This window comes from Rhodococcus sp. MT28, from assembly GCF_058792695.1.
Map to the genome: position 1 here is coordinate 1,634,157 of NZ_JBXAFD010000001.1, position 57,457 is coordinate 1,691,613.

A 57,457-nucleotide genomic window follows, 5' to 3' on the forward strand; every position below is an offset into this window, starting at 1 on the left:
GTGATGTTCACCGTCATCGGCTGGCTGTTCATCTTCTCGGCCATCGTGGTTGTCGCGTCGTCGATCGTCGGATCAGTGGCCAAAGATTCCGGTCCCCTGGGAATCTGGCTACGGACATCACGCTGAGGTGTTGTCTCGACCTGCAAGCGCTTGCGAGACGGTCGGATAGACGTCGACCTTCAGCGCGCCCTGGTCGGCACCGGACAGAACGTCGCGGAACTGCCCGATGTCGCGTGCCACTCGGAAGCTCACATTCCTGCGTGCCAACGAATCTCGAAGCTGAGCCAACATCTGCGCAGCGCTGACGTCGATGAACGGTGACGTCTCGGCGTCGAGAACGACCATGGTGGTGCCGGCGGTCACCCGACCGGTGATCTGATCACGCACGTGATCGGCATTGGCGAAGAACATCCCCGCTTCGACCCTGACCACTACGACGCCGTCGAGTGTCTTCAGATCAGGATGCCCACTGATGTCGACCCAGCGCGTGCCGTCCTTGGCCAGAGCGGCCACGTGCGGTTTGGAGACCCGATACAGGAGCAGCAACATCGAGACGGCGATTCCGATGATCAGACCGGGCAACGTGTCGAAGAGGAGAACCCCGAACATCGCCGCGATCGCCGCCGCGAAATCGGCCCGGGCAGCGTGCCCGTAGATACTGCCCAACCTCTTCGTCCACACCCGGTACAGCGCTGCGAGGGAGGAGAAATCGACCAGTTCGATCACTGCTGCGATGACCACAGCCGAGAGCGTCGCCTCTGGCAACTTCTCGAACAGGCCGGTGAGAAACAGCAGTGTCACCAGCGTCAGCGCCGCGACCACCAGTCCGCTGACCTGAGATTTGGCGCCCGCTCCTCCGTTGACGGCGGTCTTCGACAGGCTGCCGTTGACCACCATTCCCGAGCAGAGACCCGATCCGAGATTGGCCGCACCCAGTCCTGCCAGTTCACGATTGGCGTCGATGGTGTAGCCGGCTTTGGCCGCGTATGTCTTTGCAGCGCCAAGACCTTCGGCGAAACCGATGAGCAGAACGCCGACCGCAGGTCCGACCAGGTCGAGGTAGTCCTCGGCTCCCACACCACTCGGCAGACCCATCGACGGCAGGCCCGAGTCGATGTGTCCGACAATGTCGATGCCACGATCGTCGAGGCCGAACAACGCTACTGCGGTAATGCCCAGCAGCACGACGAGGAGCGAACCCGGTACGAGCGGAAGCCATCGCTTGACGCCCAGGACCATTGCCAGGCTGAGCAATCCGATGATCACGGTCGGTAGGTCGACCTCACCCAGTTCCTTCACCACTGTCCACGTCTGGACGAAGAAGTTTCCCTCCCCCTTGTCCACGCCCAGGAGTTTGGGTACTTGACCGATGATGATCGTGAGCGCCAGACCGACGATGAATCCCTTGAGAACCGGCTCGGAGATGAAGGACGCGATGAATCCGAGGCGCATGAATCCTGCGAGCAGTCCGACGAGCCCGGTCACGATCGCCAATGCCGCCGACAGCGCGATGAATCGGCCGTCGTTTCCTGAAGCCAATGGCGCAATCATCGCCGCGGACAACGCTGCGGTCGCCGACATCGGCCCGACGATCAGATGGCGCGAACTGCCGGCTGCTGCATACAGAATCAATGACGGAACCGCAGCATAAAGCCCGACCACCGGCGGAACTCCGGCGATGGTGGCGTACGCGAGCGCTTCCGGAACAAGGACAGCCCACACCGTAAGGCCCGCAATGATGTCGGGGCGAAGCCAAGCGCGTTGATAGTCGGACAACGATCCGAAGACCCACCAGGTCCGCGTGTGCGGAGCACTCATAGTCCTTGCACCCCTTTACTGATCTGCATCGCCGCGATCAGGACGAGGAGCCCGACGTTCAGCAAGTGCGTGTTGGTGGCTATCCAGGTGCGGATCTTCAGCAGCGGTTCGGTTGCCTCGTCCTTCTTGATCAGCAGGAGGGCAACAGGTACCGCGACCGAGGTCACGGACACCAACGAGAAGATCACGGCCGAGACGATCTGCGACGTCGGTGCCACGGTGCTGAGACGAAGGTTCATCGCTGCTGCGATGGCACACGACATGTCGATGGGGTTGAGAACGAACAGCGCGAAACCGAGCACACCGGATCGCATTGGTTGGAAGTGCTCAACCGATTGCAGCATCTTCGGCAGCTGAGGGGCCGCAGCCACAACGTCGCCAGGGGCAACTGCAGCCGCCATCGCCTGAACCCCGCGACGACTGCGTGAGTAGACGAACCAGGCACCCGCCAGCAGAGTTGCCCCGAGAACGAGATGGATGATGGGCACCCACAGCGGAGGGTGTGTGCGCTGATGAACCTGGAGTGCGGTCAAGATGACGTACGAACCGGCCAGCGCGACAACTATTCCGAGATACCACCCGATCAGGTACGCAATGCTGTTGATACGCGCTCGTTCGGAAAACAGTACGGCCACAACGGCGACAACCGCCAGCGGGCTCATGATGATCCCGAGCGCCAGCGGGATCTGTTGCAGTAGCAGCGATCCCATAACTACCTCCAGTTGTCAGAGACCGCCGATGCCCTTGCCGATGAGAACAACACCGATAACCAGGATCAACACACTCATCACCGTGGCGTTGTTTTCCTGCAACCACACCTTCAGCTTGGCCAGCGGACCACGCAGTCGCTCCGCGGCAACGAGGTAGCCGATCACGGGCACGCACACTGTGCAGGCCGCGATGATCGTGAAAACCAGAATGGCGACAACAACTTCTCCGGAGCCCAATGACGCGGATCCGATCGAGATTCCGGCCGCGATACACATCATCAGATTCTTCGGATTGATCGCAGCCAGAGCGAAGCCCAAGCCGAGGCCTTTGACAGCGGTCATGTCATCGATGGCGTGCATCCACTTCGGGGTTTCGTGCTCGCCTCCGCGTCCGCGCCATTGCTTGACTCCGAACGCAAGAAGCAATACACCCAACGCCAGCTTGATCCACGACACTGTCGCTGACGGATCACCTTCGGAGTCACCGAGCTTGCTGGACAGAAGCACGAAGATCACGGTGGCGACGACGATTCCCAGTATCCAGCCCAGCGCGAACCCGACGCTCGTGCTGCCGGCACGCTTGGACAACAACATCAAGATTGCCGCGATGATCGGGATCGGCGATACCGCAACGCCGACCGCGAGGGGTAACAGATCCCCGATGACAGATCCCATGCCGACCTCTTCTCTCTCCCGGTCGACACTAGGGGTGGCGACTCTACGGAGCCTCACACAAAAGGGATGAACGGACCCGCGACGACATTCACCCGTAGGGGATGACGCCCCGAGCGCGTACGGGAGTAAGACTGGATCCCACGGATGCGGAGTCCTGGATCGGGCAGCGACGCCGATTGCACTTGACGACATGCGATTTCGAGGCTCGGAGCGCTGCCTTCTCGAACCTCATGGCCCTACGAAATGGAGCGGATACTGATGAATGCTCCCACTCGGTATCAATTCCTCATCGACGGCGAAGTGTCGGACCGCGTCAAGGCCGCATTTCCTGAACTCAGTGTCGCCAGTGCCGCCGGCGGGTTCACCAGTTTGTACGGACCCGTCGCGGACCACACGGCTATGCGGAGCATCATGGCCCGTCTCGATTCCCTCGGCCTGACCGTCGCCGAAATGCGTCGACTCCCAGACTGATCCGAGCCACACCCTGTCGAAATGTCCCACGCACGAGCGATGGTCCCGACCGAGTCGACTCGGTCGGGACCAACTGCTCTCGGGTTGTTCGGTGCCTAGACTCTGTCCCTGTCCCAGGTCGCGACCGCCCAGATCACAACGACATCGAGCGCGATGACCAGGATCGACCACAGTGGGTAATACGGCATCCACAAGAAGTTGGCGATGATCGAGAGCGACGCAATGACGATTGCCGCCGCCCTGGCCCACACTGCACCGGTGAAGAGGCCGAGGGCCACCACGATCCCGATGATGCCCAAGATGATGTGGATCCAACCCCACGTCGTGATGTCGAACTTGTACGTGTAGTTGATACCCACGACAAACAGATTGTTGTCGGCAACGGCCGCGATGCCCTGAAGCAGAGCGACAATGCCTGCGGTGAGCAGCAGGATTGCTGCTGCAAACGTCGTACCTACCGCGAAACCCTGCCGGACAGGGTGATTCGCGGGTTCCCGCGGTGGAGCAGTCATCAGCGTTCCTTTCGACAGAATGCACTTCCCTTACTCAGTCTCGAGGGGCTGGAAGGCGAAAACATCACCCGTCGCGGATGAACCGCAGGTCACCGACCCGTACCCGCTTGCCGGGATCGCAAACCAATGTTGGCAGACTGGCACTGTGCAACACACCGTAGTCGTGATCACCGATATCTATGCTCCACCGGCGGTGATCTTCGATCTCGAACTCGACATGGACGAACACTCGGCCTCGCTCCGCGCAACAGATGAGGTGGCAGTCACGAGTACGGGTAGATCGACGCTGGGAGAGGGCGACGAGGTGTCGTTCACTGCTCGGCATCTCGGGTGGAGATTCTCGATGACAAGCCGGATCACGCAGTACAACCGTCCGTACTCGTTCACAGACGAGCAGGTCCGCGGCCCGTTTGCCGCAATGCGGCACGAGCACGTCTTCGACGTTCAGCCGGGTGGGTGGACGCGGATGCATGACCGCTTCACGGTTACGGCCCCCTTCGGGGCGCTCGGACACCTGGCACTGAGGTTGGCTGTCGGCCCGTATCTGCGGCGCCTTCTCGAGCAACGCGCCGCGCACGTCAAGGGCCGCGCAGAAGTCGGCACGCCTTTCATCGAGTGAACACCCGCTCTGACGCACCGCAGGGGGTGCTCACTCGACAAAACCTGTGTTCACTCAGCAGCAGTCGCACTCGTCACCGCTCGCGGGCGCAGCCACAACCGGGCAGCACGGATCACCCTTCCACGCGTTGATGCCTTCTTTCACCGAGATGACGGCGATGACCAGTGCCGCAATCGGATCCGCCCACGACCAGCCGAGCAGCGAGTTGAGCAGCAAACCGACCAACAAGACAGCAGAGAGGTAAGTGCAGAGCAGCGTCTGCTTCGAATCCGCGACCGCCGACAGCGAACCCAACTCCCGACCGGCTCGGCGTTGCGCATAGGACAGGGCCGGCATGATCGCCAAACTCACCGCAGCCAATACTATTCCGACGCTCGTGTGCCGAGCTTCACCCAGACCGAACAGCGACCGAATCGCGTCGAACGAGACGTACGCAGCGAGCCCGAAGAACGAGAATGCGATCACTCGCAGTGCCGTCTTCTCACGGCTCGTCGGATCCGGCGCCGAGAACTGCCAGGCAACAGCTGCCGCCGAGGACACTTCGATCACCGAATCGAGGCCGAAACCGAACAGTGCTGCGGACGACACTCGTGTGCCCTCCGCCAGCGCGATGATCGCTTCGACGACGTTGTAGCTGATCGTGATCGCCACGAAGATGCGAATTCTTCTCGACAAGAGCGCACGCCGGTCAGTCGAGAGCCCGACACCGTCAACGGGCGCAACCATCAGCAGCACCCCTCTGATTCGCTGTCCGGGCAGTACGACGGATCCACCGCGAGTACGACCCCGAGCAGGTCGTCGAGGGCCCGACCGATATGTACATCGGCGAGTTCGTATCTGGTCCGGCGCCCTTCCGGGACGGCCACCACCAAGCCACAACCGCGCAGGCACGCCAGATGGTTGGACAGCTTCTGCCTGGTCACAGCCAGCGTTTCAGCGAGGTCGGACGGATACCGCGGTGCGGTCTTCAGTTCGAGCAGTATCCGTGTCCGAGTCTCGTCGGACAGTGCATGCCCGAACCTCGCAAGCACCGCCACGTTGGTCACCACATCTACGCCCTCGATATCCATACGTGCGACAGTACATCGAAAACTGGATTCAGAAAACGATGAACTCCGATGGTTCAAGATCCCACCATCGGGTAACGCAAGCGTGAAGCCACCCAACCAGGCGAACACCGGGAGCCCACATCCGATGAACCGTACAAAAGTCGACGACCACGTAGCGATGGCCGAACTACCGACAACCGGAAGCATCTTCCAGGCCTCGTGGCCGGTGCGTACGGGTGACATCCACACCGACAAACAACTGCGCCTCGACGCGATCGCGCGCTACCTCCAAGACGCGGGCTTCGACAATCTCGTCGACCGCGGCGCCATGGATACACACCCGCTGTGGATGGTACGAAGAACGGTGATCGATGTACTCGAACCGGTCGTCTGGCCGGATCGAGTTCACCTGCAGCGCTGGTGTTCAGGCCTGTCGAACAAGTGGTGTTCGATGCGAGTTCGCATCAGATCCGATGGCGGCGGGTTGATCGAAACCGAGGCGTTCTGGATCAACATCGACCCGAAGACGGGAATGCCGGCATCCATCAGTGAGAAGTTCACCGCCGCCCTGGCATCGACGGCCGTGGACCAGCATCTTCACTGGCGTCGGTGGATCGACCCGACCCCGGACACGACGCCGTCAGCGGATACGCCGTTCCCGTTGCGCTCGAGCGATTTCGACCCCTTCGATCACGTGAACAACGCAATCTACTGGCAGCCCGTGGAAGATGCGCTGCCCGACAGATTACGAAGCGGGCCCTTTCGCGCGATCCTCGAGTACACCCAGCCCATCAAGAGAGGTGAGCAGGTGAGCGTGCGAACCGGCACGAACACGCTGCACATCGACGCCGGTGACGAGGCACGTGCGTCGGCGCGGTGGTTCGCCTTGTCTCCGAAGAGCAACGATCAGGGGTGAAGTTTTCCGAATCCCACGACGGCAGAGTCGGATTGCCAGTCCAGGTCATGAACCCGCACCTTGCCGAACTCGTTGCCGCCAACCGTGATCGCAGAGTTGCCGTCCACTGCCACAACGATGTTGGTGTGCTGACCGACCCATCTCGAACTGTCGTAGATCACCACATCACCCACGTTCGGGGTGTACCCGCTGCCGTTCTCGGCGTACGCGCCGATCCCTTGGTAATACTCCTGCAAGGTGTACACCCCCGGGATGCGCCAACTTCCGGAGTTCGGGTTGGACAACGGTCGACCCGCTTCCCTCATGATCCAGCTGACGAAGTCGGCGCACCACTCTTCGTCGATGCCGTCGGAATAGAAGGTGCCCGGACGGTCCTGCTCATGCTCGGATTGCAGTAGCTCGAGCACCCGACCTTGATCAGACGTGAGCGCACTCGCGTCCACCGCCGGGAACTCAGCCGTGTCCCAGGGCAGGTACCGCGATGGTGCGATCGCGACGACCACCACCCCAACCACGATCACGACGCCGAGCACCCCGGCAATCCAGAGCACGATGCGGCGTCGGCGGTTCGATTCGGCAGGACTCACCCTTACGAGTGTGCCAGCCTGCCGCGGACCGAATCGCCAACCACCCCGATGACCTGGCAATTCTCACCAAATTCACACGAATGTGCCACCAAACTATTGCGGTGGCACCAAAGTGGTGCCATAGTGATGCCATGGACTTGACACCGTACGTAGACAACCTTCGCCACGAACTCGCGGTGGCGGCCGAAGCAGGCGGAGAAGACGCAAAGGCACTCGCCGATCGTTTGACCGCACCGCTGGAATCAGCAGTGCGACTCACCCTTCTCGACGCATTGTCTGCGGCAGCCGCCGAGATCACGCGTGACCTCGCCCCGGGTTCGGTGGACCTGCGTCTGCGGGGTCGCGAACCCGAATTCGTGGTGGCACCAGCCATCAGTGAACCGGCTCCGGCCCCCGTCGAAGAGGACCCGACTCCGGCACCGCGCCCCGTCACGGAGTCCGACGACGCCTCGATGACTCGAATCAACCTGCGGCTGGGGCAAGACCTCAAAGACCGGATCGAGGCGGCGGCCCGGGAAGCCGGGATCTCCGTCAACGCGTGGCTGGTTCGCTCGGCTGCAACGGCTCTGGAAGGCGGCGCGAACAGAAGCACTCCGAGACAGCGCACGTCCCAAGGTTCCGAAAGCTTCAGCGGCTGGGTGCACTGACACCGGCTTCATCTTTCGCACCACCCTCTTTCATCAACCGAGACAACCTCATCGGGAGTATCACCATGCCTACATTCAGCACACCTGACCCCATCACCTTGAACTTCGACGTGGCAGTCGCACACATCCGGATCACGGCGAGCAGCCGCAACGACACTGTCGTGGAAGTGTTGCCCAGCAACTCGTCTCGCGAGGTCGACGTTCGAGTCGCCGAACAAACACGCGTCGAATTCGCAGGTGGCCGGCTGCAGATCAAGACTCCGAAACAGCGCGGCCTCGGCATCTTCGGGAAGACAGGATCTGTGGACATCTCCGTTCAGCTTCCCTCCGGCTCGGAACTCGAAGGCACTGCCGCAGTTGCCAACCTCCGTAGCGAAGGCACTCTCGGACGATCACGGGTGAAGGTTTCCGCGGGCGATTGCACACTGGAAACCACCGGGCCGCTCAACATCAGCACCGGGGCCGGCGCGATCATCGTCGAGCACGTGGCCGGTGACATCGACACGAGCACCGGGTCCGGAAGCATCCGCATCGGCCGCGTCGACGGCAACGCGGAGGTCAAGAACTCCAACGGCGACATCAACATCGGCACGATCACCGGCGCACTGAAGGCGAAGACCGCCAACGGAAGCGTCGCCGTCGAGCATGCCGAATCCGATGCGAGCGCCGCAACCGCCAACGGCGACATCCGCTTCGAGGCCATCGAGAGTGGAGTCGTATCCGCCAAGACGGCCGCCGGACGAATCCATATCGGTGTTCGATCCGGAACCGCCGCGCGATTCGACGCTCATACGTCCTTCGGCCGCGTCGACAACCAGATGAATGCCACGCACGGTCCGGCTTCCACTGAACGCCGGGTAGACGTCCGGGCACACACCAGTTACGGCGACATCGTCATTCGACGTTCGGAGCCTCGAGAAGAATCCAACAAGAAGATCTAGCGAAAGGAACGCTGATGTCCCGTAAACCAGCCATCACCGCGACGGGCCTGAAGAAGGCCTACGACGACAAGACGGTACTGGACGGAATCGACATCTCCGTCGACCGCGGAACCGTCTTTGCACTCCTCGGCCCCAACGGCGCCGGCAAGACCACCATCGTGGAAATCCTCTCGACCCTCGTTCCCGCAGACGGCGGCGACATCCGCATCGCCGGGTACAACCCTTCCGACGATCCCGACGCGGTGCGTTCGCGCATCGGCGTCACCGGGCAGTTCTCAGCAGTCGACGACTATCTGTCCGGTGAGGAAAACCTTCTCCTCATGGCCGACCTGCACCATCTCGGCAAGGACGAACGTCTAACGCGCACTGAAGAACTCCTGAAGAAGTTCGATCTGATCGACTCCGCGGACAAGCTGGCGTCGACCTACTCGGGCGGCATGCGTCGACGGCTCGACCTGGCAATGACGTTGATCGGACGACCGGAGATCATCTTCCTGGACGAGCCCACCACCGGCCTCGACCCCCGGAGCCGACGCACCATGTGGCAGATCATCCGGGAGTTGGTCGAGGGCGGTGTCACCATCTTCCTCACGACCCAGTACCTCGAGGAAGCTGATCAACTGGCCGACCACATCGCCGTCCTCGATCAGGGACGGATCGTCGCCCAAGGTACGGCAGCGGAACTCAAACGGCACATCCCCGGCGGCCACATTCGTCTTCACTTCTTCGACCGAGATCAGCTCGATTCTGCTGCAGCTGTTTTCGACGAATCTTCACGTGACGATGCCGCCTATGTCCTCCAGGTCCCCAGCGACGGGGGTGTCCGCTCGCTGCGCTCTCTTCTCGACCAACTCGACGCTCACTCGATCGACGTCAAGGAACTCTCCGTGCACACACCCGACCTGGACGACGTGTTCCTGACTCTGACCGCCACCGAAAGGACCGACGCGCGATGACCACCATGACGCTTGCCTATCAGGACTCGAAAACCATGCTGCGTCGCAGTATTCGACACATCCTTCGATATCCGTCGATGACGGTGATGCTCGTCGGAATGCCAGTCGTTTTCCTACTGCTGTTCGTCTACGTGCTCGGCGGAACGCTCGGGAACGGCCTCGGCCCCGGCGGTGGCGGTCGAGCCGAGTACGTCAATTACGTTGCACCGGCGATCATTCTGATGACCGTGGCATCAGCGGCACAAGGTACTGCTATCTCCGTCGCAACCGATATGACCGCCGGGATCATTGCACGATTCCGAACGATGGCGATCACGCGCACGTCCGTCCTGACCGGTCACGTTCTCGGCAGCCTCCTTCAGACGATCGTGAGCCTCGTTGTCGTCATCGCCGTAGCGATAGCCGTCGGCTTCCGGCCCACTGCAGGCTTCGTGGAGTGGGCCGCGACGTTTGCACTCCTCGTCCTGGTCTCCATCGCCATGATCTGGTTGTCGGTCGCCTTCGGCCTCGTCAGCAAGAGTGTCGAGACGGCCAGCAACCTTCCAATGGTGTTGATCCTCTTGCCGTTCCTGGGAAGCGGCTTTGTCCCCACCGACTCGATGCCGACCGTGTTGCGATGGTTTGCCGAGTATCAGCCGTTCACTCCGATCATCGAGACTCTTCGAGGACTTCTTCTCGGCGAAGCTATCGGGAACAACGCGATACTCGCGATCGGATGGTGCGTCGCAATCACCTTCCTCTCCTACCTCTGGGCGCGGAGTTTGTTCAACCGACGCCCGGTGCGCTGACCTCGAAACACACGATCTTCGAGAACAGGTACGGTGTCGCTGTCGTCGAGTTCCGAGGCGATGGCGACGTCGTGTGGAAACCCCATGACGATCAACTCGCGCCCTGAGGCGCAGTCCCGTAACCGTTCCTCGTACGAATCCGACACCGCCGTCCAGGCAGTCGCCGCCATCTGCGCCTCGGGCGATGGGGACCCTTCCCAACCAGTCGCGGTCAACGCCGTGACAACCGCACCGGCGCCCCACAGATCCTCCACCGCCGGACGCAACTCTCCACCGGGCCACTTTTCACCGGACGCGACTATCGCAACCCTCGATCTCGAACCATGTTCGTGCACAATCCAATCCGCGACGGCGGAAGCGTTCCTCAACGAAGCGCCGACACACACCGCAACCTGAGACGCCAACGCAAACGCGATAGTCGACCCGTTCGGCGACGGCAGCACCAGCCGACTCGACACCTCGGCTTCGCGAATCGTCTTGGGAGACAGACTGATCTGACCCTCCGCGGCTACGCTCCGCCTCACCGCCAGGACCGCATCGGCATCACGCGCGTAATCGACCGCGCGCTCGTCGTTCCAGGAAAAGGGAAGTACGTCGATTCCCGCGTCGGCGGCAACGCTCAGCGTCGTCGTGAACGAGAGAACGTCTACCACCACTGCCACATCGACGCCGGCAGCAATCGCTTCGGCGCCGCGCAACCCCCAGTCGAATCGAAGTCCGTAATCGAGTTGGCGATGCTCCGGATTCATCGCACCAGCATCTCAGAAACGAATCAGCTTGTCCGGCACGCGCAAGTCATCGTGCTCGTACAGTGCTCGCACGGCAACGGGATCGTCGGCGGCGCACACCGCGGCGACATCGTCCAACAGTAGGTCGTAGTCGGCGCCTGTCTTTCTGTCGTAGGCGGCCGTCATACGACCCCACTCGTCCCACGGCAGAGTTTCGACCTTGTTCATCGCGGCAAGATCCTTCACTGCGTTGCCGCGGATCTCGGCAGGCCCCCAGTTCTCGGTGCCGTACACCCCGAACTGGGACCCGTCGATAACGCCGCGTCGATACGCCAGCCACGCCTCACCACCACTGAGGAATTCTCCCGGCTGCAGGTTATGGGCGTGAGGAAGGACGTTTTGTCCGAGGATCTCCGAATCGATGCGGATCCACCGCTTGCCGGCGTCGTCCCAGTACTCGGTGATCCAGTGGTCCACGCCCTGTCCCGGTTGAAAGTAGGTGGCAAAACCACAGCGGACGCGAGCGGCAATTCCGCGATAGCGCGGAAACGCACAACTCAAAACAGCAAAGTGCCGACAGGTTCCGACGAGCCGCTTGTCGGGTTCACGGGCGGAGGTCACCGGTGCCGGATCGAGCGCAAGCAGGCGTTGAAGCAGAACGCTTGCCGGCCGGATCTGGTTTTCGTCGAATCGGTCGGTGGGCAGATTCAGCGACCGTGCATCGGTGGGTTGGACCACCAGGTACGGCACTACCCGGCATATTTGCATGGGGTCGGTGGGGAGCGACTCGAGGGCGAGCATGTCCACCCCGTCGATGCGGGTGAACGGTCCTGCTGATGTGTAGTCGAGAACCGCCGTCATGGGCGGAGGTTAACAAACACTGCCGACACAGCAACTCCACTATGGTTAGGGTCCCATAACCATGAAACCCGAGGTTGCCGTGAACCCTATGTTGAGCCGCCGTGCCATGCTGTCCGTCACCTTCGCAACAGCAGCCGGTTTCGCCCTTGCTGCCTGTGGCGACAGCGCGAAGGACGAATCCTCTCCCGGCACCGAAGGTGCTCACGCCGAGGCCAACGCCTTCCCTGTGACGATCGACCACAAGTTCGGCTCCACCACCATCGAGCAGGCACCCAGCCGCATCGCAGCGGTCGGTATCGGCGACGCGGACGTTTTGCTTTCCCTCGGGCTGACGCCCGTCCTGGTCCCGGTGTGGAAGGGATCGACCGACGACGGAATCGGCGTCTGGGCCGACTCCGCAGTCCAGGGCGCCGAGCCGACGCCATTGGCCAACGCCACCACCGATTTCGACATCGAAACGATCGTGGCTGCAGCGCCTGACCTGATCATCGCCGTCAACAACGCGATCGACGAGGATCTGTACAAGCAGCTCAGCGCCATCGCGCCGACGGTGCTGCACGCCGCCGATCAGACGGATTGGGTTCTGCCCTGGCAGGAAGTCACGACCCGCATCGGTACGGCTGTGGGCGTTCCCGCGCAGGCAAAGAAGGAGGTCCAGGAAGTCGAAGACCTCATCGTTCGCACCCGCGCGGAGAACCCCCAGTTCGAAGGCAAGACAGCAGCTCTCGTCATTCGCTGGAGCGACGGAAATCTGCGAGCGTTCAGCCCCGAGGCAGCGCGGGCTCAGCTGCTCACGCAATTGGGATTCACGGCGCCTGCCGCACTGAAGGATCGGTTCGCGGGCAAGCTGAACTACGAGATCTCCGCCGAGAACTACGACCTCCTCGAGTGCGACTACCTGCTCTTCGACAACTACGAGAAGGCTCGCGCCGAGATGGAGTCGCAGCCGGCGTTCACCAATCTGAACGTGGTCGAGACCGGAGGCCTGATCAGCTTGGACCCCATCGTCAGTGACGCGGTGTCCATGCCGAACCCACTCACCATTCCGTTTGTGCTGGAAGATTTCGTCGCAAAGATCAATCAGACGATCGCTGGTCGATAACTTTCGTTCGGCCTGACCACACCCACAACACCACAGCCGACACGGCCACGCAGAGCGCAACGAACACCCATGGTGACGCCGGCGCTGCGTGGCCGTTGTCGACGAGGTCGTACACGAATCCGACTCCCACGGTTCCCAGGAGCGCGAGCAGACCGCCGATCGTGTTGAGCATGCCGAAGTGCGCTCCGAGGTTGCTTTCACGACCGAGGATCGCGATGGTGTCTCGCATCGGCGGCACCATCAACATCTGTCCCAGGTGCAGCAGCCCGATCCACACCGCCAGACCGACTATCTGCGTCGACGCCGAAGCTGCGGAGTCGACGCCGGTGACCAGCGGAACCAGGAACGACACCGAAATGAGCACAAGCCCGAAGGTGATCGCGCGCCGATGCCCGATGCGGTGGGCAACCGCGACCGTCGGTCCCTGCCCGACGATCACCAACACCGCCGCGCCCACGTAGAACCATCCCAGCGCCGACTGCGAACCGATTCCGCGCTCGAGCTGTTCCGGAAGCATCAGGTACAGCTGGCTGTACGCAACCAGCTGAAAACTGCAGAGCGTCGCGAAGAGCAGAAAGTTGTTGTTGGTCAGGACACTTCGCCAGACGTCGCGCAGCGTATAGGTCGACACCGGGCCGTCGTGGGCATCGCCCGGTCGGGGGAACCAGATGAAGAACCCGACCCACATGATCGCGAAGAGCAACGCGGCGCTCGACGCCGTCCACGAGAACGGAAACATCAGGAGAGCAGCTCCCAGCGCCGGACCGATCACTGTTCCCAGGCGGCTGCACATCTGTTCCACTGCAAACAAATCGGTACGACGCATAACTCCGGCGGACTCGAGTTCGCGTCCGTACTCCGCGTTGGCCGACTCCACTGCGGGCGCGAAGAGCGCGGCAGCAAAGCCGACCAGGAGCACGCCGACGATCACGGCGCTCATGCTTTCTGCCAGACCGAGCATCAGAAAACCGACTACACGAACGGCTATGCCCAGCAGGATGATCGGACGCTTGCCGAACCTGTCGGCGAGGCTTCCACCGATGAAGAACATGCCCTGCTGACTGAACATCCGCAATCCGAGGACCAGGCCGACAATCCAGGCCGCAAATCCGAGGTCCTCCGAAAGGTGCACCGCCAGAAAGGGGACAACCAGATAGAACCCGATGTTGAACAGCACCATCGAGAGGAGGAGCAGCTTCACCACCGGCGGCAGGACACGAACCTTCGCGAAGGTCTTGTTACCGGGGAAACGCTCACTGAGTACCACGATCAGAAGACTATTGCCCGCACGGCGTTCTGTGGAAATCTGCCATTTTACAATTGGTTAACTGTCCGTTTAGGTAGCGATGGTAATTATCTTCCGGGGGTTCGAGCACACGACAACGAGAGCCGGGATTTGATGAATGGATTGACGCGCCGCCAGATGGTCAAGGCGATGGCGGTAGCCGCGGGCACAGTCACCGCGAGCGCATTTACATTGGGTGCCAATACCTCCGTCGCGGGGGCGAGCCCCGCGCAGGAGATCAAAGTGCTCTCCCTCAACACCTGGCACGGCGGAACCAAGATCAACGGTGGCCTGCAGCTGATCGCCGACATGATCATCTCGACACAGGCGTCGATAGTTCTCCTGTCGGAAGCCGGCACTGCGACAACTGCATTGGCGGACATGCTGACCAAATCAGGAACCACCTTCTACGGAGCAGCGTCCTCCGACGTGGGGATTCTCTCCAAGTTTCCGATCGAGGAAACAGCCGACCTGAACTCGATGATCAAGGCAGTCGTGACGGTCGACGGCAAACAAATCGCCGCCTACTCGGCACATCTGGCCTACACGTCCTACGCGACGTATCTACCGCGCGGATACGGCGCGGGTGTTCCCAAGCCCGGAGAGTTCTCCGAGTTCGGCTGGAACAAGATGCCGTCCGGTCCGGTCACGGACCCCGAGACGGTTCAGCGCGTGAACATCAATTCGGGACGACCCAAGGCAATTTCGACGTTCGTCGACGATGCGGCAAAAGAACGGGCCAAGGGCAGATCCGTCATCCTCGGTGGCGATTTCAACGAACCGTCGGCCCTGGATTGGACCGACGGCACGCGAAATCTGTTCGACCACAACGGTGTAGTCGTTCCTTGGGAATCCACCCGCCTGCTCGACCAAGCCGGATTCGTCGACGCTTACCGCAGTAAGTACCCGAACCCGGCCACACACCCGGGCTTCACCTGGCCGTCCGACAATCCCGACGTCGACACCTCACAGCTCACCTGGGCACCCGAGGCAGACGAACGCGATCGGATCGACTACATCTTCGCCGATCGCGCTTCCGACCTGAAGTTGGGATCTGTCGGGATCATCGGCCCGCGAAAGACGATCGTGCACAACAAAAGAGTGGAGGAGAACTCCCAGGACAACTTCATCGCTTCACCGACGCCGTGGCCGACCGATCACAAAGCCGTTCTTGCGACGTATCGTTTTGCCAGCTTCGGCGGCGGATCATCTACCGGTTCGTGGAGCGGTTCCTGACAGGGCATCTCGTAGCCAGTCGATCATCATCGGCGTCAACTCGGACAGCTTGGTCACTGCGCAGTGCCCCGCATCCGGGATGACGTGTACCTGCGTGTTCGGGCGCTCCTCGAAGAGAGTGGTGTCCGAGAGCGGGATGTGAACGTCGTCGGCCCCGTTGACCACAAGCATCGGGGTCCGGCCGTCGTCGGCGGTCATCAAGACACTGCGATCGAAAGCACGGAGACCCTGTACCAGCGCCTCTTTGGTTGCCGGGGCATCGAAACCCAGTGCGTTTCCGACGATGTCACCCATGCCGTAGACCAGGCGCTCCGCGTTCGCGGTCTCGAACGCGCCCTTGACCGGGGCGCCGATGTTGATCACCGCATCGACGGCGCCGGTCAACCCCGACCGCACGGCGAAGTTGCCACCGAAGGAGACTCCCAGGTGTGCCACCTGGCCATTGCCGAGGGCGCGAGCCGTCGCCACCAGTCCGTCGATCACCTCGTCACCGAAAGCGTCGAGAGGAACCGGTGATTCACCAGTTCCCGGCTGGTCGAAGGCAACAACAGTCACTCCGGCGTTCTTCGCGAACGCACTGACCAACGGATGCATGTCCATCTTCCAGCCGTCGACGCCGCCGCTGAGCAACAGGGCGGGTGCATCCTCGTACCTTCCGTCCACGGAGAGAATGTGTACCGGTAGCTCGATCTCGCCGGATCGGTAGGGCAGGGACAGGATTCGACGCTCGAACTCGAGCCCGAATCCCGGTGCTGCCTTGACGTATTCGTCCACCTGATTCTGCAGGGCCCGGCGCCGCGAATCGTTGGCCAGGACGGGGAACTTGGCGATTCCGTAGATCATCGCCGCGAGTGAATGATTGCCGTCGGCGGAGTACTTTGCTGCCAACGCCGACCACTCGTACGACCAACCACCCGGCGCGTCGGCCCAGGTCGAGTGGATGGACGCGCGCAGTTCCTCGAGATCCGAGACGGGGAGCCCGAAGCTCAGAAACTGTCCTGCGCGCTCTTCGAAGAGGCCTCGGTGATCGACAGGAAATTCGTATGACATGGGAAAACACCCCTCAATTCATCTCTAATGCAACGATAAGTTGCATTAGCTCAGTGAACCACGTGCCTCCAGCTAACACAACACCTTGTTGCGATAAGGTTGGCTCATGACTTCGACACCACAACGGCCCGGAGGGCGTAGTGCCAGGGTGCGCGAGGCCGTCCTGGCAGCCACGGCGGCCGAATTGTCCGAACGCGGATTCGCGGCGATGACTATCGAGGACATAGCCGCCCGCTCCGGAGTCCACAAGACCACGATCTACCGGCGGTGGAGCACGCTGTCCCAGTTGGTGGCCGACGCGGCGATCGAGGTATCGGCAACCACCGTCCCCATCCCGGATACCGGTTCCATCGAATCCGACCTGCGCGAGATGGCCAGATCGATAGTCGCACTGGTGACCAGCGAGTCGGGCGGCGCGTTGGTGGCTGCACTGTTCTCCGACGCGGTCCGCACGCCCGAGGTCGCGAGACTCAAGCGCGAGTTCTATTCCGCACGTTACGAACTGGCAGACATCGTCGTTCGCCGAGCAGTCGAGCGCGGGGAGATCTCCGAGAAGGTCTCGGCCGCTGATCTTCTGGCGGCCGTCGCCGCACCCATCTACTATCGCCTGCTGGTCGCCGATCTACCCGTCGACCAGTCGGTTGCCGATCGTGCTGCTGCCGGCGCGCTCGCTGCGGCCCGCGCCGGGGCACTCGATCAGGCCGAATGAGCCAGTGAATTCAGCGCTTCCACGATTGCCTCGTTGAATCCGCTGCCGCCATGCCCGGCGCCGTCGAGTACCACCAACTCACTACCCGGCCAACGCCGGTGGATCGCCCAGGCAGTGTCGAGTGGCCCGGAAATGTCATACCGTCCGTGCACGAGAATCGCGGGAATCTCAGCGAGACGGTCCATTCCGTCCAATATCTGATTCGGCGCCAGGAAGCAGTCGTTACCCCAGTAATGCGTAACCAGCCTGGTCATCACCCGGCGGAAGTCCGGATTCTGGTATCGAACACTCGGAGTCCACCCCGGCATCAGCGACACGTGCACGTCTTCCCAACGGCACCACTGCAACGCGGCATTCTCGCGCACAACAGGATCCGGATCGGCAAGCAGTCGCGCGTACGCCGCGGGGAGGTTTCCGTCACGCTCGTCCACCGGCAACGGCGCCACGAACTCTTCCCATTCACGCGGAAATACCCGGCCCATGGCACGGGTGATCCACTCGATTTCGACCCTCGTCCCGCCGGTGATCGCGCCCAGGGCCATCGCTTGCACCCGCGCGGGAAACGCCTGCGCGTACACCAGACCCAAACTCACGCCCCAGGAAAGTCCCGTCACGATCCATCGCTCGATACCGAGATGCTCACGAAGACGCTCGATGTCTTCCACAATGTGCGCCGTGGTGTTCACGGTCAGATCGACGTCCGGACTGCTCGCTAGCGGAAGACTGCGCCCACAGCCTCGCTGATCGAACAGAACTGCGCGAAAGACTTCGGGATCGAAGAAACGCCTGGCGCCGACAGCGCATCCCGAACCAGGACCGCCGTGGAGGTAGAGAACCGGAATGCCCGCCGGATTGCCGACTGTCTCCCAGTAGAGACTCTGACCGTCCGCCACTTCCAACAGCCCCGACTCGTACGGCTCGACGGGCGGGTACAGGACAGCAGTCATAGGCGGTGATTCTTCCATCAAGCTGCCTACTCGAGTAGGCAGCACGCGGCCGAGCAATGGCCTAGCGTGGACAGGACACCACTGCGACGGGAGTACACCAGATGCGTGATGGGTTCAGGTTGCCGGGATACGGCGGCGCCGCAGTCTTCCTTCGCAGTCATGCGGTTCCCGCCACTGTCTTCGAATCCGACGTGCCCACACTCGTTTTCGACGTCGGACTGCTCAGCCCCGACCGCTTCAATCAGTATCTCAGCCGACATACGGACGACGGATTCGTCGAACGGCTGGCGGCGTTCTTCTTTCACGCGGCCGCAGACTTCCATCCCGAGAAATCGCTTCCGGCGTTCACCGACGAACGACTCGGGCTGATGATCTCGGTCTGTTCCAGCACCGATCGAGAGGTGGAACTCGACTTCTCACTCGCCGAGGATCCCGAATCGGAGGACACCGAACGCGACGAGATGACCTTCGAGACAAGCCGAGTCGTCCTCGCGACCTCGGCGCAGACGGTTTCTCGACTGACCGGTGGAGTAACCACCCACTTCGACGGGGAGTTGTAGAGACATGGGTTTTCTCTTCGAGGTTCTCGATTTTCCCGAAGGCAGTCGGATGACCGATCTGTGGAACAACACATGGGCTGAGCCGGCAATGGGCGAGGAGATTGCCTCCGGCCACTTCATTCATCTGGGCGACGATCAACACGTCGACGTGGAGACCGATTTTCTCAGTAGCCACTTACCGTTCAACGTGGCAGGCTTCGGTGGAGTCTTTCCCGACGGCAAACCTTGGATGTTCGTCATGCAGAAGGCGCCGGCGGACCTCGCGACCAGGCTTCGCGGCGAGGACGATCCGCACTCACTTCTGCGCGGATCACTCGACCGCGCCATGTCTTTCAACCCCGATGCATTGGTGGCCGAGGAATTGTCCTGGAGGCACGCCGATCTGGTGAAGGTGTACGAGGAAGAGGGCATCCCAGCAGCATCCATCGCCGGCTGGTCGGCCGCGGACCTCCTGCGCGGCCTCTTGGCGCAGTGTTGCAATGCCGAACTTGCCACCGTCGTCGCCGGATACCCCGAATGTGCCTACCCCGAATCGGCGCATGCGTGCGAAGCGGACGTGTTCTCAGACGTGTTCGCCGGTTGGGTCAGCGGACTGCGGTGATGTGACGGAGGAGACTCCACCCTCCCGATATTTCGGAGTAGACTCATTTATGAGCGTGATCCGAAATGGAACGAGGTGAGCGGGATGACGAAGCCGGACCAAGAGCTGGGCCGTCGCGAACGCAACAAACTCGAGAAGCAGACACGCATCTTCGACGCCGCTGCCGAACTGTTCGCGGAAAAGGGCTACAGCGCAGTCACAACTCAAGAAATTGCCGACCGCGCCGATGTAGCCGGCGGCACTCTCTTTCGTTACGCCGCAAGCAAAGCCGAGTTGCTGCTCATGGTGTACAACGCGGAATACCGCAAGCAGATCGAATTGGGAGAAGAGCGTGAAGCCAAGTCGACCGGCACAGAAGATCGTGTGCTCGAGCTGGTTTCACCCCTGCTGATCGCAAGTCGCCGAAACGACGAGAACACCGGCATCTACCAACGCGAGGTGTTGTTCGGTGAGCCCAGCGAGTGTTTCCGGGCCGAAGGCCTGGAACTCTCGCAGCGCCTGCAAACGCGGATTGCGCAAATCTTGCACGAGGCACACCCCAACCACACCACCCGAACCACCACTGCAGCGCGAACGATTTCCAACGTGCTGCACTTCGAAATAGCCCGCGCGGCATTGGACCGGATCACGGCTGACGAACTCACGAACATCGTTGCCGCACAGGTCCGATTGACGCTTGCCGGACTACCCACCGAATAGGATTGAGGATCGAAAATGACTGAACTGAAGCAGATCACCGTTCTGGGTACCGGAGTTCTCGGCTCACAGATCGCCTATCAGACCGCCTATCACGGCTTCGACGTCGTCGCGTACGACATCAACGCCGAGGTCATCGAAAAGGCCAAGGCTCGGTTCGACTCGTTGGCCGCGGCCTACAAGGCCGAGAACGTCGAGGGTGCCAAGGAAGGCAAGGCTGACGAAGCGCTGCAACGTATTACGTACTCGTACGATCTAGGCGAAGCCGTCGCCAAGGCCGACCTGGTCATCGAGGCAATTCCCGAGGACATCGCCATCAAGCGCGACACCTACGAGAAGCTTGCCACGGTTGCTCCTGAGCACACGGTGTTCGCTACCAACTCCTCGACGCTGCTGCCGAGCGATCTCAAGGAGTTCACCGGCCGCCCCGAGAAGTTCCTCGCACTGCACTTCGCAAATCACGTGTGGGTCAACAACACTGCCGAGGTCATGGGCACCGAGTCCACCGACCCCGCCGTGTACCGCGAGGTCGTCGAGTTCGCGAAGAACATCGGCATGGTGCCGATCGAACTCAAGAAGGAGAAGGCGGGCTACGTACTCAACTCGCTCCTGGTCCCGCTCCTCAACGCAGCATCCGACCTGCTGATCGACGGCATCGCCGATCCCGACATGGTCGACAAGACGTGGCGTATCGGCACCGGAGCCCCGTTCGGCCCCTTCCAGATCATGGACGTCGTCGGGTTGACCACCGTCTACAACATCTCCTCCCAGGGCGGCGAGAAGCAGCGCGAATTCGCCGACTACATCAAGAAGAACTACATCGATGAAGGCAAGCTCGGCGTCGCTGTCGGCGAGGGCTTCTACAACTACAAGGGCTGATCAACTGCAAGGCTGATCAACTGCAGGGCTGATCAACCAACCGGCTCACCGCGCGGTGGTTACGACGTGAATTCACGTGGTAGCCACCGCGCGGACGTCTGTTGTCAGTAAGTCCGAAACCACCCTGAGCGATTGTGACGCAAGCTTCTTCACGTGCGAACCCATCATCAGGAGAGATCCCCACATGCGTCGTTCCGCCATCTCGGCACTCACAACACTGGCACTGCTCGGCGCCGGAACATTGGTCAGCACTCCCGCTGTCGCCGCTCCCCTCGCGTGTGGCGGAATCTCCACCGGTTCGTTCTCAGGCTCCGCCGGCGGATCGGAGTACCTGTGCGCCAAGGAAGGTGATCTCCTGGACGTGCGCATCGGCGACGTTCACGCGACACAACCGTCCCTCGGCTACGACGAGGTGTACTACAAGCTCGGGCGATACACGCTCGGAAAAGACACGATCAACAAGAAGTTCGACGACTGGTGTGAGGCGAACGGCCAGATCCAGGCCGCGACCGCTACTGCGGCGTCGACGCTGAAGGACCCGTCGTCCTTCACCTGCCAGCTCCCGGTGGGTCAGGAAACCGCGGAGAGCATCGCGCCCATGAAGACCGTGGTCGTCGGTCCCCGCGGCGATCTCTATCTAACCGACGGTCACCACACCCTCACGTCCTTCATCGAGACGGCCGACGGCGGTCCCGACCTTCACGTGCGACTGCGGGTTCTCGGCAACCTCAGCGGCTTGAGTGAAGGTGCCTTCTGGACCGAGATGGAGAAGAACAAGTGGGTCTGGTCGCGTGACGTCGACGGAAACCAGGTACCGGTCCAGGCTCTGCCGAAGAGCGTCGGCCTGGCCAACTTCGCCGACGACAAGTACCGCAGCTTGATGTACTTCTCCCGCGACATCGGATTCGCCGCAGGCACGATTCCGTTCCAGGAGTTCTACTGGGGCGCCTGGGTCCGCGACACCGCGCCCGTCGACCTCACCAACTGGAATCGCGATGATCTCTCCAGCTACCTGGGCACCGTGAAGTCGGTGACCAAAGCACAGACAGCGTTGACGGGCGATGCCGTCGTCGACAGCGGATTCACTGCCACCGATCTTGGCGTCCTGTCGGCCTGGAACGACGGCAAAGCCGAGTCCAAGGGCGAGTTCGCAAAGCTGTCCAAGCCGTACACAGACGACAAGCCGGGCAAGATCGCCTACGCACTTGCCTACAAAGCAACCCTCTGACCTGCTCAGATCCAAGTCACACCAAGTAGACTTGACTAAGGTAAGCCTCTACTCAGTAGTCTGATCCCATTCGGGTGCCGCTTCATCGAAGCAGCGACGCCCTGCCCTGACGGAATACATGCCGTCGTATCTGCCCGGTCGAACGATCTCCGGGCAACCAGGACAGGGAGAAGGTTGCTGCAGTGAGCACGTCCATCGTCGGTTTGTACGACCCCTCAGATGACAAGAGCAGTTGCGGGGTCGGGTTCATCACGCGCAAGGACGGCGTGCAGACCCACGATGTCCTGATCAAGGGGCGAGAAGCACTCTGCTCGGTACCGCACCGCGGCGGTATGTCTTCCGAGGGCGTCGGCGACGGCGGCGGTGTCTCGGTTGACCTCTCCCTCCGGTTCTTCCGCAAGGTCACCGGGCGCTCAGATCTCCGCGCCGGCCGCTTCTGCGTCGGCAACTTCTTCCTTCCGGACGACGATGCTCAGCATGCTCGTGCAGCCGCTCTGGTGGAACGCGAACTTCTGGACCGAGGCTTCACCACCCTCGCTGTGCGCAACGTGCCGGTCGACGACTCGGCGATTCGGCCGGCAGCCATCGCGCATCAGCTTCCGATCCGGCAGTGGATTTTCGAGGTCCCCACTCCGCGTCCCGAGCCTGCGGTAGTCGATCGCCTCGTGCACGAAGCTCTGCTCGCCATCGAAGCCATCGCGTACAACACCCCTGCACTACGCGGGTTGTACCCACTCTCGCTCAGCGCGAGGACTCAGGTTCTCAAGGGCCGCTTGAACTCCGACGAAGTGATCCCGTACTTCCGCGACCTGGTCGACCCCGATCACGCTGTCCACACGATGTACTTCCACACGCGGTTCTCGACCAACACGGACCCGCATCCCACGATGGCGCAGCCGTTCCGATTCATGGCTCACAACGGAGAACTGAACACCGACAAGAAGAATCGGCTCTCCGAAGCAGCGGTGGCAAGCGCAAAACGACGTGCGATCGTCCGTCCGCCCGGCCAGTCCGACAGTTGCCGACTCGATCAGACCCTGGAAGCACGCGTCATCGAGGACAGTGTCGACCTGGTGACGGCTGTGGTCTCGATGATGCCGCCTGCCTGGGAAAACGACACCACCCTCTCCCCCGCAGTGCGTGCGATGTTCGAGTACTTCTCGCTGTACGAGGAGAAGAACGACGGACCGGCAGCGCTGGTGTTCGGCGACGGCACCATCATCGGTGCGCGCCTGGATCGCCTCGGTCTGCGTCCACTACGCACGATCGAGACACACGACTACGTGTGCGCATTCTCCGAAGCCGGACAGATCGCGTTCGCGCCTGAGACGGTGATTCACCGTGGCCGCGTCGAGGCCGGCGGAATGTTGTACTTCGATCATCGAGACCGCCATACCTACACTGCCCGCGAAGCTCTGGAAAAGATTGCCGCTCAGCGCGACTACCAGTCGTTGCTGGAGCAATCGCGAATCCTGATCGAAGACATTCCCACCGTGCCAGCGGAGAAGGTCAGCTCCCCGACCCGCTACAACGGCACCTTCGAGGTTCATCAGCGCTACATGGCGTACTCCCTGGATCAGGAAAGTTTCAAATTCCTGATGGATCCGATGCTCACGCACGGAGCCGAAAAGGTCTCCGCCATGGGTTACGGCAACGCCATCAACGCATTCAGCGACCGCGAAGGCGGCGTGGCTCGTTACTTTTCGCAGCGATTCGCCCAGGTAACCAACCCTCCCCTCGACAGCATCCGGGAAGCGGACGGTATGACTCTCAGGGTCGCATTGGGTGCGAAGATGTCTCCCGGACAGGGCAAGCAGATCGTCATCGCCTCGCCGATCCTCGGGCACCTGGACATGCTCAAGATCCGCGAACAGAACCACACTCCGCACCGCCGCTTCGAAATGCTCTACCCCGCCGAGGGCGACGCGCAGGCAATGGTCGACGCGATGACCGCGCTCGGCGATGCTGTTGTAGCCTTCGCGGCCGAACAGGGCGGAATCGCGGTCCTGACCGACCGCCACGTATCTCACGAGCGCGCAACACTTCCCGCGATCATGGTCGTCGGAGCATTGAACCAGCGCCTCATCGACGCGGGCCTGCGATTGCGCGTCTCTCTCATCGTGGAGAGCGGCCAGATCGAGTCCTCACACCACGTTGCGGCCGCACTCGGTTTCGGTGCTTCCGCGGTCTACCCGCTGTCCGTTCAGTTGCGAGCCGAGGAGAAGTTCGCCGCTGACCCGGATGCCGCGTTCCGACGCTTCGCGAAGGCCGCCGAGAAGTCCCTCATGAAGACGATGGGGCGCGTCGGACTGTGCACCGTCGAGAGCTACATCGGTGGAGAATTCTTCGAACCCAACTTCCTCGACACTTCCGACCCTGTTCTGCGCCAGTGGTTCCCCAACATGAAGTCACCGGTGGGTGGCGTCTGTTTCGACACCGTCGCGGTGACCTCGAAACAGTGGCACGAGCGTGCGAGCGAAGTCGGGGGCGAGAAGGATCTGCCACTGCTCGGCCTGTTCAAGGAGCGTGCAGACGGCGCAGGGCATTCGTTCGGTACCACCGCGGTCCGTAAGTACGTCGAACTCACCGAGGAGAAGATCGCGTTCGACAGTCCCTCCGGAACAGAACAATTCGAGGCTCTACGTCTACTGCCGCTCGGACGGCTCGACGACGCCTTCCGCCTCGACGCCGGGGCATACCGGGCGACGAGCTTCGACCGGTTGACCACCGAGCAGATCGACGACTTCGACATCACCGCCGGGTACCGGGACTTTTCCACTGTCATGGCTGCGGAACGATCGCGTCGTCCCGCCGCGTTGCGCGATGTCATCTCCGTGCCCGGTGATGTCACATTTGCGGTGACGACAGCCGAGTTCACCGACCAGATCAGCCGATTCTCGGTGCGCGGCAATAAGACGATCGTGATGCGTGGAATCCGGTGTGAATCTGCCGCGGACGGCCGGTACACACTTAGCCTGGACGGTCCACTGGCCGACGACACCGCTCGGGTGGTAGCACTCGGCGATGCTCTTTCCGTCGCCTTTGCCGACGACGTCACCATCGAGGCCACCGACCCGGATCTGGTGCTGAATGCAACCGGTATTGCGGCAGAGTTCCTGTCCAAGCTGAGGGTCGCACCGGCAGGTGTACCTCTCTCCGAGGTACAGAGTGCAAGCGACATCACCCCGAAGTTGGCGTCGGGTGCCATGAGCCATGGCGCACTGAACGCTCCGGCGCACGAAGCCGTCGCGCACGGCACGAACATGGTCGGTGCGATGTCCAACAGCGGCGAAGGCGGCGAACACCTTTCGCGCTACGACACGATTCGTGCATCGCGCATCAAGCAGTTTGCATCCGGACGCTTCGGAATCTGGGCGGGCTACCTCGCCGATCCGATGCTCGAAGAGATCGAGATCAAACTCGGCCAAGGCGCAAAACCCGGTGAGGGCGGGCAGCTTCCGGCCGCCAAGGTCACCGTCGACATCGCTGCCGCCCGCGGCGGAACGCCCGGCGTCGAACTGGTTTCGCCGCCGCCTCACCACGACACGTACTCCATCGAGGACCTCGCTCAGCTCATCCACGACTGCAAGGCAGCTCGCATTCGGGTGATCGTGAAGTTGGTGTCCTCGGAAGGAATCGGCACCATCGCCGTCGGTGTCGCCAAGGCCGGCGCCGACGTCATCAACGTCGCCGGAAATACCGGTGGCACCGGCGCCGCTTCGGTGACCAGCCTCAAGTACGCGGGCCGTGCGGCCGAGGTCGGTATCGCGGAGGTCCATCAAGCTCTGTGTGCCAACGGCCTTCGCCAGAAAGTCGTTCTGCGATGCTCGGGCGCGCATCAGACCGGCAGCGACATCATCACTTCCGCCCTACTCGGCGCAGACAGCTTCGAGTTCGGTACGTCGGCGCTGATGATGATGGGCTGCGTCATGGCCAAGAACTGCAACATCAAGTGCCCCGCCGGTCTGACCACCAACCCGGAACTGTTCGACGGCGATCCCCGCGCGATGGCGCAGTACCTTCTCAACATCGCTCACGAAACTCGGGAACTGCTCGCGAATCTGGGAATGCGGTCCCTTCAGGAAGCGCGGGGTCGAACGGATCTCCTGCATCTGCTCGATCACCCGTCTATTGTCGGCAATCTGAAGCTGGACGCGATGTTCGAGACCGCTCCGAACATCACCATCGACAATCCTGTGTACCTCGAACGTGAGTACGCGCTCGACGAGAAGATCATGGACGAGGTTCGCACGGTGTTCTTCAACCGTGGCGAGGCCTCGGTCGCCGTGTCCGGACCTGAATTCGCCGAAGGTGCACTGCACCTGGGTAACCGGAACAAGAGCGTCGGTGGTCAGTTGGCGATCGACCTCGAACGTGAACTCAACTACGGAGCGGCCGGGCTTCTCGCTCCGGGAGTACTGACCGACGAGCGCGGGCGACGGTATCTGGCTCCAGGCAGCGTGCGCGTCCTGACGACTGGATCTGCGGGCCTCTCGTTCGGCGCATTCTGCAATGACGGCATGCACCTGGAGCACACCGGGACGTGCAACGACGGTGTGGGAAAGAGTATGAGCGGCGGAGTGATTGCCGTGCGCAGCCCAGGCGGCGGCTCCAGTGACGCCGGTGGAAACGTGTTGATCGGCAACTTCGCACTCTTCGGCGCCACCGGTGGACGAGTGTTCGTCGAAGGTGAAGCAGGCGATCGCTTCGCAGTTCGTAACTCCGGCGCCAGTGCTGTCGTAGAAGGTGTCGGAGACTTCGCCGGCGAGTACATGACCAACGGTGCTGTCGTGAATCTCGGCGAGTTCGGCAAGGGTGTCGGCAACGGCATGAGCGGCGGGTTCTTCTACCAGTACGACCCTCGCGGCGAACTGGCACTGCGAGCAAGTGCCGATTCCGTACTGCTGGGTTCGATCACCGCTGCGACCGACCCTCTTGCCGCCGTCCACAACCACGCAGTGCAACTCCTACTCGAACTGCACGTGGAGGCAACGGGATCCGCGCTCGGAACCCGACTGCTCGAGAACTGGGAAGTCGAACAGCACTCGTTCGCCTACGCGATGCCCAAGTCACTGATGCTCTACCAGGACAGTGATGCAATCCTGGCTGCGAAGTCGCACAAAGAGCTTCTCGAAGAATTGGCGTCCGCCATCGCAGCACGTCAGGTCCGCACCTTCAAACTCGCAGTGCGCGACGGGCGCCCTGCACTGAACGGAGCAGTCCCTGCCTACGGCGAGACCGATACGGCGACGATGTATGCGCTGCTCAGTGAGTACACCGTGCTTCACTTCGCGCAACAACTCGCCACCGCCCGCACGCCGGGTGCGTCCGGACCCGACGATCCAGCAGTGCAGAAGGCGGCCCGAAACCTGGTGCTGACCGAGGACTTCGCCCTCGTCCAGCACTTGGTCAAGTACTCGAAAGAGATTCTCGCCGGCTACGACGACGAACAGTTGGCTGCGTTGATTGCAGCCAAGCGCGTCGACGACTACAAACAGGCGCTGAGCCTGCGCAACGTGTTGGCCATGGACAGCCCGGCGACGTACGGGTGGATTCTGTTTCAAGACAACAAGAATCGGGACAAGCTCGGATCACTGCCGAACTTCGACGAACTGTTCGCTTCGCGCACGATCCCCGACCTGGTGTCCTGACCTCCTACCCCGAACGTAGGTGAGCTTCAAAATGGAAATCCCGTACATCCCCGAATACGCACCGTTCACCGGCGACCAACGCGCGTGGCTTTCCGGATTCCTGGCCGGTCTACACTCACGAACTGTCATGCCCGGTCAAACCGGTGCTGCAACAGCGACAGTGGAGAGAACTGCCGGCGCAGCAGTGCACATCCTCTACGGAAGCCAGACCGGCAACGCGGAGTCCGTGGCCGAAGACGCGGCCGCAGCTGCTCGTGCCCACGGTCTCGAACCACTTGTCGCGAGTCTGGACACCGTGGATATCAATGCACTTTCCGCCATGCGCCGGGTGCTCGTCATCACCTCCACCTACGGCGAGGGCGAGATGCCCGACAACGCGCAGTTGTTCTGGGATGCAGTCGAATCCGAGAGTGCGCCCCGGCTGGAGGGTCTCTACTTCGGCGTGCTCGCACTCGGTGACACCAGCTACGACGGGTACTGCCAGTCGGGCAAGAACATCGACGCCCGCTTCGAAGCGCTCGGTGGGACCCGGGTGGTCGACCGCACCGATTGCGACGTCGACTACGAGGATCCGGCGGCCGAGTGGATCGTTCGGGCCGTCACTGCGGTGGCCGGTGTCGACGGTGATGCGGGGGCCGCTGCCTCGCCGGTTGCGCCCGCTCAGACGAAGACCAAGTCCCAGTGGACTCGCAAGAACCCCTATCCTGCAACCGTCCTCGCCAACCGGCTGTTGTCCGGCGAGGACTCAGCCAAGGAAGTCCGCCACTTCACCTTTGCGCTCGGCGAGGACGGTCTGGACTACGAGGCCGGAGATGGATTGGGCATCCGCCCGATCAACGACCCCGCTCTGGTCGAGGCGATCATCCTTCAACTCGGTGCGAGCAGTGACTACGTCGTCACCGCGAAGGACGGCTCGTCCGCACCGTTGGACCAGGTGTTGACCAGCGACTACGAGATCTCGATTCCCTCGCGCGATTTGATCGAAGACATCGCCCGACGCAGCGGCGACGCCGAACTGCGGCACATTCTCGACACGGAAGATCGGGAAGCGCTCGATGCGTGGCTGTGGGGCAAGGACGTTCTCGATCTCCTGCAGTTGGACAACAGCATTCGATTGAATCCCGAGGATCTGCTTGCACTTCTGCGCCCGCTGCAACATCGGGTCTATTCGATCTCCTCCAGCCCGCTGGCCCACGACGGCACCGTCCATCTGACGGTAGCGAGTGTGCGCTACCGCTCGGGCGAGCGGGACCGCGGCGGCGTCTGCTCGACGTACCTGGCGGACCGCGTCGGCGAGGGAGATCGGGTCGGAGTTTTTGTCTCCAAGAACAATTCGTTCCGCCTACCTGCCGATGACACTACTCCCGTCGTGATGATCGGACCCGGCACCGGTATCGCACCCTTCCGCGCTTTCCTGCACGAGCGTCGCGCGCGCAACGCGTCGGGGCAGAATTGGCTCTTCTTCGGCGATCAGCATCAGTCGAGCGACTTCATCTACGAGGACGAGTTGAACGGGCTGACCCGTGACGGTGTCCTGACTCGCCTCGATCTGGCCTTCTCGCGCGATCAGTCCGAGAAGATCTACGTCCAGACTCGTATGCGCGAGCAGGGCCGAGACTTGTTCGACTGGCTCGAAAACGGTGCGCACGTGTACGTCTGCGGCGACGCCACTCGGATGGCAAAGGACGTCGACGACGCATTGCACGAGGTCGTCGCCGAGCACGGTGGGTTGGATGCGGACGCCGCCGAGGATTACGTCAACAACCTCAAACGATCGAAGCGGTACCTAAGGGATGTCTACTGAGATGTGCCCGCACCGTGACGAATGTCGTTGCGCAGCTTTGGCACGCATGTCGGACCTGGACGCACTGCTTGCGCGTCCAGGATTCCGCGGCGGACTGATCGACACCGCACTGAGGTAGTCGGCAAAATGCTGCCACTCTTGGACGACGCCGTAGCAATCACCGTTGCAGGTCCGGTGGCTGTCAACGACTCGGGCAAGTACTCCGTTCCGACATTTCCCGGCGATCCGTTGGTCTGCGCGCCCGGGCTCGTCTCTCTACGTTTGAACGTTGCCTCCCTCGGCTCGGTGGTGACCACTGAAGCAGGGCAGCACCTACCGCCGACGCTCCGCATGTTCGACATCCACGGATCAAGTTCACACACCACGTATTTGACCCCGGCCTCGGATCGTCTCGCCTTCGAAGCGATGCGAACTGCGCCGAGCACTGCGAGGGAAACAAGCCCTCCCATCCAGACATCGAATACGCCCGCATTCTGGGCCGAAGCCGATCAGCTGACACAGCTCGACTTCATCCTCGCGGACGGCGGCAGCGAACGTCGTAGCGGCCTGGTCGCTCTGGGCGCCCTCGGTTACCGGCGAGTCGATCCTCACCTCATGGCTGCCGGGATGGAGCACCTGTCCTACCACCAACTGCCCGTCACGACCGTCGTCGCCGGGAACGGATGCCTGCAGATCCACCGTGGTGACCTCGACGCCGCAGCCATGTTCGGGGGGACGCTGACTTTGGCGTCCGACACCTGCCGGACGATGATCGACCTGAATGGTGTCTCGGAGTGCTGGCTGACCCGCACCCACGGCGTTCACGGCCTGACCAGCTCGATCGAGATGTACGACTTCCGCCGCAAATGCGTGGCAGTCTTCACCCAAACGGGTCCAACCGAACCCGCAGTCATGGGCGTGTGGGAAGACGTCATGAGTTCCATCTCGGCCGCATCCTGACACCGACGGATGCTGGGCAAGTGTAAGAAATCGGCGTACGGCGATAACCACATGGAGCCATCGACCCCTAACCTTAGGTCTCGGTCATTTGTCGTGCCTGCACTCTGACGCTGATTCAAGGAGTTATCCATGCCCCGCCCTCTCGTCGAACCGTCGCTGGTCCCGGCCTTGCGCCCGGCGCTGCCTGCATTGGCTGCCGGGGTCGTCGCGGCCGCAGCGTCGGGGGTCGCGATGCTCGGGGCGCTCTGGTGCGTCGTGCAACTCATCGGTGAACCGTCGATGAGCTGGGCCGGGTGGGCATGTGCGCTATGGCTCGTGGGCGTCGCGCTCGCTGCCACATCGTCGTGGCTCTCGCACCACGCGGAATCGCTTTTCGAGGCAAGGGTTCGCCGCCAACTCGCAGCCCACCTCGTTCGCCTACCGGCAAGCACGCTGTCCCGCTACAGCGGAGACGCGCTGAGGAGGCTCGTTTCGGACGACATCTCGGCGCTGCACCATATGACTGCGCACCTACCGGCCGAGTTCGCCACACTCATCGTGGTCCCCGCGGTCACGATCGCGGCGTTGGTTGCCTCAGCCGGCCCCGTGGCGCTTCTCGCTCTGGCTCCCGGCATCGTGGCAGCTCTGTTCTACCTGGTCGTGATCCCCCGAATGGCCGCTCGGCACAGCGCCGAAAGTGCAGATGTCATGGGCGACATCGTGACTGCCGTGGACGACTATGCCCGCGGCATCCGCGTCTGCCGGATCTACGGCGCGCAGACCGGCGCTGCCGCCGACTATGCAGAATCGACAGCACGGTTCACCCGGGGAATGCAGGAGCGCGTTCGACTCGTGGCTACCCCTGCGGCCGTCGCCGTTGCCCTCATGCAGGCGACAGCGACGTTCGCGATCGCCTATGCCGTCGGATTTCACTGGGATGCAACGACGTTGGCCGCCACCATTCTCTTCAGCCTCGCAATCGTGACACCGGCCCTGCGACTCGGGCACGGCCTCGACTACGTCGCGGCTGGACGCTCTGCTGCGGTCCGGCTCGCCACTGCCCTGAACGAACCCACTCTCCCTGCCGGTGAAGCACTCACCGTTCCGGCGGCGAGTCCCTCCGACCACCTGGAGATCGTCGACCTGACTGTCACGATCACGGACCGCAGAGTCGTCGACGGCGTCACGCATGCATTCCGCCCAGCCGCGATCACTGCGATCACGGGACCGAGTGGAGCGGGCAAGTCGACGCTCCTGAAAGCATTGGCCGGCTTCGAGATCCCGGAACTGGGTACCGTCCGCTACGCAGGTCGTAGCATCACCGCGATCGACGAGAACCTGCGGCCACCGTCCGTTCTGCTCACACCCCAGGGCGCAGACGTGTTACCTGCCACGGTGCGCGAGAACATCGCGCTGGCCGCCCCCGATGCAACGGACGCGGAATACACCGCCGCACTACGCCGGGCACAGATCGACGTCAGCCTCGACGCCCACGCAGCTTCACTCTCCGGCGGAGAACGTCAGCGAGTCGGGATCGCTCGGGTGTTCCTCTCGCCCGCAGCAGTACTGCTGCTCGACGAGCCGACCAGTGCACTCGACGATCGGACAGCGGCAGAACTGCTGAAAGAATTGCGGTACCTCGCGCACGACGAAGGAAAGACGGTCGTGATCGTCACCCACGACCCCGCTCTTGCAGACGATGCCGACGATCGACTCGACCTCGGCGGTCGAAACGTGAACGACGCCGCGTCGCACAATGCAGCCCTGACTGGAGCCGAATAATGAACAGCGCCAATGCAGTCCGACGACGCTTGATCACCATCGGACTCGGTTGGGTGTCCGTCGCTGTCCTCGAAGCGATCGCGTACACCACCCTCGCGCTCTCGATCGCTGATCACCGGTCGCCGGTTCTCGTCCTGGCCACGGCCACCATTGCTCTCTTCGTGACCGTCCTGGTCTCGCGGGGCGGTTACTTCACCGGGGCTCGACTCGTCGGCGATCTCTACGACGCTCTCGGCGATGCCTTCGCCCGTGCGAAACTGTCCTGGTTCACCGACGACAACCGGGCACTGCTCGCCACCGTCGCCGGGCGCGGAATCCCGTCGCTGATGAGTGTTCCCGCGCACCAACTTCAGACCTTCCTGGTTGCACCGCTGATCCCGCTGCTCCTGCTTCCTGGGATCGCGGTCGTCGCGGGGCCAGGTGTCATGCTGCTCGTCGGTGGACTGCTCGCCGTGTCGCTCGTCGCTCAGACGCTGGCCCAACGTGCGCTCAGCCGAGCGGACGAGCGTCGACACGAAGCCGAGCTCGCAGCAACTCAGTCGACGCTCGAGCTCACCGACCACCTCGAATTACTGCGTACGGCAGCCGGTCCCACACGTTCCGTCGAACGAATCGAGCGAAGCTGGCGGAATCAGGAAGCCGCGCTTGCACGGACAAATCTCGCCGCGGCACCAGCGACATTCATCTCGGCGATCGCCACCATTGTGCCGCTGGCAGGTGCAGTGATTTTCCTCGCCGCCACCGGATTCGACGATCCCGCAGCCGCTCTCGCGCTTGTCATCCTCACCGCCCGCGCCGCTGCGCCGCTCGACGAACTCGCCCTGGCCGGAATCGGAGTCAACGAGCTGCGCGCAACGGTTCGCGACTACCGCACAGCGACTTCGGCTCCCGCACTGGCCGAGCCCGCACCCCGGGACGCCGCGCGCCCTGTTGGAACTGACATCGAGGTCGCCGGGGTAGACCACGCTCCGGTTCTGCGCGGCATCACCGCGAAGATCCCCGCGGGTGAGCGAGTTCTCGTCGCAGGACGCTCGGGTACGGGGAAAAGCACACTTCTCGGGCTGCTCATGCGCTTCGACGATCCTGACCAAGGCAGCGTCACTCTGGGCGGAGTTTCATTGCGCGACTTGCCCTACGACGCTCTGGCGGCACATATCGGCTACGTGCCGCAGGACCCACTCGTGTTCTCGGGCACCCTCGGGGAGAACATCGGACTTGGAAGACCGGGCGCTACCGAAACCGAGATCGAGGACGCCGCAAGGCGCGCTGCCCTCGGCGCCGTTCTCGACCGCTCGACGCTCGGCATTCATCAGGACATCGGACACCAGGGTGCCGCTCTCTCCGGCGGCGAACGTCAGCGGGTGGCGATCGCTCGCGCCTTCCTCAAAGACGCTCCCGTCCTGGTTCTCGACGAAGCCACCTCGGCCCTCGACGAGGCCACCGAGCGCCGTATCGCCGGCGCCGTGCGGGAATTGGCGGCCACCGTCTTCGTCGTCACCCACCGCGACCCCGCCATCTGGGAGCCCACCCGCACGATCACCCTCTGACATCGCTTGTCTTACACGCGGGGATACATTGCCGGTCCCGTCGCACCCAGGTGATGACCGCAGTCGGCGATTTCACCTCAGCCGCTCGATGATGGTGACGTTCGCGGTCCCGCCACCCTCACACATGGTTTGGAGACCGTACCGTCCATCAATGCGGTCCAACTCGTGCAACATCGTGGCGAACAACTTGGTGCCAGTGGCCCCAAGAGGGTGGCCCAGTGCGATTCCACCACCGTTGGGATTGACCCGGGAGGGATCTGCACCCGTCTCGATCAACCAGCTCAGAACTACCGAAGCGAATGCCTCGTTCATTTCTACGGTATCCATCTGGCCGATCGCCATGCCGGATTTCGCCAGTGCATACTTCGTCGCGGGTATCGGCGCCGAGAGTTGCAGCATCGGATCGTCGCCGCGCACGCTCATATGATGAATGCGCGCACGTGGCTTCAATCCATGAACCTCGAGCGCCTTCTCGGAGACGATCAGGGCCGCTGATGCGCCGTCACAGATCTGCGAAGCCACAGCAGCCGTCAGCAACGAGCCATCCCTCAATGCGGGCAGTGCAGCCATCTGCTCCATGGATGTCTCTCGTGGGCATTCGTCAACGACGCATTGGCCCAATGACACTGTCTCACGCTCGAATCGGCCGTCTGTGATGGCAGCACGGGCACGCTGATGCGATTGCAGTGCCCATTCCTCCATGTCTTCACGGCTGATACCCCATTTCTTGGCAATCAGGTCGGCGCCGACGAACTGTGAGATTTCGGCCTCGCCGAATCGTGCTGCCCACCCCCGGGACTTACTGAAGGGCGTGTCGAATCCGTACTCGTTGCCGGCACGCATCGCCGCCGAGATAGGAATCGAGGACATGTTCTGCACACCGCCGACAAGCACCACATCTTGGGTCCCGCTCATGACCGCTTGCGCTGCGAAGTGGACGGCTTGCTGTGAAGATCCGCATTGTCTGTCGACTGTCGTTCCTGGGATGTCCAAGGGTAGGCCTGCTGAAAGCCAGGCGGTGCGGGCAATGTTGCCCGATTGCGGCCCGATAGCGTCGACACAACCGAAGATCACATCGTCGACGGCCATCGGGTCCAGTCGAGTGCGGTCGAGAATCGATGTGATCACGTGGGCCCCCATGTCCGCTGGGTGCTCTCCTGCGAGCGAGCCGTGCCGTTTACCCACCGGAGTGCGGAGCGCATCGACGACATAAGCCTGAGGTGCAACCATACGAACTCCTTCGAAATCGAGCTTTGTCGGGCTTTCGATGTCGCACACACTTTAGCGATCAAGCATTTGTTTGGTAGATGAAACGTGATTTCGAGACCCGCAGCTACCGACACAGGATTGGTCTCCGCACTTCTATCCAACGAAATCCACTGCTGTCGCAATCATTCGACAGTTCGATGCTCGACCCCCCCAACGCGACTTGGCTGCCCTCGCTGCAGACCCCTCACACCAGCGTGAAACGGCGAAGGATTCGAGAACAGCTGCGGGAGTGCATCTTCGAGCGGAACGAGTGCATCATCCAGATCCATTGCCTTCGCTGAGAAATCGTTCAGCCCGCCTTGCAAACAACACCAGCTTTGTCGAGCTACACCGCAAGCCGGCTGGCCGATGGCTGGAAAGTTAGTACTTTCGGTGGAGCCCAGCACGATTGGGCTATTCACCGCCCGATACAGGCTTCGTATACCGATACGCGTTGCAGGACAACGATTCTACAAACGGTCACGCACTCAGCGATTCACGAACCGCCGCTGGCTCGAAAACTGGATCCCCTTGCGGTAATTGCGCCCCGGGTAGAGCATGGGCACCACACCGTCTTCGATTACCGGAGGTTACCGTGACGAATCTCGTACGCCGACTATCTGCCTGCGTATCCATAGTGGCCGTATCGGTTCTCGCGCCCGCAGCCGTTGCCTCCGCTGCGGTCACCGTTCCGTTCCAGATCAACCCGGCGCCGTTCGGGAACCCAAACGGCAGCTTCGACGCACCCCCTGTCCACTGTGTGGCGGTAGTCGGCGAACAACCTGGCACGGTGACGATCACCGGCGCCAAAGAAGAGCGGTGGGGTTGCATGCTTTCGACGGAAGTGCGCTGGATGAACCTCTCGACAGGAGCCTCCGGCTCCGGTCGGCTTTCTGGCGACAACCAAGGAACCCCGGGAGAGGCAACCCTGCAGACTGGAGCCGGGCAAGTTGCCGTCGCCATATTGCCTGCCGCCGGACCTGTCACCCCGGGTTTCGCAACCTTCTTCGTCCCATAGGCAACCCCCAAACCCGGGACACCTGCTGTACGAACGACCCGTCGCCACACAATCGTGTGGCGACGGGTGAGTGCTTTCCGTTCTCCAGTTGTACGCCTACAGCTTCGCGCTGATGAGCGGCACGATATGTTCAGCCGCCCACATCGTTCCGATCGGGCCACCGCTCGTGATTGCCCATAGAACATCCCCGCCGTCTGCGGTACGCGGAGGCAGGGCGACCCAACGACCGGAGGACACCGCTCCCAGCGCTTGGAAGAGCTTCCCGCCGGTCAGCTTGTCGAAATCCTCCTCGCTGCCGGCGGCACTGCGGCCGATCAGCAGGAAGTCCGCATCGATGTTCTCGAGAAGTTCCTCGCCGACAGTGCTTTGGGTGACGAACTCCTGTGCACGCGGGTTCTCGGCAAAACCGAGCTCGCCCAAGAAAGTTGCCGGCGCCGAGCCGGGCGCTGAAAGGTACTGCAACCCGTTGCCGGTTCCGTAGAAGATCGCCCAGGTTGCGGTCAGGCCAGTGAGTTCAGGGTTCTCCTGACGCACCTTCGCAAAATACCGATCATGGTCCGCCACGATCTTTTCGGCTGCCTTCGAGAGGTCGAGTGTCTCGCCGAGTACGCGGATCGATTCCTTCCACGGCACGAGCATCCGCGACTTCGTGTCGGGGCTCGTCACCACCGGTGCGATGGAGGACAAACGTTCGTAGTAATCGCCCATCGACAAACCACCCAGGCCGTCGGCCCAGCCGACGGCGACGATGAGGTCAGGTTCGCTCGCGGCGATCGCTTCGACGGGAAGTGTGCCGCCCATCGCGAACTCGAAGGTGTCGAGATCCTCTGCGCCGTAAGGCAGCAAGTACGACTGGGAAGCCGACTCCTTGACCATCGACGAGGAGAGAACGGGTTTGACGCCGAGCGCGAGGAGCATTTCCGTGTCGACGGCATTGGGGACGATTGCGGCAACCCGCTCCGGGCGCTTCTCGAGAATACTTGTACCATATGGCGATTCCAGGGTCAGCGGGTAAGTAGTCGTTCCTTCCGCAGCGGGAAGGGCGTTCCCCTCCGAACCGGGAGTGGACGCCGTTTTCGAGTTTTCGGCCGAGGCCGAGCACCCGGACACAAGGAGCGCTGCGGCGAGCGCGGCCCCGATCAGTCCGATGATCCGTGATCGTCTGGTGCGCAGGACTGTCATTTCTGCCTTTCGGTGTTATCGAGCGCTTCGGTCTTACCGAGCGATGGAGCCGGGTCAGGAATCTGTGCGCACTGTGTCGCTGCGTTTCCAGTAGCCGGTGAAATCGATGTCGGTCTTCGCAATTCCTCGATCACGAATCAAATGACGCCGAAGCGAGCGAATCGTCGCCTGTTCGCCTGCAAGCCAAGCGAATACGCGTCCGTCAGGCCATTCGACTGCACTGACCGCGTCGAGCAACAAAGAAGTAGTGCCGGGCTCCGCCCCCTCGCGTGGCAACCACGTGACACTCACCCCGGGCAACTCGCGCACCGATTGAATGTGAGCCGAGTCCGCAATTTCGACGAACACATGCCCCCTGGCATCGGCAGGCAATTCCTCGAGCAGACGTGCGATCGCAGGTAGCGCCGTCTCGTCACCGACGACGAGCAGATACTCGCAATCTTCCGGGAGTCCCTGCGATACAGAGGGACCCGCGATGTGCATTCGGTCGCCCGGGCCGGCGTCGCGCGCCCAGGTGGTAGCAACTCCACCGCCGTGAACGACGAAATCGACGTCGAGTTCACTTGTTCGCGGATCGTAACGGCGCACGGTGTACGCGCGGGCAAGTGGACGGCGTCCCGCTGCGAAAGTCACAGTGCCGTCGACTATCACCGGCAAGACCGGATCGGTTTCGCCAGGATAGGCGAACAACAATCGGAGGTCGTCGTCGAAGCCGGTGCTGACGAAGGCGGGCTCGGCAAAGCCGTCGGCGTTTGTGAAGGTGTCGAGCTGCGCTCCGGTGAGCGTCACTCTCCGCATGCCCGGCGTCACGTCTGTCACCCGACGTACCTCGAGTTCACGCAAGGTGACTGAGTACGCCGTTGTCGGACGGGTGTTTCGGGGCACGGAAAGACTCCTCGGAAGCGCACAGACGGGGGGGTCGACCCACGCTCGATCACGGCGGAAGGGCCATTGAATAAAGCTAGCCTCCCCTAATCGGCTACGGTTATCCGTGCGTGCCGACTTCTTACACTCATCGGTGGCTGCGTGAGAAAGCATCTGAATCGGGAGGGCATACGTGGGACCACGGTTGGTGTTCTCCGCGGGCGAAGTCCCCGAGATCCCCGCGTCCCGACTCTCCTTGATCGCGAATGCACGTGAGCCACTGCTCTTCTGGGTACACACCGGACACGCGGAACTACAGATTGGCGACCGCACCCGCAGCGTGACCGCTGGGGCGGCAACCTGGGTGCCCGCGGGAATCGCCTACAGCATCCGAGTCGACCCGGGAGCGGTCGCGTTTCCCATTCCGATGCCCGCTGCCGACCTGCCGCCCACGTTGAACCGGATCATCGATTTCGAGATCCCGGCAGCCTGGCAGGACTGGCTCGTCCACCAGTTCGCGCACAACTTGGGATTTCTGCGCGGTGGGGCGACTGTGGGAGCCGGACTACTCGAGCTTGTCGCGGGGGCCCATTCCAACGACGCCGACGCTTCGGTGTCGTACGCCCCACCGAATTTGCCACGCTCGGCCGAGACCCTCGAGATCGCTCGCACGCTTCTACGGACGCCAGCCGACGACACGGAGCTTTCCCAGTTCGCCCGGCAACTCAAGATCGGCGTCCGCACCCTGCAGCGCCGATTCACGGAGGAGACGGGGTTGCCTTTCGCGCGTTGGCGCACCTCGGCCCGGATCGCGGCAGCAATCGCATACCTGAACTCCGGCCGCGAAATCGGATGGACGGGTGGGCAGGTCGGATTCGCGACGCCCGCGGGATTCACCCGTGCCTTCCGTGAACACACCGGTGTGACACCCAGTGACTACACACGTGCAAACCAAGGCTCAGCGCCGATCCATGAGAACGAGACCTTGGCACAGAGCGTCGCACTCTTGTCCGAGGAAGGCGCCCACTCAGGCTCGGCGCCGATACCGCCGACGATTCCCGCAAGCGGAACGTGGGCCAGGGTCAACAACTTTCACGTCATCGTCTGGATCTACCGAGGCTCCGCCCGGGTCGCTTTCGGCGACCGAACCTGGAATCTGAGGCGGGGCGACGCGATGTGGCTTCCCGCGGGAGTACGCAACAGCGTCGAGATCGCGGAGGGTTCGCTTTTACTTCCGCTCGGATCCCAGCCTGGCGACTCTCCCGTCACTGCACCGCCGCCACGAGTGCTGCACTTCGCGCGCGAAGCGGAGGCGTATCTGTTGCACACGGTCGTTGCGAATTACACCCTTCTGCGCCCCGAGATCCATGACCCAGCGAGGATCTCGAGGCTGATCCGAAACAGCGCGGCGACGCGGACACCCGGCGGCCGAACCAATCCTGTCGAAACGATCCTTACCGCACTCCGCGCGGACCCCACCGATTCGCGCACGCTGCCGGAGTGGAGCGCTCGACTCGGCGTCGACGAGGGCCTGCTCCACAAACGCTTCGTAGCGGCCACCGGCCAGAGCTTCCCGCGCTGGCGCGGTCAGTTGCGGATGACCCTCGCCCGCGCTTATCTCGAGGAGGGCTTCTCGGCCGGAGAGACCGCCCGTCGACTCGGCTACGCGCACGCGTCCGGATTCACCAAGGTCTTCATCGGTGCCCACGGCATGTCGCCCCGGGACTACCAGCGCCGCGGATGGCGGGGAACGGTCGAAGGACTCATCGACTCGTGAACCTCCGTCGGATTCACATCTACCGCTCGTCGCCGCCCTTGGATTCCGGCGACAGGGCCGGGAACCAGATGTCGGTCAGAACCTCGGCCGCCTGCATCCGAGTCACGTCGATCGTCCCCTGCACGGCCCAGCGTGTGAAGAATCGCTCCAACTGACTCACGAGCAGTTCGACGCGCAACCGTGCCTCGTCGTGCTGTTCCGCCGGCCAACGGCCCAGGTACTTGGGCATGGCATTCGGTAGTTGGGTCATACCGTCTCGCGCTGTCTCGCGGAACTCCGGTTCGAGTGCCACGGCCTCGTCCCAGGCCGGCAGCAGGCGTTTGTTCTCGTCGAACCAGTCGAAGGCACGCTCCAGCCAAGCCGTGAATTCCACGCGAGAGTTCGTGTCGAGAACCCGATCGAGATCGATGTAGAAAGCGAACGCACTCGCCGCCATCCCGGCCGCGCCGATCGTCTTGAGCATCTCCACCTTGCTGGCGAAATGCACGTAGAACGTGGCTCGACTGCATCCGACGACCGAGGCGATGTCGTCGACCGTGACAGCCGCGTATCCCCGTTCCTCGAACAGAGTGCGTGCGGCGTCCACGAGTTTGGCCCGCGTCGCTCGTTTCTGCTCGTCGCGAAGGGTTCCCCGCCTGTTCTTCGGGCCATCGGTAGTCGTGCTCACGTCGCCCACCTTGCTCGCATTTCGACTTCCTGGCAAATCACCGACTCACCGTCATCAAAAAACATTGCGTCATTCATTGACACATCGTCAGCGAATGGCGCACTATGACTCAAGTCACTTCTCGGGCTTCGATTCTTCTTCGCGCACGCCCGAGACAGAACAGAAAGCGATGGCGAATGAGCCCCTCCCCCTTGCCGAGCGTGTGCATCATCGGCGCCGGGCCCACCGGAATCACGACGGCCAAGCGAATGAAGGAATTCGGAATACCCTTCGACTGCTACGAAGCGTCCGACGAGGTCGGCGGAAACTGGTACTACAAGAATCCCAACGGGATGTCGGCCTGCTACCAGAGCCTGCACATCGACACGTCGAAGTGGCGCTTGGCATTCGAGGACTTCCCGGTCTCTGCCGACCTTCCCGACTTCCCGCACCACTCCGAACTCTTCCAGTACTTCAAGGACTACGTCGAGCACTTCGGACTGCGTGAGTCGATCATCTTCAACACCAGTGTTGTTGCCGCAGAGCGTGATGCAAACGGACTGTGGACCATCACGCGCTCGGACGGCGAAGTCCGTACCTACGACGTCCTGATGGTCTGCAATGGTCACCACTGGGATCCCAACATCCCGGACTACCCCGGCGAGTTCGACGGCGTCCTCATGCACAGCCACAGCTACAACGACCCGTTCGATCCGATCGACATGCGCGGCAAGAAAGTAGTCGTGGTCGGAATGGGGAACTCCGGCTTGGACATTGCTTCCGAACTGGGGCAGAGATACCTCGCCGACAAGCTCATCGTCTCGGCGCGCCGCGGCGTGTGGGTGTTGCCGAAATACCTGGGCGGCGTGCCGGGAGACAAACTGATCACCCCGCCCTGGATGCCTCGGGGGCTGCGCCTGTTCCTGAGTCGTCGATTCCTCGGCAAGAACCTGGGAACCATGGAGGGCTACGGACTACCCAAGCCAGATCACCGCCCCTTCGAGGCACATCCGTCAGCCAGTGGCGAGTTCCTCGGACGCGCCGGGTCAGGCGACATAACCTTCAAGCCGGCGATCACCAAACTCGACGGAAAGCAGGTTCATTTCGCGGACGGCACCGCCGAGGACGTCGACGTGGTCATCTGCGCAACCGGCTACAACATCAGCTTCCCCTTCTTCAGTGATCCGAATCTGCTGCCGGACAGGGACAACCGATTCCCACTGTTCAAACGAATGATGAAGCCCGGAATCGACAACCTCTTCTTCATGGGACTCGCGCAGCCCATGCCGACGCTCGTCAACTTCGCCGAGCAGCAGAGCAAGCTCGTCGCGGCCTACCTCACCGGTAAATACCAACTGCCGTCTGCGAACGAGATGCAGGAGATCACCAAAGCCGACGAGGCGTACTTCCTCGCCCCCTATTACAAGTCACCACGCCACACGATTCAGCTCGAGTTCGATCCCTACGTCCGCAACATGAACAAGGAAATCGCCAAGGGCACCAAGCGTGCTGCGGCCTCCGGAAACAAGCTACCTGTTGCCGCGCGTGCAGCAGCACACGAACTCGAGAAGGCGGATCGCGCATGAGTCTGGTGAACGGTCACTGCGACAACGAGTTCGACGCCGTCCGAGCGGCTTTCGAGGCTCAACTCGAATCCGGTGAAGAACTCGGCGGCTCCGTTGCCGTCACCGTCGACGGAGAATCCGTGGTCGATCTCTGGGGCGGGTACGCCGACGAATCCCGTACCACTCCATGGGGCAGCGACACCATCGTCAACACGTTCTCCATCACCAAGACCATGACGGCCCTGTGTGCGCTCCTGCTGGTCGAACGCGGCCAATTGGACGTGTACCAGAAAGTTGCTCACTACTGGCCCGAATTTGCGGCAAACGGTAAGGAAGACATCGAAGTTCGCCACCTCCTGTCGCATACGTCTGGCGTCTCCGGTTGGGAGCGCCCGATCGAACTGACGGACATCTACGACCTCGAGGCGTCCACCGCTCGCCTCGCTACCCAGAAGCCTTGGTGGACCCCGGGTACGGCGTCGGGCTATCACGCGATCAACTACGGCCATCTCGTCGGTGAGGTCATTCGTCGCATCGACGGGCGAACTCTCGGCAGGTTCTTTGCCGAAGAGCTTTCCGGTCCACTGGGAGCCGACTTCCATATCGGCACGTCCGCAGAGCATTTCGGTCGAATCGCCACCATGGTTCCGCCGCCCGCGTTGGAGTTCGACCTGTCCACGCTCGACCAGGACAGCATCTTCATCAAGACCCTGACCTGCCCACTGCTCGACTACCCCGAGGTCAACACCGCACCCTGGCGGGAAGCCGAGATCGGCGCAGTCAACGGCCACGGCAACGCACGTTCTATCGCTCGGGTCCAATCCCTGATCTCGAACGGTGGTGTGCTCGACGGCCGGAAGCTGCTCTCGCAGAGCACCATCGACCTGATCTTCGAGATCCAAGCCGACGGTATCGATCTCGGGATCATGACACCACTCAAGTTCGGCATCGGCTACGGACTGCCACATCCGGTTACCGCGCCACTGATTCCCGACGGGCGCGCCTGCTGGTGGGCAGGTATCGGCGGCTCGATGCTGGTCAACGATCTGGACCGACGGATGACCTTCGCCTACGTCATGAACAAGATGGCACCGGGTCTGATCGGATCCGACCGCAGCAACGCCTACCTGAGCGCCGCATACAACTCCGAGGTCAGCGAGGTCAGTTCATGAAGGCAGCCCAGCTCATGGGGCCCGGGCTCCTGGAAATCAACGACGTGCCGGTCCCGGAGATCGGCCCGTCGGAACTACTGATTCGGGTGGGCGCAGCGGGAATCTGCCACTCCGATCTCCATCTCCTGCACTTTCCGTACAAGATGCGCGAAGAACCGCTGACTATCGGCCACGAAATTGCCGGCACGATCGAAGCCGTCGGGAGTGGCGTCGACGGCCGTTCCGTCGGAGAGCGTGGCGTCGTCTACCTCTGTTGGTCGTGTGGACAGTGCCGAGAATGCATGAGCGGCAACGAGAATATGTGCCTCGCCGCTGGACGCACCGCGATGCCGCCCTGCCCCGGGCTTGGTCCCGAAGGCGGGATGGCCGAGTACGTCAAGATCCCGGCTCGCTCATTCGTACCCATCGGAGACCTCGACTTCCTGCAGGCCGCACCTCTCGCCGATGCGGCACTGACGAGCTACCACGCCATTCGCGGTGCCCGCGAACATCTCCAGCCCGGTGCCACCGCCGTCGTGATCGGCGTCGGCGGACTCGGTCACGTTGCAGTACAGATACTTCGCGCAATCAGTGCCGTGCGCATCATCGCCGTCGATGTCGGACAGGATCAACTCGATCTCGCCAAACGTTGCGGCGCCGACATCACGCTCGAATCGGGACCGGACACCGCGCAGCACATCCTCGACCTCACGTCGGCCAGAGGCGCAGAAGTCATCTTCGACTTCGTCGGTATCGACGCAACTGCACAGATGTCCGTTCAAGCGGTTGCGCCGAACGGCGCGTATCGAATGGTGGGCCTCGGAGGCGGAAACCCCGGAATCACTGCCGAAGCTGCCGGCGGACCAGGCTGGCCGTGGGGCGCATCGATCCGGAAGTCGTACGGCGGCACCAGAAACGACCTCGTCGATTCCATCGCCCTGGCACAGGCCGGTCTGGTAACGGTAGAAGTAGCCCGCTTCGACCTCGCTGATGCCCGCGACGCACTCGACCGTCTCGAACACGGCAAGGTCACCGGACGCGCAGTGCTCGTACCCTAATCTTCGAAAGGCACTTCACGTGACTACTTCCGCTGATACACAAGCATTCATCGCGTCCGTCATGGCTGGGCTGACCGGCCCCGGTGGTCCTTTCGAGATGCAAGTCGAGGATGTACTGGGCAGTTCGATGCCCGTCATGAAGAACCGTGACAAGGCACTCGGCGACGTGCTCGCTGCATCCTTCGACTTCGGATCACGCGACTATCTGGTGACCAAGGACCGACGCTTCAGCTACCTCGAGCACGGCGAGGCCGTAGCAGCATTGGCGACGGCGCTGCGCGAGCGGTACGGCGTCCGCAAGGGTGATCGGGTCGGCATACTTGCTGCCAATACGCCGGAATGGGTGATGACCTTCTGGGCGGCTCAGTCCCTCGGTGCCATCGCCGTCGGATTCAACTCGTGGTGGGTGGCCCGCGAGGTGGCGTACGGCATCGATCACACCACCCCCACAGTGGTGATCGCCGACGCCAAACGCGCGCAGATTCTTTCCGAACTGAACACCGATGTTCCCGTGCTCACGATGGAAGAAGATCTACCTACCTTGATGGAGAAGTATTCGGGATCGACACTGCCCCGTACTTCCGTCGACGAGGACGATCCGGCCGTCATCCTGTACACGAGCGGAACCAGCGGCCGCCCCAAGGGGGCTGTTCACAGTCACCGAAACGTGTTGGCCGTCATCGACTACCACCGCTACAGCGATCGCCTCGCTGCGGCGTTCACCGGCAAACCCAGAGACGGCCGACCCAGTGACTTGCGGTATCTGCTGACCGCGCCGCTGTTTCACATTGCAAGCCTGCATAACCTGGCGATCCCACGACTCGCGACGGGCGGAGCGGTGGTCATCCATCAGGGCGCCTTCGACGTCGACGAAGTCCTTTCCCTCGTCGAACGCGAGAAGGTCACAAACTGGGCGGTGGTCCCCACCATGGCAACCCGTCTCCTCGAGTACGGCAGTCTCGAGAAGTACGACCTGACCTCACTGAGCGCCTTTGCGCTCGCGTCTGCGCCGTCATCTCCGGCCTTGCAGGACCGACTGCGCGCACGACTGCCTTTTGCGCAGCACACCTTGGTCGACAGCTACGGGCTCACCGAATCCTCCACCGGCATTTCAGTTGCCACACCACCGGAACTTGCCGCGTTCCCCGGAACTCTCGGCCGGCCGATCATCGGGGTGAGCGTGGAGGTGCGCGACCCCTTCGGTGTTGCAGTCCCCGACGGCGAGGAAGGTGAGATCTGTGCGCGCAGCGCCTATGTGATGTTGGGGTACTGGAACGACGAGACCGCGACTGCAGCCGCTATCGGTCCTGATCGATGGCTCCGAACCGGCGACTTCGGAGTGTTCGAGGACGGCCGGCTCCGCCTGACGGGTCGCCGATCCGATCTGATCCTGCGCGGCGGCGAGAACGTCTACCCTCTCGAAATCGAGCAGACCATCGACGAGCATCCCGCCGTACTCGAATGCGCTGTGATCGGCATTGATTCGGCAGACCTCGGCCAAGAAGTTGCAGCCGTCGTCGTTTTGCGGAATGAGGGAGCCGCCGGCGAAGAAGAACTACGCGACTATGTCGCCGAACGACTGGCTTACTTCAAGGTGCCGGTGAAGTGGAAACTGAGCACAACTCCTCTGCCCCGCAATGCAACCGGAAAAACGATACGTGCAAAGGTGGTTCTCTCATGACCTACGACGCCGTGATCAACAACGGTCTGTGGTTCGACGGCACCGGGGCCAAACCAGCTGTCCGCAATCTGGGTATCCGCGATGGGTTGGTTACTGCCATCTCCCTCGATCCACTCGACGAAACCGACTGTCCCCGTGTAATCGACGCGAGGCGCAAGTGGGTGATCCCGGGCATCGTGGACATCCACACTCACTACGACGTCGAGATCCTCGAAGGCCCGGCGCTGAGCGAATCTCTCAGACACGGGGTCACGTCGATCTTTGTCGGATCGTGTTCCCTGTCCACCATTCACGCCAGCCCCTCCGACGCGGGTGATCTCTTCGGCAGAGTAGAGGCAATTCCGCGTAAGCACGTCGTCGACGCACTCAACCGTGCCAAGACCTGGAACTCTGCGAGCGAGTATGTTGCTGCACTAGAGGCGCTTCCGCTAGGTCCCAACATTGCAGCCTTCATCGGACACTCCGATATGCGGGCCGCCGAGATGGGACTGGATCGTGCTACCAGGAAGGACGTCCATCCCACAGACGCCGAACTCGCGTCGATGGAAGCACAGTTGACCGAAGCTCTCGACGCAGGATTCGTCGGGATGTCCAGTCAGCAATTGTTGTTCGACAAACTCGACGGCGAGACCTGCCGCTCACGCACGCTGCCGTCGACGTATGCAACCACGAAAGAACGACGCCGACTCAATGCGATCCTGCGCCGTCGGGGACGGGTATTTCAGGCCGGACCTGACCTCTCCAACCCGATGAGTACCGGAGCGATGGCGTTCTCCAGCGCGGGTATCTGGCGTAAGCGACTCAAGACGAGCATGCTTTCGGCGGCCGACATCAAGTCCAACAAGTTGGCCGTGGTGATACTCGGCCCACTGGCACACTTGGTCAATCGACTCGGCGGCGACCTGCGCTGGCAGCACCTGCCAGTTCCCTTCGAGGTATATGCCGACGGCATCGACCTGGTTGTCTTCGAGGAGTTCGGATCTGGCGCTGCAGCACTGCATCTGACCGACGAGATGGAACGCAACGTCCTCATGCAGAGCGAGGATTACCGTCGACAATTCCGCAAGGACTACGACCAGAAGTTCGGTGTCAAAGTTTGGCATCGCGATTTCTTCGACGCCGAGATCGTGTCCTGCCCCGACGAATCCCTGGTCGGCAAGAGCTTCGGGCAGGTCGGCCTCGAACGTGGCGGCCTCCACCCTGTCGATGCATTCCTGGATCTGGTCCTCGAACACGGCACGAAAGTGCGTTGGCGCACAACCATCTCGAACCACCGGCCGGAGGTTCTGGACAAGTTCGCCCAGGACAATGGCGTCCAACTCGGGTTCTCCGACGCCGGAGCGCATTTGCGCAACATGGCGTTCTACAACTTCGGCTTACGCCTACTACGACGTGTCTACGATGCCCAAAAGGTCGGCCGTCCGTTTATGACCGTCGAGGCAGCGGTGCATCGTCTCACCGGTGAACTCGCCGAGTGGTACGACGTCGATGCCGGGCACCTTCGATTAGGTGATCGCGCCGACCTGGTTGTGATCGATCCCGCTCATCTCGACGATTCGCTCGACACTTATGCGGAAAGCCCGGTTGTGGAGTACGACAACCTCTCCCGCATGGTCAATCGCAACGACCAGACCGTCACCGCAGTGTTCGTCGGCGGCGAGTACGTCTTCGGCGACGGAGAAGCAGCACCCGTTCTCGGCAACCGCCGAACCGGAAAGTTCTTGAAAGCAGGTGCCCATTAACACGTCCAGATTTGCCGGGAAAACAGCAGTCGTCACTGGAGCAGCATCAGGTATCGGTGCAGCCATCGCACTAAGGCTTATCGACGAAGGCGCACAGGTAGCTGGAATCGACATCGCTGCAGAGGGTTTGAAAGAGATAGCCTCCCAGCACGGCGGGGCCTTCCTCGCCGTTCCCGCCGACGTCACCAAGGAATCCGATGTTGCCGAGGCCCTTGCCGCGGCGGCGGCGGAATTCGGCGGTATCGATCTGGCTTTCAACGTTGCCGGTGCGTCGAGGGTGGGGCAGATCGTCGACCTCGACGAGGCCGACTGGGACTTCACCATCGACCTGGTGCAGAAGGGCGTCTTCCTCTGCACCAAACATGAAGCGCGGCATATCCGAGAGCACGGTCGCGGTGGTGCGATAGTCAACGTGTCCTCATTGAACGCGCACGTGCCGAGCCCCTACGGGAGCGCATACGCGACAGGCAAAGCCGGAGTCGAGATGTTCAGCAAGAATGCCGCGATCGAACTGGCTGCGTCGGGGATCCGGGTCAATGCCGTTCTACCCGGCCTGGTCGACACGCCACTGGTCGCGCCGGTCATGAACTACGAACCCGCCCGCGACATGTTTCTCAGCCGAATCCCCATGTCCCGAGCGGCAACTCCCGACGAGATCGCGGGCCCCTGCCTCTATCTCGCCAGCGACGACGCCTCGTACATCACCGGAACCAGTCTGGTCGTCGACGGCGGCTGGGAGGTCTCGAACTACCCGGATCTGACGACGCTGGGCAACTAGTTCAGTTGCCGGGCAACACACATTGAGTATCGAGGCCGAGGACGTGGTTGAGCCTGCCGAAGGCCAACCACGATCCGAGGCACATGCTCAACTCGACGATTTCTCGCTGGGAGTAGTGAGCTGTCATGCGTTCCCAGAACTCGTCGTCGAGCCCGTGGTGGTCGAGGGCGTATCTCTCGGCGTATTCGGCAGCGAGGCGTGTCCTGTCGTCGAAGGCATCGGTGGTGCGCCAGTCGGTGACAGCCTGATCGAACGTCGACTCCACAGTCTCGCCGTCACGCTCGGTGCGCCAGTCCTGACAGAAGATGCACCCGTTGATCTGAGCGATCCGGAGCCTGGCCGCCTCGAACTCACGGAGGCCGAGAGTTCCCTCCGTGTAGACCTTTTGGGAGAACCCGGCGGCTGCGGGTCCGATGCCGGGGACCATCTCTCCCCACACGTAGCCGATCGGGTTCTTGCCTTCGGGTATGTCGATATTCATGCGAGTACCTCCGAGTTTCGGGCACCGAGCTTGCCGACGCCGGGTGTGAGCGGAACGTCCAGCGCGTCGTAAAGACCGGGTTCAGCCTGACGTAGCCAGGGAATTGCGTTGACGAGACGTCCTACGGCCGTGGCATTTCCACCGGCCGCGCGGTTTCCACCTTCATCGGTGGCTTCGACGTTGATCTCGATTCGTGGTCGTCCTTCGACGATCACCTTGTGCGCGCCGTCGCCTCCGTCTGGCGGGAGCGGCCAGTCGCGGGCACAGGACGGATGAATACGCGTGACGTGTTCGATCACGATCAGTGGTTCCCCGCCGACGATTCCCTGAACCTCGAATCGCAGTGCGCCTTGGGTGCCGACCGCGAACTCCCCCATATGTTCGGTCGACACGGTTTCCTCGAGCGGGCGGCGCAGCAAGGTCTCGCGGATCTCGTCGAGTTCCACCCCGAGTGCCCGGGCGATGAGCCGAATCTGCCCGCCCCAGACCATGGTGGGTACGGTCGGCGCGACCATGGGAGGTTCGTAGTCCATCGGCTGACCCATCCCGATCAGGTAGCGGACAGAATCCGGCTGTTCGTAGGTCGTGTAGTCGAAGATTTCCTGACACCGGATCTGGTCGATTGTCCCCGCGAGCCCGCTGAGGAGAATCGGCAGGATGTCGTTGCCCCAGCCTGGGTCGATACCGGAGACGAACAGAGCGCCGCCGCCCGCCTTGGCAGCAGCTTCGACAGGATCACGGAGTTCGGGAGGCGCAGATTTCGGGTCGTACAGCGCATATACGGACGGCGTGACCACCACAGCTCCGGCGGCCAGTGCCCGCGTGATGTCGGCAACCGCGTCGTCGGGCCGAATGTCGCCGGACGCCGCGTAGACCACCGCGCCGGGAGACGCTGCGAGCACGGCATCGGCGTCGTCGGTAGCCGCGACGCCCAGGTGCACTCCCAGATCGGCGAGGTCACCGGCGTCTCGCCCGACCTTCTCGGGGTTCGCAACGATGACGCCGACAAGTTCGAGGGCCGGATTGGCTGTCACAGCGCGAATCGATGCACGCCCGACGTTGCCGGTACCCCACACGACAGTCGGAATCTTGGACTCGGCTTCATTCGAAACTGCACCCATCAATCGGACATTACCCAGCTCAGCGCGTCAGGTCAGCAGAACTGCAAGAATTCGTTTCACTTCATCCGGTCAAAAATGCCATTGCCTGCGCAGTCAGTGCGCCGTCACCCCGCCTCCGGTACGTCTCGGCGGGTCGGCCGTTACCTGGTCTGCTCATCTCGCCGGTACTTTCGAGTGCGTCGAACACCTGCCGGCGGAAGCTGTCCTTCTGGAACGGACGATCGAAGATCACCTCGTAGAGTCCCCGAAGTTCGGCGACGGTGAACGTCCCGCCCGACAATCCGTCCGGATCCACGTACGACGCATACCTCGTGCGTAGGTCCGTGACCGCGAGTCGCACCATGTCGGCGTGATCGAATGCGAGTCCGCTCACTGCCTCGTCGTCGTACACATCGACGAGAAGCGCCGAATCGGGCAGTGCCGATTCCGGTAGGCAAGCCGTGTGTGCGACCGACAAAACCCATCCACGGTCGTCGCGGTCCGGTCGGTCGAAGATCGCCAACTGGTGGAAGCTCGTCTGGGCCAACTCTGCCTTGACCGACAGGGCACGATCGGCTGCGGCCGTGAGCAATTCGCGTTCGTGCAGAAATGTTCCCGGTAGCGCCAGCGCACCGAGACGGTGCCGAACCACCAGAACTTTCAGAGATCCACCGCTGTACGTCAGCACCGCGACGTCCACTGCCACAGACGGACGCGGATAGTCCGTCAATCCCTTGCCGCTCGTGTCTGTCCATTTATTCACCCTTGCATGTTATCTCAAACATGATCTATGGTTAGCGCAAAGTTGATCAAACGATCATCGCGAACCGAAGAGGTGGCTATGAAACTCACCGCACAGCAGTCCGATCGAGCGGCCGGCGTTCTGCTCGGCACCGCAGCAGGAGACGCGCTCGGCGCCGGCTACGAATTCACCTACCCGAAGGCCGAGGTCACGATCGACATGATCGGTGGCGGCCCGTTCGACTGGGCGCCGGGAGAATGGACCGACGACACCTCGATGGCAGTTGCGATCGCCGAGGTGGCCGCTACCGGAATCGACATCGGAAGCGCTGACGGTCTCGATGCCATTGCAGCACAGTTCATCCGGTGGTACGACTCGAAGCCCGCGGACATCGGCAACCAGACGCGAGCAGTGTTGTCCGTCCGCTCCGAAAGCGCAGCGGCGATGGCGGATCGTGCGCGGGCGATCAGCGGCCGCAAAGCCGGCAACGGCTCGCTCATGCGGACTGCTCCCGTCGCCCTCTCCTACTTGGACGATGCAGAAGGTGCCAGGTCGGCAGCGCACCGGATCAGTTCACTCACGCACGACGACCCGCGTGCCGGACAGGCGTGCGAGTTGTGGACCCATGCCATCCGCCATGCCGTTGTCTCCGGCAACTTCGACGGTGTTCGCGGCTTCCTCTCCGTTGCCGATCAGGACGTCGCCGAATACTGGGGCCCGCTGCTCGATCAGGCCGAAACCGGGAACCCGCAGGACTTCTCCAAGAACGGTTGGGTGGTGCATGCACTTCAGACTGCTTGGTGGGCAATCACTTCCACGGACAATGGCGATGCTCGCCACCTCCAGTACGCATTGGAAGCAGCAGTAAGAGCCGGCGGGGACACCGACACGACGGCGGCCATCGCGGGTGGCCTCCTCGGCGCCCGCTGGGGAGCGTCGGCGGTTCCCGCCCGTTGGCGCCGAATCATGCATGGCTGGCCGGGATACCGTTCCTCCGATCTGATTCGCCTGGCAATAAAGACTGCTCGCGGCGGTACCGACGACAAGAACGGATGGCCGTCGACAGCAGAACTCGACTACTCGAGGTTTCGCGGAACCCACCACCTGACGACGCACCCGCACGACGACGGCGTCATGCTCGGCGGCGTCGATGCGGTGTCCACTGCAGACTACGACGCCGTGGTCAGCCTGTGCCGCATGGGAACACGACAGGTCGCCCCTGATCACGTCGAGTTCTGGTTGGTCGACGACGGTCACGATTCCAACGCCAACCTCGAGTTCGTTCTCGACGACGCAGCGCGCACCGTCCAGGCGTTGCGGGCCGAGGGAAAGCGCGTACTCCTCCATTGCGTTCAGGCGCACAGTCGCACGCCGTCGGTTGCAGCGCGATACTCGATGTTGATCGGACGTGATCCCTACGACGTACGCTCGGCTATGCCGTGGGCTCGCCCGAAGCGTGAACTCTGGAACACGGCAGTCGGAAACGCGTCCGTCGGACACACAGCCGTCGGATACACAGGAGGATCCATGCCCGCTATTACAGTCGTCGAAGGTGACATCACGACGCTGACCGTCGACGCCATCGTCAATGCGGCCAACTCCAGGCTCCTCGGCGGCGGCGGTGTCGACGGCGCGATCCACCGTGCCGGGGGACCGGAGATCCTGAAGGCTTGCGAGGTATTGCGCAACACCAGCCTTCCCGACGGCCTGCCGGTGGGTGCGGCCGTAGCCACCACCGCCGGAAAGCTGCACGCCAAGGCCGTGATTCACACCGTCGGCCCGAGGTATTCGCGCTCCGAGGACCGTTCCGGTCTGCTTCGGTCGGCGTACACCCGCAGCCTCGCCGTGGCCGACTCGATCGGCGCCCGTACCGTCGCCTTTCCGTTGATCTCGGCAGGGGTCTACGGCTGGCCGAAGGAAGATGCCGTCCGACAGGCCGTTTCAGCGATTCGCGCGGCGAAGACCGAGGTCGAGACGGTCACACTGGTCGCATTCAACAAGGAGACGGCAGACCTGATGCGCCGCGCGATCGCCTGACCGTTTACCGGGCCCACTTCACGCCACGTTAAAGCAGTGCAGAGCGGTCGGAGAAGTGGAGAAATTTCACCGGTTGGACGTTTGTCCAACAATTTGTCCGAATCGCATATTCTGCGGCTCGCTCTGTGTTCTACTCCTCTCCAGGGTTTGAGCTGGTGGTGAGCAAACGACGAGACGTATTCGATTCTCTGTCAGCTCGAGGCCGGTTCCCGGACCCGGCTTCAAGCCGAGAGCTCGATCTTGTCGAGCGCTACTCAAGGAGAATGTGAATGGTGTCGACGTTGATGCGCCGAGGAGTGGGGGTGGCCGCGTCGTTGACCGGATGCGTTGCCCTCGTGATCGGCGGAACCGGAGTCTCGTCCGCCGCTGATGTGGACCTTCCGTTCACGGCATCGTGCCACGGGTGGCAGTTCCCCGGACCGATCACGCACAACGAGACGCGTGATTCCGGCGTCACGATCAGTGCGCCGGCCGTGGTCCCGCCGAACTCCACCTTCACATACCGCCTCGCGCCCAAGCCGATGACGGTCCCCAAGGACGGTTACGACCTCAGGTCCGTCGTGAACTGGACGCGTCTCAAGTTCGATTTCGACATCCCCGCAGGCACCTCCTACGTGGGGGCGCAGATCGTGGCCGGCACCAGCTCGAATCTGGGTGGGGTCGCCCCGACGATCACGCGGGTGAACGATGCCGGTTCACCCGATCCGAATGGGACGCATCTTCGTATCTCCGGCAACAACATCACGGCGGGCAACGGACCCAACACCGACGACAACGGCGGCGGCGGAATCGAGGTCGGTGGAGGAAAGACGTTCCAGCTCCCGGCAGTCGACGTCACCGTCACGTCAGGGGCTGTCGGCACCCAGATCAAGCCCATGCTGCGCGTGTCCGACTCCAACTCGGGTTCCTACGACAGTGCCGCCAACTACCTGACCTTCCTGCAGCAGGAGACCCTGCTCGGCGGCGTCAAATACTGGCTGACCACCAATTGCTCACCACGCGACAATCGTTCGGCCGGATTGAACGCCGGCGGCCGGCCGCTCGCCGTGATCAACGTCGACTCCAGCCTCGCTCAGACACAGACGCGAATCGACGCACCCGGTAAGGCCGTCGTCGGTGACTCCGTGGAACTGACGGCAACGGTCACTCCGTGGCCGTCGGGAGGAACAGTGCAGTTCCGTGACGGAGGGGTCGACCTCGGCGCTCCGGTGGCCGTCGTCAACGGCGTCGCGAAGGCCAACCGCACGATGACAACAGCGGGCGACCACAACATCACGGCGTACTACGCGGGATCGGCCGGTTTCATGGAGTCGATGTCGGGCGCCGTGACGATCAACGTCGTCGAACCGTCCGAGCCCGAGCCTGGCACCGGTAGCCTCGGCAGCCTTGGTACCCCCGGATTCGGGTCGTGAAAACTGTGAACAGAAACCAGGATTCGACGATGAACTCGAAACTCCTACGCGGCTCTGCGATTGCAACCGTCTCGGTACTGGCCGGCGGCTTGTTCTCCATCGTCGGCGGCGGGATCGCCTCGGCTGCCCCCGAGACCAAGAGCGTGGCCTTCACAACTGCATGCCATGTGCGCGAGATGGACGGTGTGGCAAGCCCGATCACGTTCAACGAGACACTCGGCTCGGGAGTCACCATCACCGCGCCGACCACCGCGGCACCAGGTGAGACCGTCACCTACCGCGTGCAGCCGAACGAGATGAAGGCAAACAGCGGCGGTCATGCCAGCCGTGGAGTCGTACATTGGGCCCGGATCAAGTACGACTTCGACATCCCGTCCGGCGTCGAATTCGTGAGTTCCCAGCTTGTGGCGGACAGTGCGTACGGCCTCGGATCCGACAGTGCCACTCCGACAGTCACACGGATCGACGACGGCGGTAATCCATCGGCATCCGGTACGCACCTGCGTATCTCCGGATCGAATCGGACCACCGGAAACGGTCCGTCCTCCGCAGTTCGATCGAGTGACGGCATCATCGTCGGTGCCAACACCAAGTTCCGACTCCCCGCAGTCGACGTCACGGTCAAAGCTGGTGCGGCCGGTACCGAGATCAAGCCTTCGCTGAGGGTTTCCGATCCCGGTTCCGCCAACTACGACGACGACCGAAATGCGCTCACATTCGTCCAGCGCGAAAAGGATGTCTTCACAGTCAACTACTGGGAGCGCTACAACTGCTCCCCGCGGGACAACAGGAACTCCGGCCTCAACGCCGGTGGGCAGGCCCTGACCACCATCTACGTCAGCCAACCGACAACCACCACGATCCAAATGCCCGGCTCGATCCAAGCCAGCACACCGACCGAGCTTGTCGCAAAGGTGGATCCGGCCCCGGTCAACGGAAACGTGCAGTTCAGGGTGGACGGCGCCGACGTCGGTACACCGGTCACGCCCGGTGCCGACGGCACTGCCCGGCTACCGCATACCTTCTTCACCGCCGGAACCGCGCGGGTCTCCGCAACGTTCCAGGGCGTCAACGGATTCCAGAGTTCCAACTCGACCGAGGCAATGGTCACGGTGACTGCCGCACCTGTCGTCAAGCAGACCGACACGGCCGTGAACGTTCCCACCGATGCTAAGACGGGCGTTTCGGTGTCGCTGAGGGCGCAGGTCACGCCGACACCCGCCGGTGGCACTCTCCAGTTCAAGGACGGCGCTGCAGATATCGGCGCTCCGATCCCGGTGGGCGCTGACGGCAAAGCCACTCTGGAACATGCCTTCACCTCGGCTGGATCTCATGCCGTCTCGGCCTACTACTCCGGCGCAACAGGATTCATGCCGTCGATGGCATCCGCTCAAACGGTCACCGTGTCTGATCCCGCACCGTCCGATGTCACCACCTCGACCTCACTGGCAGCTCCCGCGACGACCAAGCAGAATGTCGCGGCAGAACTGTCCGCGACTGTCACCCCCAACCCCGGCGGGGGCTCGGTTCAGTTCTACGACGGCGACCAACCCATCGGACAGCCCGTTGTCGTCGGAGTCGATGGAGTGGCGCGACTGACGCACACTTTCGCATCGACGGGCGATCATCGGATCAAGGCGGCATACGCCGGGCGAAGTGGATTCACACAGTCCGCGTCGGACGAATCCGTCGTCAAGGTTTCTGCTGCGCCTGACGACGGCGGGAACGGCGGTTCGGGCAGCCTCGGTTCACTGGGCGGTCTCTTCGGTTCCTGATCGAATTCTTCTCGACACTGTTGCCGCTGCACCGATTCGGAGCAGCGGCAGCAGCATGTCGCGGCCGTGGTCATAGAACTGATTGATTTATCGATGGAGCACAAGTGTCCAGGAACTCTCTTTCTCGACGGTCGTTTCTCGCCGCCGGGGTCGGTGCAACTGCAGTCGCCGCTACTTCCCTTCTGCCGCCGTCGCTTCAACGTGTACTGGCGACACCCGCAAACTCCGGCGGGCTCGATTCGATCGAGCATGTAGTCCTCGTCATGCAGGAGAACCGATCTTTCGATCACTACTACGGCGCACTGAGGGGTGTTCGCGGATTCGGGGATCCGAATGCGCTGCGTCTGCGCGGCGGCCACAGCGTCTTCGAACAACCCGGGCCTACCGGTCCTGTGCTCCCCTTCCCTATCCGCGATTCGGCTGCGGCGCAACGCATGGACACCCAGAACGTGACCGGACTCGACCACAGCTGGGCGGGCGGACATGCCGCACTCGCCGACGGCTGGCACGACGGTTGGATCGCGGCAAAAACCGGCACGACGATGGCCTACTACGACCGGCAAGACATTCCCTTTCACTACGAACTGGCGGACGCGTTCACGATCTGCGACGCCTACCACTGCTCCGTACCGACATCGACGAGCCCCAACCGGAACTATTGGGTCTCTGGATACACCGGATACGAGCCACTTTCGCCCAATCCGACCGAGTCGGTCCTGCCTTCGGATCCGCCCGGCCCCGAGGGAAGAGCTGTAACCAATGCGGCCTACAACCCCTGGCACGCCGGCTACGGATGGACGACGGTTCCCGAGCGGTTGCAGTCCGCCGGCATTTCCTGGAAGACCTACCAGGAGTGGGACAACTTCGGAGACAACAACCTCGAATACTTCACTGCCTTCAAGAAAGTGGCGGCAGGGCTGCTTGGCC

General features: G+C 62.3%; 52 protein-coding genes (2 of these 52 only partly in view). 33 read left to right on the top strand and 19 right to left on the bottom strand.

Annotated elements, in window-relative coordinates:
- Positions 1–126: the end of a hypothetical protein gene (locus AC1Q6C_RS07850; RefSeq protein ID WP_492666484.1), read on the top strand. It extends 696 nt beyond the left edge of the window; the window shows 126 of its 822 coding nt (coding positions 697–822); its start codon lies off the left edge, out of view; the stop codon is at positions 124–126.
- Here AC1Q6C_RS07850 and AC1Q6C_RS07855 read toward each other — a convergent pair.
- From AC1Q6C_RS07855 to AC1Q6C_RS07865, 3 genes are read right to left on the bottom strand one after another with little or no spacing between them, the layout of a single operon-like run.
- Positions 118–1,818, bottom strand: a complete 1,701-nt coding sequence (locus AC1Q6C_RS07855) for a SulP family inorganic anion transporter (RefSeq protein WP_492666485.1) — start codon at positions 1,816–1,818, stop codon at positions 118–120. The genes AC1Q6C_RS07850 and AC1Q6C_RS07855 overlap by 9 nt on opposite strands.
- A complete protein-coding gene (locus AC1Q6C_RS07860) occupies positions 1,815–2,528 on the bottom strand; it encodes a GAP family protein (protein WP_042451601.1) in 714 nt (237 codons plus the stop codon). The genes AC1Q6C_RS07855 and AC1Q6C_RS07860 overlap by 4 nt, the downstream gene beginning before the upstream one ends.
- 15 nt (positions 2,529–2,543) lie before the next feature.
- Positions 2,544–3,203, bottom strand: coding sequence for a GAP family protein (locus AC1Q6C_RS07865; RefSeq protein WP_007730384.1), 660 nt, complete (start codon positions 3,201–3,203; stop codon positions 2,544–2,546).
- Positions 3,204–3,461: 258 nt separating this feature from the next.
- Between AC1Q6C_RS07865 and AC1Q6C_RS07870 the strand changes: the two genes are divergently transcribed.
- Complete coding sequence (locus AC1Q6C_RS07870) at positions 3,462–3,674, top strand: DUF8691 family protein (protein WP_003943015.1); 213 nt, start codon at positions 3,462–3,464, stop codon at positions 3,672–3,674.
- A 95-nt stretch (positions 3,675–3,769) separates the two neighbouring features.
- Here AC1Q6C_RS07870 and AC1Q6C_RS07875 read toward each other — a convergent pair whose 3' ends face one another.
- A complete protein-coding gene (locus AC1Q6C_RS07875) occupies positions 3,770–4,186 on the bottom strand; it encodes a DUF7144 family membrane protein (RefSeq protein ID WP_003943077.1) in 417 nt (138 codons plus the stop codon).
- 145 nt (positions 4,187–4,331) lie between these two features.
- On the opposite strand from AC1Q6C_RS07875, the gene AC1Q6C_RS07880 reads away from it, so the two are divergent.
- Complete coding sequence (locus AC1Q6C_RS07880) at positions 4,332–4,805, top strand: SRPBCC family protein (protein WP_492666486.1); 474 nt, start codon at positions 4,332–4,334, stop codon at positions 4,803–4,805.
- A gap of 54 nt (positions 4,806–4,859) precedes the next feature.
- Here the strand turns inward: AC1Q6C_RS07880 and AC1Q6C_RS07885 are convergent, their stop codons facing one another.
- Positions 4,860–5,531: a cation efflux transmembrane domain-containing protein gene (locus AC1Q6C_RS07885; RefSeq protein ID WP_492666487.1), complete on the bottom strand. Its 672-nt coding sequence runs from the start codon at positions 5,529–5,531 to the stop codon at positions 4,860–4,862.
- On the bottom strand, positions 5,531–5,875 hold the full coding sequence (locus AC1Q6C_RS07890; protein WP_007730375.1) for an ArsR/SmtB family transcription factor: 345 nt from the start codon (positions 5,873–5,875) through the stop codon (positions 5,531–5,533). The genes AC1Q6C_RS07885 and AC1Q6C_RS07890 overlap by 1 nt, the downstream gene beginning before the upstream one ends.
- A gap of 124 nt (positions 5,876–5,999) precedes the next feature.
- On the opposite strand from AC1Q6C_RS07890, the gene AC1Q6C_RS07895 reads away from it, so the two are divergent.
- Complete coding sequence (locus AC1Q6C_RS07895) at positions 6,000–6,770, top strand: acyl-[acyl-carrier-protein] thioesterase (RefSeq protein WP_003943026.1); 771 nt, start codon at positions 6,000–6,002, stop codon at positions 6,768–6,770.
- On the opposite strand, the gene AC1Q6C_RS07900 is transcribed toward AC1Q6C_RS07895, so the two are convergent.
- Positions 6,761–7,357: a CHAP domain-containing protein gene (locus AC1Q6C_RS07900; protein WP_030536161.1), complete on the bottom strand. Its 597-nt coding sequence runs from the start codon at positions 7,355–7,357 to the stop codon at positions 6,761–6,763. The genes AC1Q6C_RS07895 and AC1Q6C_RS07900 overlap by 10 nt on opposite strands.
- 131 nt (positions 7,358–7,488) lie before the next feature.
- Between AC1Q6C_RS07900 and AC1Q6C_RS07905 the strand changes: the two genes are divergently transcribed.
- The 4 genes from AC1Q6C_RS07905 (at position 7,489) to AC1Q6C_RS07920 (ending at position 10,689) form a co-directional block, all read left to right on the top strand.
- On the top strand, positions 7,489–8,004 hold the full coding sequence (locus AC1Q6C_RS07905) for a toxin-antitoxin system HicB family antitoxin (protein WP_161120533.1): 516 nt from the start codon (positions 7,489–7,491) through the stop codon (positions 8,002–8,004).
- A gap of 65 nt (positions 8,005–8,069) precedes the next feature.
- Positions 8,070–8,945, top strand: coding sequence for a DUF4097 family beta strand repeat-containing protein (locus AC1Q6C_RS07910; protein ID WP_492666488.1), 876 nt, complete (start codon positions 8,070–8,072; stop codon positions 8,943–8,945).
- Positions 8,946–8,959: 14 nt separating this feature from the next.
- The gene (locus AC1Q6C_RS07915) at positions 8,960–9,901 is read left to right on the top strand and encodes an ATP-binding cassette domain-containing protein (RefSeq protein ID WP_492666489.1); all 942 of its coding nucleotides are present in this window, start codon (positions 8,960–8,962) and stop codon (positions 9,899–9,901) included.
- The gene (locus AC1Q6C_RS07920) at positions 9,898–10,689 is read left to right on the top strand and encodes an ABC transporter permease (protein WP_054780764.1); all 792 of its coding nucleotides are present in this window, start codon (positions 9,898–9,900) and stop codon (positions 10,687–10,689) included. Before AC1Q6C_RS07915 ends, AC1Q6C_RS07920 begins: the two co-directional genes overlap by 4 nt.
- On the opposite strand, the gene AC1Q6C_RS07925 is transcribed toward AC1Q6C_RS07920, so the two are convergent.
- Both AC1Q6C_RS07925 and AC1Q6C_RS07930 read right to left on the bottom strand, forming a co-directional pair.
- A complete protein-coding gene (locus tag AC1Q6C_RS07925; RefSeq protein ID WP_050655014.1) occupies positions 10,644–11,438 on the bottom strand; it encodes a 2-phosphosulfolactate phosphatase in 795 nt (264 codons plus the stop codon). The two genes, AC1Q6C_RS07920 and AC1Q6C_RS07925, sit on opposite strands and share 46 nt — an antisense overlap.
- A 12-nt stretch (positions 11,439–11,450) precedes the next feature.
- Complete coding sequence (locus AC1Q6C_RS07930) at positions 11,451–12,278, bottom strand: transglutaminase domain-containing protein (protein ID WP_492666490.1); 828 nt, start codon at positions 12,276–12,278, stop codon at positions 11,451–11,453.
- A gap of 88 nt (positions 12,279–12,366) precedes the next feature.
- On the opposite strand from AC1Q6C_RS07930, the gene AC1Q6C_RS07935 reads away from it, so the two are divergent.
- Positions 12,367–13,380, top strand: a complete 1,014-nt coding sequence (locus tag AC1Q6C_RS07935) for an ABC transporter substrate-binding protein (RefSeq protein ID WP_251014730.1) — start codon at positions 12,367–12,369, stop codon at positions 13,378–13,380.
- On the opposite strand, the gene AC1Q6C_RS07940 is transcribed toward AC1Q6C_RS07935, so the two are convergent.
- Positions 13,355–14,647 (bottom strand): MFS transporter, encoded by a 1,293-nt coding sequence (locus AC1Q6C_RS07940; protein ID WP_492666491.1) that lies wholly within the window; start codon positions 14,645–14,647, stop codon positions 13,355–13,357. The two genes, AC1Q6C_RS07935 and AC1Q6C_RS07940, sit on opposite strands and share 26 nt — an antisense overlap.
- Positions 14,648–14,779: 132 nt before the next feature.
- Here AC1Q6C_RS07940 and AC1Q6C_RS07945 point away from each other — a divergent pair, with 132 nt between their 5' ends.
- Positions 14,780–15,901, top strand: coding sequence for an endonuclease/exonuclease/phosphatase family protein (locus AC1Q6C_RS07945; protein ID WP_075834751.1), 1,122 nt, complete (start codon positions 14,780–14,782; stop codon positions 15,899–15,901).
- Here AC1Q6C_RS07945 and AC1Q6C_RS07950 read toward each other — a convergent pair.
- Positions 15,872–16,951, bottom strand: a complete 1,080-nt coding sequence (locus AC1Q6C_RS07950; RefSeq protein WP_492666492.1) for an alpha/beta fold hydrolase — start codon at positions 16,949–16,951, stop codon at positions 15,872–15,874. The genes AC1Q6C_RS07945 and AC1Q6C_RS07950 overlap by 30 nt on opposite strands.
- Positions 16,952–17,057: 106 nt before the next feature.
- Here AC1Q6C_RS07950 and AC1Q6C_RS07955 point away from each other — a divergent pair, with 106 nt between their 5' ends.
- Positions 17,058–17,660, top strand: a complete 603-nt coding sequence (locus AC1Q6C_RS07955) for a TetR/AcrR family transcriptional regulator (protein WP_003942861.1) — start codon at positions 17,058–17,060, stop codon at positions 17,658–17,660.
- On the opposite strand, the gene pip is transcribed toward AC1Q6C_RS07955, so the two are convergent.
- Positions 17,648–18,607, bottom strand: a complete 960-nt coding sequence (pip, locus tag AC1Q6C_RS07960; RefSeq protein WP_492666493.1) for a prolyl aminopeptidase — start codon at positions 18,605–18,607, stop codon at positions 17,648–17,650. The two genes, AC1Q6C_RS07955 and pip, sit on opposite strands and share 13 nt — an antisense overlap.
- Before the next feature lie 101 nt (positions 18,608–18,708).
- Here pip and AC1Q6C_RS07965 point away from each other — a divergent pair, with 101 nt between their 5' ends.
- The 10 genes from AC1Q6C_RS07965 to AC1Q6C_RS08010 all read left to right on the top strand — a co-directional run bounded on the left by AC1Q6C_RS07965 (position 18,709) and on the right by AC1Q6C_RS08010 (position 34,273).
- Positions 18,709–19,167, top strand: coding sequence for a hypothetical protein (locus tag AC1Q6C_RS07965; RefSeq protein ID WP_003942982.1), 459 nt, complete (start codon positions 18,709–18,711; stop codon positions 19,165–19,167).
- Positions 19,168–19,171: 4 nt separating this feature from the next.
- The gene (locus tag AC1Q6C_RS07970; protein WP_204855254.1) at positions 19,172–19,768 is read left to right on the top strand and encodes a hypothetical protein; all 597 of its coding nucleotides are present in this window, start codon (positions 19,172–19,174) and stop codon (positions 19,766–19,768) included.
- A gap of 84 nt (positions 19,769–19,852) precedes the next feature.
- Entirely contained in the window at positions 19,853–20,467 is a 615-nt protein-coding gene (locus AC1Q6C_RS07975) for a TetR/AcrR family transcriptional regulator (RefSeq protein WP_030536169.1), read from the top strand.
- A 15-nt stretch (positions 20,468–20,482) separates the two neighbouring features.
- Positions 20,483–21,343, top strand: a complete 861-nt coding sequence (locus AC1Q6C_RS07980; protein ID WP_030536170.1) for a 3-hydroxyacyl-CoA dehydrogenase — start codon at positions 20,483–20,485, stop codon at positions 21,341–21,343.
- Between the two features lie 184 nt (positions 21,344–21,527).
- Complete coding sequence (locus tag AC1Q6C_RS07985; protein ID WP_003942919.1) at positions 21,528–22,571, top strand: ParB/Srx family N-terminal domain-containing protein; 1,044 nt, start codon at positions 21,528–21,530, stop codon at positions 22,569–22,571.
- Between the two features lie 182 nt (positions 22,572–22,753).
- Entirely contained in the window at positions 22,754–28,222 is a 5,469-nt protein-coding gene (locus AC1Q6C_RS07990) for a glutamate synthase-related protein (protein WP_492666494.1), read from the top strand.
- Between the two features lie 31 nt (positions 28,223–28,253).
- The gene (locus tag AC1Q6C_RS07995; protein WP_492666495.1) at positions 28,254–30,026 is read left to right on the top strand and encodes a sulfite reductase subunit alpha; all 1,773 of its coding nucleotides are present in this window, start codon (positions 28,254–28,256) and stop codon (positions 30,024–30,026) included.
- 126 nt (positions 30,027–30,152) lie between these two features.
- Positions 30,153–30,965, top strand: coding sequence for a ChuX/HutX family heme-like substrate-binding protein (locus AC1Q6C_RS08000; protein WP_492666496.1), 813 nt, complete (start codon positions 30,153–30,155; stop codon positions 30,963–30,965).
- Between the two features lie 129 nt (positions 30,966–31,094).
- Positions 31,095–32,726, top strand: coding sequence for an ATP-binding cassette domain-containing protein (locus AC1Q6C_RS08005; RefSeq protein WP_030536175.1), 1,632 nt, complete (start codon positions 31,095–31,097; stop codon positions 32,724–32,726).
- Complete coding sequence (locus AC1Q6C_RS08010) at positions 32,726–34,273, top strand: ATP-binding cassette domain-containing protein (RefSeq protein ID WP_125052298.1); 1,548 nt, start codon at positions 32,726–32,728, stop codon at positions 34,271–34,273. Before AC1Q6C_RS08005 ends, AC1Q6C_RS08010 begins: the two co-directional genes overlap by 1 nt.
- Before the next feature lie 72 nt (positions 34,274–34,345).
- Here AC1Q6C_RS08010 and AC1Q6C_RS08015 read toward each other — a convergent pair whose 3' ends face one another.
- Positions 34,346–35,503 (bottom strand): acetyl-CoA C-acetyltransferase, encoded by a 1,158-nt coding sequence (locus AC1Q6C_RS08015; protein ID WP_054188369.1) that lies wholly within the window; start codon positions 35,501–35,503, stop codon positions 34,346–34,348.
- A 655-nt stretch (positions 35,504–36,158) separates the two neighbouring features.
- On the opposite strand from AC1Q6C_RS08015, the gene AC1Q6C_RS08020 reads away from it, so the two are divergent.
- The gene (locus tag AC1Q6C_RS08020; protein ID WP_054188270.1) at positions 36,159–36,539 is read left to right on the top strand and encodes a hypothetical protein; all 381 of its coding nucleotides are present in this window, start codon (positions 36,159–36,161) and stop codon (positions 36,537–36,539) included.
- 96 nt (positions 36,540–36,635) lie between these two features.
- Here AC1Q6C_RS08020 and AC1Q6C_RS08025 read toward each other — a convergent pair whose 3' ends face one another.
- Both AC1Q6C_RS08025 and AC1Q6C_RS08030 read right to left on the bottom strand, forming a co-directional pair.
- On the bottom strand, positions 36,636–37,721 hold the full coding sequence (locus AC1Q6C_RS08025; RefSeq protein WP_492666497.1) for an ABC transporter substrate-binding protein: 1,086 nt from the start codon (positions 37,719–37,721) through the stop codon (positions 36,636–36,638).
- A 54-nt stretch (positions 37,722–37,775) separates the two neighbouring features.
- Positions 37,776–38,606 (bottom strand): siderophore-interacting protein, encoded by an 831-nt coding sequence (locus tag AC1Q6C_RS08030; protein WP_474338510.1) that lies wholly within the window; start codon positions 38,604–38,606, stop codon positions 37,776–37,778.
- Between the two features lie 172 nt (positions 38,607–38,778).
- Between AC1Q6C_RS08030 and AC1Q6C_RS08035 the strand changes: the two genes are divergently transcribed.
- A complete protein-coding gene (locus AC1Q6C_RS08035) occupies positions 38,779–40,362 on the top strand; it encodes a helix-turn-helix transcriptional regulator (protein ID WP_492666498.1) in 1,584 nt (527 codons plus the stop codon).
- 19 nt (positions 40,363–40,381) lie between these two features.
- On the opposite strand, the gene AC1Q6C_RS08040 is transcribed toward AC1Q6C_RS08035, so the two are convergent.
- The gene (locus AC1Q6C_RS08040) at positions 40,382–41,038 is read right to left on the bottom strand and encodes a TetR/AcrR family transcriptional regulator (RefSeq protein WP_492666499.1); all 657 of its coding nucleotides are present in this window, start codon (positions 41,036–41,038) and stop codon (positions 40,382–40,384) included.
- 167 nt (positions 41,039–41,205) lie between these two features.
- Between AC1Q6C_RS08040 and AC1Q6C_RS08045 the strand changes: the two genes are divergently transcribed.
- From AC1Q6C_RS08045 to AC1Q6C_RS08070, 6 genes are read left to right on the top strand one after another with little or no spacing between them, the layout of a single operon-like run.
- Positions 41,206–42,594: a flavin-containing monooxygenase gene (locus AC1Q6C_RS08045; RefSeq protein ID WP_372025528.1), complete on the top strand. Its 1,389-nt coding sequence runs from the start codon at positions 41,206–41,208 to the stop codon at positions 42,592–42,594.
- Entirely contained in the window at positions 42,591–43,745 is a 1,155-nt protein-coding gene (locus AC1Q6C_RS08050) for a serine hydrolase domain-containing protein (protein WP_492666500.1), read from the top strand. Before AC1Q6C_RS08045 ends, AC1Q6C_RS08050 begins: the two co-directional genes overlap by 4 nt.
- Positions 43,742–44,782, top strand: a complete 1,041-nt coding sequence (locus AC1Q6C_RS08055; protein WP_030536186.1) for an NAD(P)-dependent alcohol dehydrogenase — start codon at positions 43,742–43,744, stop codon at positions 44,780–44,782. The genes AC1Q6C_RS08050 and AC1Q6C_RS08055 overlap by 4 nt, the downstream gene beginning before the upstream one ends.
- Before the next feature lie 19 nt (positions 44,783–44,801).
- A complete protein-coding gene (gene casG, locus AC1Q6C_RS08060) occupies positions 44,802–46,463 on the top strand; it encodes a steroid-24-oyl-CoA synthetase (protein WP_492666501.1) in 1,662 nt (553 codons plus the stop codon).
- Entirely contained in the window at positions 46,460–48,205 is a 1,746-nt protein-coding gene (locus AC1Q6C_RS08065) for an N-acyl-D-amino-acid deacylase family protein (protein WP_492666502.1), read from the top strand. Before casG ends, AC1Q6C_RS08065 begins: the two co-directional genes overlap by 4 nt.
- A complete protein-coding gene (locus AC1Q6C_RS08070; RefSeq protein WP_218695662.1) occupies positions 48,195–48,983 on the top strand; it encodes an SDR family NAD(P)-dependent oxidoreductase in 789 nt (262 codons plus the stop codon). Before AC1Q6C_RS08065 ends, AC1Q6C_RS08070 begins: the two co-directional genes overlap by 11 nt.
- A 1-nt stretch (position 48,984) precedes the next feature.
- Here the strand turns inward: AC1Q6C_RS08070 and AC1Q6C_RS08075 are convergent, their stop codons facing one another.
- The 3 genes from AC1Q6C_RS08075 to AC1Q6C_RS08085 all read right to left on the bottom strand — a co-directional run bounded on the left by AC1Q6C_RS08075 (position 48,985) and on the right by AC1Q6C_RS08085 (position 51,327).
- A complete protein-coding gene (locus tag AC1Q6C_RS08075; RefSeq protein ID WP_020909587.1) occupies positions 48,985–49,464 on the bottom strand; it encodes a carboxymuconolactone decarboxylase family protein in 480 nt (159 codons plus the stop codon).
- Positions 49,461–50,585, bottom strand: coding sequence for an NAD(P)H-dependent amine dehydrogenase family protein (locus AC1Q6C_RS08080; protein ID WP_492666503.1), 1,125 nt, complete (start codon positions 50,583–50,585; stop codon positions 49,461–49,463). The genes AC1Q6C_RS08075 and AC1Q6C_RS08080 overlap by 4 nt, the downstream gene beginning before the upstream one ends.
- A 61-nt stretch (positions 50,586–50,646) precedes the next feature.
- Complete coding sequence (locus AC1Q6C_RS08085; RefSeq protein ID WP_003943269.1) at positions 50,647–51,327, bottom strand: NUDIX hydrolase; 681 nt, start codon at positions 51,325–51,327, stop codon at positions 50,647–50,649.
- Positions 51,328–51,405: 78 nt separating this feature from the next.
- Here AC1Q6C_RS08085 and AC1Q6C_RS08090 point away from each other — a divergent pair, with 78 nt between their 5' ends.
- From AC1Q6C_RS08090 to AC1Q6C_RS08105, 4 genes are all read left to right on the top strand, one after another.
- Positions 51,406–53,343: an O-acetyl-ADP-ribose deacetylase gene (locus tag AC1Q6C_RS08090; RefSeq protein WP_054826740.1), complete on the top strand. Its 1,938-nt coding sequence runs from the start codon at positions 51,406–51,408 to the stop codon at positions 53,341–53,343.
- Between the two features lie 269 nt (positions 53,344–53,612).
- Entirely contained in the window at positions 53,613–54,755 is a 1,143-nt protein-coding gene (locus AC1Q6C_RS08095) for an Ig-like domain-containing protein (protein WP_492666504.1), read from the top strand.
- Between the two features lie 29 nt (positions 54,756–54,784).
- The gene (locus AC1Q6C_RS08100; protein WP_492666505.1) at positions 54,785–56,530 is read left to right on the top strand and encodes an Ig-like domain-containing protein; all 1,746 of its coding nucleotides are present in this window, start codon (positions 54,785–54,787) and stop codon (positions 56,528–56,530) included.
- 104 nt (positions 56,531–56,634) lie between these two features.
- Positions 56,635–57,457 carry the beginning of a phosphocholine-specific phospholipase C gene (locus AC1Q6C_RS08105; RefSeq protein WP_214925824.1) on the top strand. Its footprint extends 1,301 nt past the window's final position, so only the first 823 of its 2,124 coding nucleotides appear in the window; it begins with the start codon at positions 56,635–56,637; its stop codon lies off the right edge, out of view.

What these genes read in the sequence shown, in the direction of transcription:
- AC1Q6C_RS07855 (WP_492666485.1), bottom strand. Translation starts at nt 1,818, where the DNA reads ATGAGTGCTCCGCACACGCGGACCTGGTGGGTCTTCGGATCGTTGTCC.
- AC1Q6C_RS07860 (WP_042451601.1), bottom strand. Translation starts at nt 2,528, where the DNA reads ATGGGATCGCTGCTACTGCAACAGATCCCGCTGGCGCTCGGGATCATC.
- AC1Q6C_RS07865 (WP_007730384.1), bottom strand. Translation starts at nt 3,203, where the DNA reads ATGGGATCTGTCATCGGGGATCTGTTACCCCTCGCGGTCGGCGTTGCG.
- AC1Q6C_RS07870 (WP_003943015.1), top strand. Translation starts at nt 3,462, where the DNA reads ATGAATGCTCCCACTCGGTATCAATTCCTCATCGACGGCGAAGTGTCG.
- AC1Q6C_RS07875 (WP_003943077.1), bottom strand. Translation starts at nt 4,186, where the DNA reads ATGACTGCTCCACCGCGGGAACCCGCGAATCACCCTGTCCGGCAGGGT.
- AC1Q6C_RS07885 (WP_492666487.1), bottom strand. Translation starts at nt 5,531, where the DNA reads ATGGTTGCGCCCGTTGACGGTGTCGGGCTCTCGACTGACCGGCGTGCG.
- AC1Q6C_RS07890 (WP_007730375.1), bottom strand. Translation starts at nt 5,875, where the DNA reads ATGGATATCGAGGGCGTAGATGTGGTGACCAACGTGGCGGTGCTTGCG.
- AC1Q6C_RS07895 (WP_003943026.1), top strand. Translation starts at nt 6,000, where the DNA reads ATGAACCGTACAAAAGTCGACGACCACGTAGCGATGGCCGAACTACCG.
- AC1Q6C_RS07905 (WP_161120533.1), top strand. Translation starts at nt 7,489, where the DNA reads ATGGACTTGACACCGTACGTAGACAACCTTCGCCACGAACTCGCGGTG.
- AC1Q6C_RS07910 (WP_492666488.1), top strand. Translation starts at nt 8,070, where the DNA reads ATGCCTACATTCAGCACACCTGACCCCATCACCTTGAACTTCGACGTG.
- AC1Q6C_RS07915 (WP_492666489.1), top strand. Translation starts at nt 8,960, where the DNA reads ATGTCCCGTAAACCAGCCATCACCGCGACGGGCCTGAAGAAGGCCTAC.
- AC1Q6C_RS07920 (WP_054780764.1), top strand. Translation starts at nt 9,898, where the DNA reads ATGACCACCATGACGCTTGCCTATCAGGACTCGAAAACCATGCTGCGT.
- AC1Q6C_RS07925 (WP_050655014.1), bottom strand. Translation starts at nt 11,438, where the DNA reads ATGAATCCGGAGCATCGCCAACTCGATTACGGACTTCGATTCGACTGG.
- AC1Q6C_RS07930 (WP_492666490.1), bottom strand. Translation starts at nt 12,278, where the DNA reads ATGACGGCGGTTCTCGACTACACATCAGCAGGACCGTTCACCCGCATC.
- AC1Q6C_RS07935 (WP_251014730.1), top strand. Translation starts at nt 12,367, where the DNA reads ATGTTGAGCCGCCGTGCCATGCTGTCCGTCACCTTCGCAACAGCAGCC.
- AC1Q6C_RS07945 (WP_075834751.1), top strand. Translation starts at nt 14,780, where the DNA reads ATGAATGGATTGACGCGCCGCCAGATGGTCAAGGCGATGGCGGTAGCC.
- AC1Q6C_RS07950 (WP_492666492.1), bottom strand. Translation starts at nt 16,951, where the DNA reads ATGTCATACGAATTTCCTGTCGATCACCGAGGCCTCTTCGAAGAGCGC.
- AC1Q6C_RS07955 (WP_003942861.1), top strand. Translation starts at nt 17,058, where the DNA reads ATGACTTCGACACCACAACGGCCCGGAGGGCGTAGTGCCAGGGTGCGC.
- pip (WP_492666493.1), bottom strand. Translation starts at nt 18,607, where the DNA reads ATGACTGCTGTCCTGTACCCGCCCGTCGAGCCGTACGAGTCGGGGCTG.
- AC1Q6C_RS07965 (WP_003942982.1), top strand. Translation starts at nt 18,709, where the DNA reads ATGCGTGATGGGTTCAGGTTGCCGGGATACGGCGGCGCCGCAGTCTTC.
- AC1Q6C_RS07970 (WP_204855254.1), top strand. Translation starts at nt 19,172, where the DNA reads ATGGGTTTTCTCTTCGAGGTTCTCGATTTTCCCGAAGGCAGTCGGATG.
- AC1Q6C_RS07975 (WP_030536169.1), top strand. Translation starts at nt 19,853, where the DNA reads ATGACGAAGCCGGACCAAGAGCTGGGCCGTCGCGAACGCAACAAACTC.
- AC1Q6C_RS07980 (WP_030536170.1), top strand. Translation starts at nt 20,483, where the DNA reads ATGACTGAACTGAAGCAGATCACCGTTCTGGGTACCGGAGTTCTCGGC.
- AC1Q6C_RS07985 (WP_003942919.1), top strand. Translation starts at nt 21,528, where the DNA reads ATGCGTCGTTCCGCCATCTCGGCACTCACAACACTGGCACTGCTCGGC.
- AC1Q6C_RS07995 (WP_492666495.1), top strand. Translation starts at nt 28,254, where the DNA reads ATGGAAATCCCGTACATCCCCGAATACGCACCGTTCACCGGCGACCAA.
- AC1Q6C_RS08000 (WP_492666496.1), top strand. Translation starts at nt 30,153, where the DNA reads ATGCTGCCACTCTTGGACGACGCCGTAGCAATCACCGTTGCAGGTCCG.
- AC1Q6C_RS08005 (WP_030536175.1), top strand. Translation starts at nt 31,095, where the DNA reads ATGCCCCGCCCTCTCGTCGAACCGTCGCTGGTCCCGGCCTTGCGCCCG.
- AC1Q6C_RS08010 (WP_125052298.1), top strand. Translation starts at nt 32,726, where the DNA reads ATGAACAGCGCCAATGCAGTCCGACGACGCTTGATCACCATCGGACTC.
- AC1Q6C_RS08015 (WP_054188369.1), bottom strand. Translation starts at nt 35,503, where the DNA reads ATGGTTGCACCTCAGGCTTATGTCGTCGATGCGCTCCGCACTCCGGTG.
- AC1Q6C_RS08025 (WP_492666497.1), bottom strand. Translation starts at nt 37,721, where the DNA reads ATGACAGTCCTGCGCACCAGACGATCACGGATCATCGGACTGATCGGG.
- AC1Q6C_RS08045 (WP_372025528.1), top strand. Translation starts at nt 41,206, where the DNA reads ATGAGCCCCTCCCCCTTGCCGAGCGTGTGCATCATCGGCGCCGGGCCC.
- AC1Q6C_RS08050 (WP_492666500.1), top strand. Translation starts at nt 42,591, where the DNA reads ATGAGTCTGGTGAACGGTCACTGCGACAACGAGTTCGACGCCGTCCGA.
- AC1Q6C_RS08055 (WP_030536186.1), top strand. Translation starts at nt 43,742, where the DNA reads ATGAAGGCAGCCCAGCTCATGGGGCCCGGGCTCCTGGAAATCAACGAC.
- AC1Q6C_RS08065 (WP_492666502.1), top strand. Translation starts at nt 46,460, where the DNA reads ATGACCTACGACGCCGTGATCAACAACGGTCTGTGGTTCGACGGCACC.
- AC1Q6C_RS08075 (WP_020909587.1), bottom strand. Translation starts at nt 49,464, where the DNA reads ATGAATATCGACATACCCGAAGGCAAGAACCCGATCGGCTACGTGTGG.
- AC1Q6C_RS08080 (WP_492666503.1), bottom strand. Translation starts at nt 50,585, where the DNA reads ATGGGTGCAGTTTCGAATGAAGCCGAGTCCAAGATTCCGACTGTCGTG.
- AC1Q6C_RS08090 (WP_054826740.1), top strand. Translation starts at nt 51,406, where the DNA reads ATGAAACTCACCGCACAGCAGTCCGATCGAGCGGCCGGCGTTCTGCTC.
- AC1Q6C_RS08095 (WP_492666504.1), top strand. Translation starts at nt 53,613, where the DNA reads ATGGTGTCGACGTTGATGCGCCGAGGAGTGGGGGTGGCCGCGTCGTTG.
- AC1Q6C_RS08100 (WP_492666505.1), top strand. Translation starts at nt 54,785, where the DNA reads ATGAACTCGAAACTCCTACGCGGCTCTGCGATTGCAACCGTCTCGGTA.